Source organism: Streptacidiphilus sp. MAP12-20 (assembly GCF_041262525.1).
GTDB lineage: Bacteria > Actinomycetota > Actinomycetes > Streptomycetales > Streptomycetaceae > Streptacidiphilus.
Window position 1 is genome coordinate 285,254 of record NZ_JBGCCK010000001.1, and the last position, 57,671, is coordinate 342,924.

Here is a 57,671-nt window from a genome sequence, read left to right on the forward strand (position 1 = left end):
ACCTGCCACCCCAGCCCTGCCGGTGAGCTCTTCCCGAGGTTTGAGGTCTCGAGCCAGTAGGCAGGGTGTCCGTTCACGTCCGGAGCCTTGGGCGTATTCGTCCACTGCGAGAAACCGGAAGCGGCGGGTGGCCAGGGGGCGTTGCCCCTCGGGTGGACGATCAGTATGAGCTTGGGATGGATCGAGGCGGGGTTGCCGCCTTCGTCGGCTGAGGTGACTGGTCCGGTTGCCTGGCCCTTCGCCGAGGGGGGCAGCAGCGGCGTGTCGATGGTCTGCGACCACGTTCCGGGCGGCAGCCACCCGAACGTTGCCACGGTGGTGGCCGGATCGTGGGGGTCCACGACGTGGTGTGTCTCGCCGGTTGCCGGGCCCGGGCTAGGGCCGGGGCCGGGGTTCTTGGCCGGGAGGGCGAGTGCGCCGGCGGTTACGGCCGTCGCGAGGGCGAGGGCGACACCACCCGTTGCCGCGCGTCGACGACGGAGGCGGCGGCGGCCGACCCGGGCGGCCTCGGCGACGTCGACGCCGGAGGGCGGGGGCGGATCCTGGACGAGCACGCCCAGTTCGCGGGCGAGGAGCATTTCCCGTGCTCGGTCGTCGCTCATGAGCTGACCTCCACCATTGAATCGGCCTGCTGTCGGCGGGACTCCAGGCCTCGACGCAGCGCGTCGAGGCCGCGTGCGGTCTGGCTCTTCACGGTCCCGGTCGAGCAGTTCAGCGCATCCGCCGTCTGCTCCACGGTCAGATCGCAGTAGTAGCGCAGCACCACGGTCGCGCGTTGGCGTGCGGGCAGTCCCGTGAGCGCCTGCCGCAGGTCGAGGATGGCGTCCAGGTCCGGTTGGGCCTGCGGTTCCTCCTTGGCGGAGCGCAGCAACACCCGTCGCCACGGCGAACGCCGCTCGGCGAGAAAGGTGTTGACCAGGGTCTTACGGGCGTAGCCGTCGACGTTCTCCATGCCGCTCACCCGATGCCAGGCGGTGTAGAGCTTGATGAGCGTGGTCTGGGCAAGGTCGTCCGCCTCGTGCCAGTCGCCGCACAGCAGATAGGCAACCGTGCGCAGCCACGACAGCCGTGAGTTGGCGAACTCGGCGTACTCGGCCTCGCGATCACGTCTTCGCACGGAACCACCTCCTTTCTCGCCCCTCTAATGCGCCGCGGCCGTGATCGGTTGCACCCGAGTTCCCACAGACTTCACCCCACCCGAACGCCGAGGGCGGGCGCCCGGATCGGGAGCCCGCCCTCGGCGGCAGAAGCAGGAACAGCAGGTGGAGCGTCAGCCGTTGCGCAGCACGACGAGATCCTGCCATGCCGGCTGACCGTTGACGTCAGTGTCGAACATCTCGAGCGAGCCCCCGGCGAAGCGGGCCTTGGAGCTGTCGTGCGTCACCCGCACCCGCACCCGCAACTTGACGGTGTACGTCGCCCCGTTGGCTAGGCCGCGCGGGACGGTCACCGTGCGGACCTGCTGCCAGTGGCCGGTACGGCCCGAGCCGACCCACTCGTCGAGCGCCAGGCTGACGTTCCGGTCGTACGCATGAAGCATCGGCACGACAGTGAGCGGCTGGTCGACTCGTACGCCGCTGCGGTTGGTGACGGTGAAGGTCTCGAGCGCCGGGTGACGCGGCCCGAGCGTGGTGGCGCCCTTTAGCGACTCCACGATGTAGCCGGGCTTCGCGCGCGTGCCGACGTGGAACCAGGCGTCCTGCTTGATGATGGTGAACGGGTTGGTGTCGGGGGCCAGGATGCCCACCCGGAGGCCGAAGCCGACGTCGTTCGCCGGGAAGTCCTTGGTCGCCTGGACCGTCACCTTCCAGATGTACGTCGTGTGGCCGGGGATGGAGACGGGCGCGCCGCCCAGCCTGTTGAGGGACTTCGAGGTCGCGCCGAGCGGGGTCAGCCGGAGGTTGACCTCGTTCGAGCTCAGGTTCAGCGGACCGTTCGGCCGGACGTCGAGCCAGTCGGTGAACGTCTGCTTGCTGCCGGGATGGGTCCTGCCGGAACGGCAGGCAGACCGGAGCGGCGCCCGCGTCCGAGGCGACCTGCTCCGTAGCCGAACCCTAGCCACGGGTTGATCGGAACTGACACCCCATCCCGCGCATCTGTACGAGATTCATGGCGTCAAATCGGGACTGTCTCCGAGAGTTGTCGCATCCGGCCGCGCAGAGGGCGCCATTTGTCCACTTGGTATGAAAACAAGACCTTTCCGTTTCGGTGACAACCCCGGGATATGCCTGCAGTGCGCCCGTTCCACACCAAAGGGCGAAATGACCGGGCAAGTCTGGCTCTTTGTCGATTCATTGAGGAATTCTGACGGTGCGACGTCGCAGTCCGTAGTCCCGCAGTTGGTACTTCGCAATCCCAGGAGGACCGCATGTCCCGTATCCGTACCGCCCTTGTCGCCGTTCCGCTGGCCGCTGCCGCGCTGATGCTCGGAGCGGGGGCCGCTGCCGCTGACAACGGGGCGTTCGCGGGTGGGAACTCGAGCAGCACCACCGTCTCCGACACCGGCTCGGGCAACCTGTCCGGCTGGGTCGACGGCAACGCCAACTGGGCGCAGCAGACCGCCACCGGCTCGGGGGCCTCGAACCAGAACAACACCCTTGGGGTGAAGGGAAACAGCGGCACGCTCTACAGCTCCCAGTCCAACGTGCGGATCGTCTTCGGCGGGTAGGCCGCCGGTAGCAGGCGCACGCAGCAGGGCCCTGGACGTGTCCCCGTCCGGGGCTCTGTCGTGTCTTGACAGCGAGCCTTAATCTGACGCACTGTCAGATCCGTGAACTTCGAGGCTTACCAGGGGCTCCCTTCGGCCAGCGGCGGCGTCGCGCCGGATCTCGTCAACGCGCCGATGATCCGGCACTGGTGCGAGGCCATGGGCGACGCCAACCCCGCCTACACCGGCCCCGACGCCGTCGCGCCGCCGGCCATGCTGCAGGCGTGGACGATGGGCAACTCCGGCCGGAGTGAGCACTTCGACGCGCTGCTGCGCGAGTTGGAGGCTGCGGGCTACGTGTCCGTCGTCGCCACCGACTGCGAGCAGGAGTACCTGCGCCCGCTGCGGATCGGGGAGCGGGTGCTCTTCGACGCGGTCATCGAGAGCGTCTCCGGTGAGAAACGGACGGCCCTGGGTACCGGCCGCTTCGTCACCACCAGAATGGATCTCCGGGCCTACGACGAGGCGGCCGGTGAGAAGCCCGGCGAGGCGACGCCGCTCGGCTCGCACCGGTTCCGGATCCTGAAGTTCACTCCGGCGAACAGGTCGGATCGGTCTGCCCGTCCACAGGGTGTGGACAGGCAGGGTGCGGACGGACAGGGCGTGGACGGGCAGCCGCCGCTGCGCCCGCGTCCCGTCGTCAACCGGGACAACGCCGGTTTCTGGGACGGGGTCACCGCGGGCGAGCTGCGCTTCCAACGGTGCGACGACTGCGGCACAGCCCGCTTCCCCTGGCTGCCCGGCTGCAACGGCTGTGGCAGCGACCGGTGGCACGCCGAAGCCGCGGCCGGTGCGGGCACCGTCTACTCGAAGGTCACCGTCCACCACCCGGTGCCCGCCGCCTTCGGCAAGCCCTACGCCGTCGCGCTCGTCGAACTCGCCGAGGGCGTGAGGATCGTGGCCAACGTCGTGGGCGTCCCGCCGGAGCAGGTCGTCATCGGGATGCCGGTCGGGCTCGGCTTCCAGCGCTTCGACGAGGAGTTGGTGCTGCCGGTCTTCCATCCGGCAGGGTCGGACCGGCTGCCGCCGCTGCGGGTGCCCGTCACCCGGACGCTCATCGTCGCTGGCGCGATCGCCTCCCGCGACTACCAGGACGTCCACCACGACGCGGAGCTCGCGCGGGCCAAGGGCGCGCCGGACATCTTCATGAACATCCTCACCACCAACGGTCTCGTCGGCCGCTACGTCACCGACTGGACGGGTCCGCACGCGCGGATCGAGAGCATCGCGATCCGGCTCGGTGTCCCTGCCTATCCCGGGGACGAGCTGCAGTTCAGCGGCGAGGTGGCGCGGCGTGACGGCGAGCTGGTCGAGCTCGCGATACGCGGGACGAACCGGCTCGGAGTCCACGTCAGCGGGACCGTCAAGGTCCGCCTCCAGCACAGCGACGAGCAGAAGGGCGAGCACGCATGAGCCTGCACCGCGCTGACGCGCTCGGCTCCCGTGCCGCGGTCGTCGGCATCGGGGCGACCGAGTTCTCCAAGGACTCCGGCCGCAGCGAGCTCAAGCTCGCCGTCGAAGCCGTCCACGCCGCACTCGACGACGCCGGGCTGACGCCCGCCGACGTCGACGGGATGGTCAGCTTCACGATGGACACCAGCCCCGAGATCACCGTCGCCCAGGCGGCCGGGATCGGCGAGCTGTCCTTCTTCAGCCGGATCCACTACGGCGGCGGCGCGGCCTGCGCGACCGTGCAGCAGGCGGCGATGGCGGTGGCAACCGGCGTCGCGGAGGTGGTGGTCTGCTACCGGGCCTTCAACGAGCGTTCGGGGCACCGCTTCGGCTCCGGACTCCAGTCGCGGCAGCCCTCCGCCGAGGGCACGGCCATGGGCTGGACCATGCCGTACGGGCTGCTGACCCCCGCCTCCTGGGTCGCCCTGCACGCCGCGCGCTACCTGCACACCTACAACCTGACCCCGGACGTCTTCGGCCCGGTCGCGGTGGCCGACCGGCGGCACGCCGCGACCAACCCGGCGGCCTGGTTCTACCAGCGGCCGATCACACTGGAGGAGCACGCGGCGTCCCGTTGGATCGTCGAGCCGCTGCGCCTGCTCGACTGCTGTCAGGAGACCGATGGCGGCCAGGCGATCGTAGTCACCTCGGTCGAGCGCGCCCGCGACCTGCCGCACCCGCCCGCCGTGATCGCCGCCGCCGCACAGGGCGCGGGCCGTGCGCAGGAAGCGATGACCAGCTTCTACCGCGACGACCTCACCGGCCTGCCGGAGATGGGCGTGGTCGCCCGCCAGCTGTGGCGGAGCAGCGGCCTGCGCCCGGAGGAGATCGACACCGCCGTGCTCTACGACCACTTCACCCCGTTCGTGCTGATGCAGCTGGAGGAGTTCGGCTTCTGCGGCCGCGGCGAGGCGGCGGACTTCGCGGCCGGCGGCGGGCTGGAGCTGGGCGGTCGGTTGCCGGTCAACACCCACGGCGGGCAACTGGGGGAGGCGTACCTGCACGGCATGAACGGCATCGCGGAGGGGGTCAGGCAGGTGCGCGGCAGTTCCGTCAACCAGGTGGCCGGCGCCACGAGCGTGCTGGTCACGGCCGGGACCGGGGTGCCGACCTCAGGGCTGGTGCTGACCGCCGACAGTTAGTCCGAACATGGCATTGCCTGCGCTCGTCCCCGCCCGCAGAATCCGAACATGACTGCTGACGGAGCGACAGAGTTCGCCTGGCGTCCCATCGAGAACGGCGACGTCGTCGCCTGGCGGCGGCTGCTGGAGGCGATCGAGGCCGTCGAGCAGGAGGACGAGCACCCCTCCGAGGAGGATCTGCGGGAACGTTTCGCCGACCCCTACGTCGACATGGCCCGCGGCAGCATGTCCGTCTGGGACGGCGCGCGGATGGTCGGCTACCACTGGATGAAGGCCCGTACGGCGGCCGAGCCCTTCCACGACTTCTGGCAGGTCGGCGGCGTCGACCCTGAGTACCGGGGGCGCGGCATCGGCGCGCGGCTGCTCGGCTGGGCGGAGCAGGCGGCTCCCCCGCTGCACGATGAGCGTTTCCCCGGCGTTCCGCTGGCGCTGATGGACGGCTGCGCGGTCGGCTCGGAGGCATCGAAGACGCTCTTCCGACAGCTCGGTTACGAGCAGGTCCGCCGGTACCACACCATGGTCGTGGCCGATCTGGCGACGGCGGCGGCGGAACTGCCCGAATCGCCGGTGCCGAACGGCGTGGTGTTCCTGCCGTTCGCGCCGGAGCGCTCGGCGCACGCGTTGCGGGTGAACAACGACGCGTTCCGCGACCACTTCGGCAGTGCCCCGCAGACCACGGAGGGCTGGGCCCATTTCGTCGGCGGCGTCGCCTTCCGCGCAGACCACAGTTTCATCGCCTACGCGGACGGCGGGGACGGCGCGGTCGGGGAGCCGCTCGCGATCGTGCTCAGTGAGGAGTTCGACGGTCACCGGCAGGCGACCGGCAAGCGTGACCTCTACATCGCGCTCGTCGGCACCGCCCGCGCCGGCCGCAAGCGCGGCATCGCCTCCGCGCTGCTCGCCCACACGCTGCGCCGCGCCGCCGCCGAGGGCTTCGAAACCTCGACGCTGGGCGTCGACGCGGACTCGCCGACCGGTGCCGTCGGTCTGTACGAGCGGCTCGGCTACCGGCCCGCGCAGACCTACGTGGCGCAGCGGAAGATCATTGCCAGGTAAGGCCGGTCGCTGCACGAACAAGATCGCTGAATGTTTCACGTGAAGCATTCCGCGATCTTGAATTCGAAGGAGCGTCAGCCCCGCTCGGTCAGCGTCGCGCCCGCGCTCGCGGCGATGACGCAGGCGATTCCGGCCAGCTGCGGCAGCGTGAGCACCTGGCCCAGCACCGTCAGCCCGATCAGCGCGCTGACGGCGGGCTCCAGGCTGGCGATCACGCTGAAGACCCGCTGCGGCAGCCGCCGCAGCGCCGTCATCTCCAACAGGTAGGGCACCACGGGGAAGAGCAGCGCCACCCCCGCCACGCTGAGCAGCGGCAGCCACGGATGCGCGCTCGCGGCGAGCCCGTGCCAAGCCTCGCCGAAGCCGAAGGGCGCGAGGACGACTGCGGCCACGGTGAGCGAGAGGGCCAGACCCTCGAAGCCGCTGAACGCGTTTCCGACCCGGTGCGTCAGCAGGATGTAGAGGCCGAGGCAGACCGCCGCGCCGAAGGCGAAGGCGAGGCCGGTCGGCGTGACCCGACCGCCTCCGCCGCCCACCACCGTCAGCAGCACCACGCCGCCCGCAGCCAGCAGTGCCCAGAGCACATGTCCCAGCCGCCGCGAGAACGCGAGCGCCACCGCCAGGGGTCCGAGGAACTCGATGGTCGCGGCCGTTCCCATCGGCAGCCGGGCCACCGCACCGGCGAAGAGCAGGGTCATTCCGGCCGAGGCCAGTCCGAGCAGGGCCGCCGAGCCGAGGTCGTGCGCGCTGCGCCCGCGCAGCCGCGGCCGGGTCGCCACGAGCAGCACCGCCGAGGCCGTCACCAGCCGCAGCGAGGTGGTTCCCGCGATGCCCAGCACCGGGAAGAGCGGCGTGGAGAGCGCGATGCCGAGCTGCACGGTGAACATGGCCGCGAGACAGAAGAGCGGCGCCGGAATCCCGCTCCGGCGCCGCTCTCCGTCCGCTCCCGCTGCTCCCGCCGCCGCGGGTGGCGGGACTGCTGTGGACGGTGGCGCGCCGGTGGACGACCGGCCGACCGTGGCATCGCTCCAGCCCCCGTGCTCCTCGAAGGGCGCGGTGCGGGCGGAGGACTGCGGCGAGGTCATGCGGACGAGTATGGGGTAAGGAGCGTATAAACGGCAAGCAACTTACCTTGGCGTGGCATATCGTCAGATAACGGACAATCAGCTCACGATCGCTTGTGACCAAACCGCGAACCGCTCTGCGCTCCCTCCTCTGCACGATGCTTGCGCTCCTCTGTGTTCCGGCGCTGGCATCCCCCACCGAGGCAGCCGCCGCCACCCGTCGGCTGCCACAGGTCTTCACCGGTCAGGCCTTCGACACCTGCTCCGCCCCCGACCTCTCGCTGCTGAAGGCCTGGCGTCAGAAATCGCCCTACGGCGCGCTCGGCATCTACGTCGGCGGCAGCAATCGCGGCTGCGCCCAGCCGCGCCTGAATCGCGCGTACGTCCGCGCCGCGAGCGCCATGGGCTGGCGGCTGCTCCCGCTCTACGTCGGCGCGCAGGCCCCCTGTGTCACCGACGCACACGGACGCGGTCACCGGATCAGCTACTGGGCCGGCTTCGGCCAGGGCCAGGCCGAAGGTGCCGACGCGGTCCGGCAGGCGCGCGCGCTCGGCCTCGCCGACAACAGCCCGATCTACCTGGACATGGAGGCGTACGCCAGGGACCGGGGCAAGTGCAGTCTGGCCGTGCTCCGTTACACCACCGCCTGGTCGCGGGCGGTCCACGGCTCCGGCTACCTCTCCGGCTTCTACAGCTCCGCCGACTCCGGCGTCGCCGACCTCGCCTCGCTCACCGCGTACCGCGAGGTCCCGCTCACCCGCTCGGCGCAGCAGGTCGGCGGGCTGCCGGACGTGATCTGGTACGCCCGCTGGGACCACCGCTCCTCGACGGACGGCTACCGGGCGCTGGGCCAGAGCCAGTGGGCCGGACACCGCCGGGTGCACCAGTACGTGGGCAACACGACCGAGAGCCACGGCGGCGCCAGCGCCAACATCGACCGCAACGCTGTGGACGCGCCGGTTGCCCTCGTCGAGTAGCCGGGTGCGGGATCTGTGGCGGGCACCTCGTCCCCTGACGGGCGCGGACCATTGTCCTCCGGCCCAACGGGGACGAGAATCGCTGCACACACGCCCCCTACCCGTCAGTAGGACGCGGGGCGGGCAGCGCAGGTCAAGGAGGACCAGGTGCTCAGCACGATGCAGGACGTCCCGCTCACCGTCGGCCGGATCCTCGCCCACGGTGCGGGCTTCCACGGCTCCGCCACCGTGGCCACGTGGAACGGGGTGGCCGCCGAAAGCCGCACCTTCGCCGAGGTCGGCGCACGCGCGGCGCAGCTCGCCCACGCACTGCGCGACGAGCTCGGCGTCACCGGCGACCAGCGCGTCGCCACCCTGATGTGGAACAACACCGAGCACCAGGAGATCTACCTCGCGGTGCCGTCCATGGGCGCGGTCCTGCACACGCTGAACCTGCGACTGCCCGCCGCCCAGCTCGCCTACATCATCAACCACGCCGCCGACCACGCGATCTTCGTCAACGGCAGCGTGCTGCCGCTGCTCGTCCCGCTGCTGCCGCAGCTGGAGCCGACGCTGCGTCACGTCGTCCTGGTCGGTGCGGGCGACCGCGCCGCGCTGGACGCCTTCGCGGCACGCGGCATCGCGATCCACGAGTACGAGCAGCTGATCGCCGACCGGCCGACCGACTACCCGTTCCCGACCGACCTGGACGAGCGCAGCGCCGCCGCGATGTGCTACACCTCCGGCACGACGGGCGACCCGAAGGGCGTCGTCTACAGCCACCGTTCGATGTACCTGCACTGCCTGCAGGTCATCTCCGCCGAGGACTTCGCGCTCACCTCGGCGGACAAGGCGTTGCCGGTCGTGCCGATGTTCCACGTCAACGCCTGGGGTCTGCCGCACGCGGCGTTCATGGTCGGCACCTCGCTGCTGATGCCGGACCGCTTCCTGCAGCCGGCCCCGCTCGCCCAGATGATCCAGGCCGAGCGGCCGACCGTCAGCGGCGCCGTGCCCACGATCTGGAGCGGCCTCCTCGACGAGCTGGACCGCAACACCTACGACACCTCCTCGCTGCGCCGCGTCGTCATCGGCGGCTCCGCCTGCCCGCCGTCGCTGATGAAGGCGTTCGAGGAGCGGCACCAGATCACGCTCGTCCACGCCTGGGGCATGACCGAGACCTCGCCGCTCGGCTCCTTCGCCCTGCCGCCGGGCAACCTGACGCCGGAACAGGAGTGGCCCTACCGCCTCACCCAGGGCCGCTTCCCCGCCTCCGTCGAACCGCGCATCATCGGCCCGGACGGCACCCCCGCCCCGCACGACGGCGTCACCGCCGGCGAGCTGGAGGTGCGCGGCCCGTGGATCGCCGGCTCCTACTACGGCGACGAGCAGCAGTCCTCCGAGAAGTTCAGCGAGGACGGCTGGCTGCGCACCGGCGACGTCGGCACGATCACCGCCGACGGCTACCTGACCCTGACCGACCGGGCCAAGGACGTCATCAAGTCCGGCGGCGAGTGGATCTCCAGCGTCGAGCTGGAGAACCACCTGATGGCCCACCCGGACGTCCTTGAGGCGGCGGTCGTCGCGGTCCCCGACGACAAGTGGGGCGAGCGCCCGCTGGCCACGGTCGTCCTCCGCGAGGACTCGAAGGTCGGCTTCGCCGAACTCCGCGCCTTCCTCGCCGAGCGCGTCGCCTCCTGGCAGCTGCCGGAGCGCTGGTCGCTGATCGCCTCGGTGCCGAAGACGAGCGTGGGCAAGTTCGACAAGAAGGTGATTCGCGCCGAGTACGCGGCGGGAGAACTGGACGTCACGCTGCTCGGCAAGGGCGACCGGTTCTGAGACTTCGTCCACGGCCGAGGCCCCGGCTCCACGGCCGGGGCCTCAGCCGTTGGCCGACTGTCGAATGATCACGCCTCGGCGAGGGAGCCGATCTTGCCGAGCAGGTCGACTATGCGGGCTTGGACCTCGGGGGAGGTCGAGCGTTCGGCGAGGAAGAGGACCGTCTCGCCCGAGCGCAGGCCCGCGCGCTGCTCGGGGCCGTCCACCGAGGTGTAGACGACGAGCGGGGTGCGGAAGAGCCGGTTGTTGCTGCGCAGCCAGTCCACGATGCCCATCCGGCGGCGTCGGATCAGCATCAGGTCCATCACCACCAGGTTCGGCTGGACGCTGCTCGCGCGGGAGACCGCGTCGTTCTCCGACGAGGCGTGCTCGACGTGCATGCCGCGTCGTTCCAGCGATGCGGTGAACGCGGCGGCGATGTGCGGGTCCTGCTCGACCAGCAGGACGCGGGGCGCGTGCCGATCGCTGTCGCGCGGGGCGAGGGCGCGCAGCAGCACGGCCGGGTCGGCGCCGTAGGCGGCCTCCGGGGTGGCCTGGCCGAGGCCGGCCGTCACCAGGACCGGCACGTTGGCGTCGCCGGCGGCGGTGCGCAGCGACTGCAGCGCGGTGCGAGTGATCGGCCCGGTCAGCGGGTCGACGAAGAGCGCCGCCGGGTAGCCGGCGACCTGCGCGTCCACCTCCTCGCGGGAGCTGACGATGATGGGGCGGTAGCCGCGGTCCTTCAGTGCCTGACGGGTCGACGGATCGGGCTCCGGCCAGACCAGCAGGCGGCGTGGCCGCCCGTCGGAGGCGGGCGCGATCATCGTCGGGTAGTCGGCGCCCGCGATGAACTCCAGCCTGCTCTCGGTGCCGGGGCCGTCCTCCTCGGGGCCGACCGGGGAGCCGGGCCGGCCGGACTGCGCGGGCTGGCCGGGCTGGGGGGCCGGCTGGGACTGACGCGGCAGTTCGGTGCCTCTGGGCGGGGTCTGCACGGACTGGAGCGGCGACTGCGAGAGGCTCATCACGCCGCTGCGACCGCCGAACGTGCCTCCGGCGGACCCGGACCCGGACGCGGGCGTCGGCGCGGGAGGGAGCGGCAGCGCGGCGTGGCTGCCGCCGCGCGGACGTGCCTGTTGCGGGACGGGAACGGCGGGCGAGGCCGGGGCCGGGGTGGACGCGGGGCCGAGGGCGAAACGTCCGCCGAAGGGCGCGGGCGGCGCGGGCGGGCTGCTCGGCTCGCTGTCCGGGGACATCTCGGGCAGGCCCATGGGCTGGAGCGGCTCGGCCGGGTGCTGCGCCGGTGTCGCCATCGAGGGGGGCAGCGGGCTGGGCATCGGCATGGCCGGGGGGACCGGCTCGAGCGCGCCCGGGCCGGTGGCCCCGGCCTCCTGTTCGCCGTGGACCTGCCCGTTCAGGCTGAACTGACCGTTCGTCCCGTTCTGCCCGTACTGGGGGTGCTGAGGGTTCTGGGCGCTCTGCGGGGTCGGGTTCTCGTCGCCCGCCGCAGGGCCCAGCGCGAGGCGGCGACGACGGCCGTTGCCCGCGCTGGTCTGGCGGCGCGGCTCGGGCGCGATCACGCTGCCGGCCGGCGGCAGCGCGTGCTCCAGCCCCGGGTAGACCGGCGCGCCGATCAGGCCGGGGAACTCGTCCGACGCCCCGGGCTGCGGATGCTGTGCCTGCTGCGACATCTGAGCCTGCTGCGCCTGCTGTGCGGCGGCCTCCGCCTCCGCCTCGGCCTCCATCGCGCGCGGCGGACGGACCACCTCGGGCGCGGGCAGGCGGTTGCGGCGGCGGGAGCGATCGGTCCCCTGGGCGGGTGTTCCCGTCGCGGCGGGGGCGGCTTCGGCGGTGTCGGGCGCCGCGGCCGGGGCAGGCGCCGGTGCGGGCGCGGGCCTGGCGGGGAGCTCCAGCGGCAGGTCCGGCAGGATCGCCGTCGCGTTGTCCCCTGGCGCGGGCAGCGGACGCTGGACCGCCGCGTTCGCCGGGTCCAGCGGCAGCTCCACCACGTAGGTGCGGCCCTGACGCCCCGGCAGCTCGTGCGACTGCAGTACGCCGCCGTGCCGCTCGACGATGCCGCGCGCGATCGGCAGGTGGATCGGTCCGCTGCCCGCGCCCGGGCCCCGGACCTCGATCCGGGCGACCTCGCCCCGCTGCGCCGCGGCTATCACCACGCCGACGCCCGCGCCGCCCGCCGAGCGGGCGCCGTGCCGCCGTCCCGCCAGCCCGGACGCGACGCCGACCGCCATCCCGTACAGCTCGCCCTTCGCGGCGGGGTCCGCGTCGTCCGCGGTGTCCGCCACGTCGGCGATCAGATGCCCGAGCGCGACCGCGAGTCGTTCCGCGTCGACGGCGACCTCGACCGAGGCAGGGTGCACCGCGAACTCCACCCGGCCCTCGCCGAGCATCCCGGTCGCGGCCTCGACGGCCTTGGCGATCACCTTGTCGAGCGCGACCGGCTGCCGGTGCAACTGCTCCTTGCCGGCCTCGGCGGCCGCGTCGAAGCGCTGGTAGGCGAGCACGCCGTCGACCAGGTTCGACGTGCGGCGGCACTCGTCGGCCAGTCGCCGCAGCACCCAGTTCGCCTCCGGCCACAGCTGGCCGGCCGGGTCGCGGGCCAGCTGCTCCAGGGTGTCGTTGAGCCGGTCGAGCGGCTTGCGCAGCTCCTGCTCAAGGACGGCCGTCAGATGCTCGTGCCGCGAGTTCAGGGAGAGGTAGGCGCTGCGGTCGGTGAAGGTCATCACCGCGCCGACCAGCTGGTCCCCGTCCCGCACCGGGGCCGTGGACAGCTCGACCGAGACCGGCTGCCCGTCCTTGCGCCACAGCGTCGCCGAGTGGACCCGGTGGCGTCGGCCGGAGCGGAGGGTGTCGGCGAGCGGGGACTCCTCGGCGGGCAACGGCGAGCCGTCCGCGCGCGAGTGCATGACCAGCGGCAGCAGCTCCTGGCCGCCGAGCTCGCCGGCGCGGTGGCCGAGAATGTGCGCGGCGGCGGGGTTGACCAGCACCACCCGGCCGTCGGTGTCCACGCCGACGACGCCCTCGGCGGCTGCGCGCAGGATCATCTCGGTCTGCTTGTGCTGGCGGCGCAGCTCGGACTCGACCTCGAGCCGCGCGCTCAGGTCCCTGACCACGATGAGCAGCAGCTCGCGGTCGCTGGGGGAGGGGGTGCTGAGGGAGCTGGAGCCGTAGTAGGACCCGGTGGAGCCGTTGCCCTGGGTGCGTCCGTCGTCCTCGAACTCGCTTGCCTGCACCTCGACCGTGAAGGACGACCCGTCCGTCCGCCGCGCGGTCATCCGCACCGGGGCGTCGTCGTCCGCCTCCTCGCCGGCGGCGTTCTTCCCGCGCGGGCGCATCGAGCCGGGGATCCGGCTCGGATCGAACTCCGGGAGGAGGTCCAGCACGCCCCGGCCGACCAGCGACGTCCCGGGAGCCTGCAGACTCCGCACCGCCGCGTCGTTGGCGTCGACGACGGTGCCGTTGCTGTTCACCAGTAGCAACGCGTCAGGGAGGGCGTCGAGTATCGCTGCGAGGCGAGCAGTGCCTCGAGTCGGCCTGCTGCTCACGACGAGAGGTCCTCCTTCTCGCATCCGTGCGGTCGGTTCCGACGTCGGTGCCGACGCTGCTGAAGGTGCCGACGGCCTCGTCGGCCAACCAGCACTATCGCATTGTTTTTGCGATCCCGGCGACCCGCCTAGTAACGTGGTCGAGGGTTAGCCCCGACCCCCAGGGTTGTGGCATCATCCATGCAGACAGTCGTGATCGCCATCCGGCGAGCGCGAACGACTGAGGAGGCTTCGCCTAGTCCGGTCTATGGCGCCGCACTGCTAATGCGGTTTGGGTCTTAAAGCCCATCGAGGGTTCAAATCCCTCAGCCTCCGCTTCCTGACCGAGGGCCCGACCTGCATCGCAGGTCGGGCCCTCGGCGTTTGTGCCGGGATGCTGCGTGCTGGGATGAGGCGGTGACCCTGCTGCTCTCGCGAAGCGCGCTCCTCGCCGTCCTGGAGCCGGACGCCTGCCTGGACGCGTTGCGTTCCGCCTTCCTCGCCGCCGATCCGGAGGGTCCGGCGGGACAGCGGGTCTTCGGCGAGCTGCCGTTCGCGGGCGTCGCCACGGCGCTCATCCCCGGGCTGTTGCCCGGGATCGATGCCTACACGGTGAAGGTCAACGCGAAGTTCCCCGGCGCCCAGCCCGCGCAGCGCGGGGTGATCTGCCTCCACAGCGGTACGGACGGCTCGATGCTGGCCCTGCTCGACTCGGCGACGATCACCGCGTGGCGCACCGGCCTGGCGGCGGCACTGGCGATGGACGCGCTGGCTGCGCCGGGCGGTCGCCTCGGTGTGATCGGCGCGGGCGCGCAGGCGGAGCTCACCCTCCTCGGGCTCGGTCGCCTCCGCGACTGGCCCGCGCTGACGGTCCACGACACCGACCCGGCCCACGCCGCGTCCTTCGCCGCCCGCCACGGCGGCACGGTCGCCGCCTCTCCGTCGGCGGTCAGCGCGGTGTCCGACCTCGTTCTCTGCGCGACCTGGTCCCGCACTCCGCTCCTGTCCTTGGCGGACACCCACCCCGGCCAGCACGTCACCACCCTGGGCGCGGACGAACCGGGCAAGCTCGAACTCTCCCCGGACCTGCTCGCCGCGGCCGCCCTCACCGTCGACCACCTCCCCCTGGCCCGCAGCTCCGGCATCCTCACCGACCCCGCCCTCCACGCGACCCCGCTCGCCGTCCACCTCCGCGACGCGTCACCCGTCCGGCCGTCGCTGTCGGTCTATGCACCCGTCGGCCTCCCCTGGCAGGACCTCGCCCTCTCCTGGTTCGCGTACCGCCGCGCGACCTCGGCGGGGCTGGGCGCGGAGCTCGACTTCCTGGAGCGATCGCAGGTGGGGGGTGGTGTCGGGGGCATGAATACTCGATTTCGCCTCCGGCCGGGTGTCGTGTAATGTTCTTCTCGTGAGGCCGCGAGGGGCGGACGAGAGAAGCCCCGAGAGACCTCGCACCAACTGAACAAGCGCTCGTAGCTCAACGGATAGAGCATCTGACTACGGATCAGAAGGTTGCAGGTTCGAATCCTGCCGAGCGCACCAGATCTGAAGCCCCGACCGAAATAATCGGCCGGGGCTTTCGGCGTCCTTGATCCTTGGCGAGCGAAGAGCGCCCAACCATCGACCTCGTATCGGCCGGGCCCGTCCGGAAGCTCACCACGTGCGGCGAGCTCATCTATGGCGCGTCTCACAAGTGCCGGACGGAGCACCGCCAGCTGGTCTCATCCTCGCAGCGCCGAGATGCGCGCCGCGCGAGCTGATCACGGATGGGAGGCTTCCGACGTACGTCGTGCGAGGCAACCCGGATCTGACCTGGTATCAGGACGCCGACGGGTGACCGCCGAGGTCCGCGCGGATGTGCGAGCGCAGCTCGCTGAAGGTGTCGTCCCAGTGTTGGCGGGCCTCCCGGTACGACGCCTCGTCGTGCGCGGTGCCGGACTCGACGAGATCGCGAAGGTTCCGCAGCGCGCGGAAGGCGGCCACCGAGGACTGCTCGACCTCGTCCGGCGCACTGATCGAGACCTGGTACCGAAGTTCGTAGGCTCCCCCCGACTTGAACGCCTCCACCGCCATGCGCCCGCGCTCGGGCGCGGAGAGGGAGGAACTGCGGGCGGCCTCGCGGATCTCGTTGCCGGTACGCGACAGGGCGGTGAGGTAGTCCGCGTACAGCTGCCGCTGCCGGTCCTGACGCTTGTCCAGGTGGTCACGCCGCCATCTGACCCGGTCCGCGACGAGCGTCGAGGTGACGCCGATGACGGCGCCGAGAGCGGTGCTTGCGAAGGATGACCATTCCACCGGGCGAGGCTAGAGGACCGCCGCCGGCTCTGAGGCGCGTTCGGGGAAACCCGAGGGGAGGGAACTGTCCTGGTGGCAGCGGGGTCCTTGAGGTGGGAGAGGGTGACGGATCATCGTCCGGGCTCTCGGCGGGGCGGAGGTGTGCAGCCGAGGGGTCAGAGGGGGAGTCTGAGTCATGGGGTTCTGGGTGGGTCGCTCGAGGCGGGCGAAGGGGTGGATCGTCGCCGGGATGGTGGCGGTGGGCGTCGGGCCGTTCGGGGTGTGGGCGACGTCGGCCGTGTCGCAGGCCGTGCAGGACACCTTGTACGGGCCGGATGCGTCCGAGCCGTCGTGTTCGTGGGTGGCCGTCCGCTTCCAGGGGGTCGACGCGGACCAGGCCACGCTCATCCGCTGCTATCTACGGGCCGTCGCCGAGCGCAGCGCGGACGGGCTGCATGCGGTGGTGCGGTCGAGGGACAACGGCGGGCCGACCGGTTTCTCGGCCGCCGACTTCGCCCACGCCGCTACGGTCGCCGGTGGTACCACCACCGTCACCATCGACAATTCCGACAACGTGGTGGACAGCGCCGACGCCTCCGTGCAGGTCCGCTACGCGGACGGGACGCGGCAGGTGTTCGAGATTCACCTGGCCAACCCGATGTCGTTGCACTCCTGGAGGTTCTGGGACGTCGGAACCTATCCCTCGGACAGCGGCGGTCCTCCGCCGGCCCGGGCGCTGTCAGTGGTGGGTGACATGCTCGGGGACCATGGAGATCCAACGGTTCTGGCAGCTCATTGAGGACGCCCGCGGGCACCACCGTGGCGAGGGTGTCGACTGCGACGCCGTCGCCGTGACGGCCTCAGCGCTGCTGGCCGGGCGGCGGGACGCGGAGGAGATCGTCGCTGCGCAGCGCGCGCTGTGGGCGCTGATGGCGGAGTCGTACCGGAGTCCGCTGTGGGCGGCGGCGTATGTGATCAACGGTGGCTGTTCCGACGACGGGTTCGACTACTTCCGGGGCTGGCTGATCCTTCAGGGGCGGCAGACCTTCGAGCAGGTCCTTGCCGATCCCGACTCCCTCGCGGACCTGTCCGCCGTGCAGGCCGCCGCCGCGCGCGGGGAGGACATCGACGGCCAGGCGGCTCTCGCCATCGCCTGGGACGCGTACCGGGAGGCCACGGGTGAGGAGTTGCCCGCCGGGGCGTTCAGCGTGCGGTATCCGGAGCTCGACCAGGAGTGGAACTTCGACTTCGATGACATGACGGAGATGTGCCGACGGCTACCCCGACTCGCCTCTCTCTACGTGGGCCCGGTCGGTCAGTCCGCAGTCGGTCAGTCCGCCGTGCCGTAGAGGTCACCGCCGTAGCCCGGGCCGTAATAGGTCTCCAACGCGGCGAGGTCCTCGTCCTGGCGCTCCATGCTCTTGGCGATGCGGGCGCGGGAGGGGGCTGCGTCCGGGGCCCAGCCCTCCGGGTGCCAGAGGCCGGAGCGGAGGAAGGCCTTGGAGCAGTGGTAGAAGATCTCGTCGATCTCCACCAGCATGGCCAGACGCGGGCGGTGGCTCTTGACGACGAGCTGGTCGAAGAAAGGCGCGTCGCGCACGAGGCGGGCACGGCCGTTGATGCGCAGGGTGTCGCCCCGACCGGGGATCAGGTAGAGCAGCCCCACGTGGGGGTTGGTCAGCACGTTGCGGAAACCGTCCGCACGCCGGTTACCGCGCCGCTCGGGGACGACGATCGTCGTGTCGTCCAGGACGAGGGTGAAGCCGGCCGGGTCGCCCTTCGGGGAGGCGTCGCAGTTGCCGTCGGCGTCGGCGGTCGCGACGAGGCAGAACGGGGCGGCGGCGAGCCACGCGCGGTCGTTTTCGTGCAGGCGAGTGCGCACCTTGCCCGCGTCGCGGGCGGAGGGTTCGCCGAGGAGGGCGGCGAGTTCTGCCTCGGTGGTGATCTCGACGACGCCTGGTGGCAGGGGCAGCGGGGCGGAGTCCGTGGTCGTCATGCGATCAGATTAGTCAACGCCGGAGGCGGCCATGGGGCGCGCCCCCGGCCGGGAGGAACTCAGGCCGGGGGCGCGCTGATCAGAGGTGTGACGGAGCGTCAGTGCGACGCCGCCACGAGGTCGGGCAGCAGCAGCGCCGCGTTCGGCGTGCCGAGGCCGGTGACCGCGTCCCAGCCCGTCGTCGCCGAGTAGCCGGGGACGGTCGGGTTGGCGGTGTTGTTGCCGACGGTGATGTCGTTGAAGTCCGCCGCGTACTGCGTCGGGTTCGCCGCCACCTTGTAGAGCGCCGGGTTGATGAGGCCCAGCCCGCCGCCGTTGATCTGGTCCGCGATCGCCACCAGGCCGGCCCACTGCGGGCAGGAGAGCGAGGTGCCGCCGATGTCGTACCAGCCGGTGCTGCACGGGGTGCCCGCGCAGTTGAGCCCGCCGTTGCCGTCCGGCGGCAGGGAGGTGTAGACGAGCATGCCGGTACCGGAGCTGGCCTGCAGGCTGATGTCGGGCACACCGCGCATCGCGCCGACGGACGTGCTGCCGGCCGGCAGCGTGTCCTGGTAGGACGGGCGGCTGAAGATCGAGCTGAAGCCGCCGCCGCCGTTGGTCCAGCCGATCTCCGCCTGGCCCGGGTTGGCCTTGCACTTGGCCGGGTTGCTGGAGCTGTCGGTGGTCCGGCCGGAGGTGGCGTTGGCGTCCGTGCACAGGTACGTGCCGCCGACGCCGGTCACCAGCGGGTCCGAGGCCGGCCACTCCACGCCCGGGTCGGGCAGCACCGTGCCGCCGCTCTTGACCGGCGTCTTGGTCGATACCGCCGAGCCGCTGTCGCCGGAGGAGCCGAGCACGGTCACGCCGCTGGCCGCCGCGTCCTGGTACGCGTAGCGCAATCTCTGCAGGGCCTGCGGGCTGGCGAACGCGCCCTCGCCGGAGGCGAAGGACTGCGAGATCACGTTGGCCAGGTGGTGCTGGACCACGTAGTCCTCGGCGGCCATCATCTGCGGGAAGCCCTGGACGCCCAGGGTCTCCGCGGTCGGCGTCGTGACCAGGATGATGTTCGCGCCCGGGGCCATCGCGTGCGCGGTCTCGACGTCGAGCGAAACCTCCAGCGCCCAGGCGGACTTGTTCTCCTGGCCGGTGCCCTTGCTGGTGGGCGGCGGGGCCTTGGTGGCCGGCGCGCCCTGCAGCTGCAGCTCGCTGAAGCTCGGCATGCCGGGGGCGCAGGTGACCCCCTCCTCGCCGCACATCGCGGCCACGCCGAAGGCCTGATCGTAGACGTGGAGGTCGTGAGCCATGGTGTCGCTGCCGTAGGAGTCCACGATCGCGATCGTCATGCCCTTGCCGTTGTAGCCGGCGGCGTAGAGCGGGCCGACGTTGTAGGCGGCCTGCACCGAGAGCGGGTTGAAGCAGCGGCGGCCGGCCGAGCTGCACTGGGCCTGGGTCGGCGGTGTGGTGCCGGTGCTCAGCTGGGTGTACTCCGCGACGGTCGGCTTGAGCGACGGGTACGCGGCGGCGGCGGTGGTCGAGGCCGCGCTGAAGGCTGCGGTCGCGCTGATCGCGGCGCTCGGGACGGCCAGGGTGAGGCCGCCCACGACTGCAGCGAGCAGTCGACGTCGCATGGGTGGAACCATGGAGCCCTCCAGAGGGTGTGAGGGAATCAGGTTCGTGCGGGGCCACGCTAGAGCGGGTCGGCGCCCTTCCGACTGCAGATGGCAGGGCTGAAACAGGGCTGCCATATATGTCAGAGACGCTGACCCCCCGCTGCGGGGTGATTTCCTGACCAGCGCCCCCGTCTGTCCCGCCGGATCCGGATGGTTTCCGAACGGACTGATGTGGAGTACATTTACTTGCTAGGAACAAGCAACTATGTGAAGAGTGAGAAGGAGAGGGGGCGATCGGTATGGGTACAGCCGCACCGCACAGCGCGGAGAGCGCCACCGCCGACGAGGCCGCCGCGCTCATGGGTGAGCAACTCGGCCGGTTCTTCCGGCTGATCCAGGCGTGGAAGCACCGCTCCCGCGACGAGCAGGGCGGCGACCGCCTACTGCTCGCCACGTTGGTCCGGTGCGGGCCGAAGCGTGCGACCGACCTCGCCGCGGAGACCTACCTCGACCTTTCCACGGTGAGCCGACAGATCCGCTCCCTGGTCGATCGCGGCCTGGTCGAGCGGACTCCCGACCCGGACGACCGCCGTGGTGCACTGCTGACGGTCTCCCCCTCCGGGCTCGCCGCGTACGAGGCTTTCCGCGCCCAGCGCAACGACGAGCTGGCCGACATCCTGCGGGACTGGCCAGGGGAGGACCGGCACGACCTGGTCCGCCTCTTCACCCTCCTGAACGACGGCTTCGCCGAGCACTACACCCAGCAGCACCACGCCGGGCACACAGCCCAGGGCGCACACGCAGCACACGCAGCACACGCAGCACACGCAACGCAAGCAACGAACACCGCACACGCAGTTCAGCAGGGAGCGGCCCAATGAGCCACGGCAGCAGCACCGCAGCGTCGGACGCCGCCGCGCCGTCCATATCCGACGCGGCCAAGAACGGTCTGAGCCACCGCCAGATCCTCACCATCCTCTCCGGCCTGATGATGGGGATGTTCCTGGCCTCGCTGGACCAGACGATCGTCAGCACCGCCATCCGCACCATCGCCGACGACCTGCACGGCTTGAGCGAGCAGGCGTGGACCACGACCGCGTACCTGATCACCTCGACGATCGCCACGCCGCTCTACGGCAAGCTCTCCGACATCTACGGGCGCAAGCCCTTCTTCCTCGCGGCGATCAGCATCTTCGTCGTCGGCTCGGTCGCCTGCACCTTCTCGACCTCGATGATCGAACTGGCCGCGTTCCGCGCGTTCCAGGGCATCGGCGCCGGCGGTCTGATGTCGCTCGCGCTGGCGATCATCGGCGACATCGTGCCGCCGCGCGAACGGGCCCGCTACCAGGGCTACATCCTCTCCGTCTTCGCCACCTCCAGCGTGCTGGGCCCGCTGGTCGGCGGCTTCCTGGCAGGCCAGGGCACCATCCTCGGCATCTCCGGCTGGCGCTGGGTCTTCCTGGTCAACGTGCCGATCGGGCTGGTCGCACTCTTCGTCGTGGCCAAGGTGCTCAACGTTCCGCACGTGCGCCGCGCGCAGCGGATCGACTGGTGGGGCGCGGTGACCATCGCTGTCGGTGTCGTCCCGCTGCTGCTCGTCGCCGAGCAGGGCCAGAGCTGGGGCTGGACCTCGCCGCGCGCGCTGACCTGCTACCTGGTCGGCGTCTTCGGTGTCGTCGCCTGGATCCTCGTCGAACGCCGGATGGGCGACGCGGCCCTGATCCCGATGCGGCTCTTCTCCAACAAGGTGTTCAGCCAGACCAGCGTGCTCTCCGTGCTGATCGGCATGGCAATGTTCGGCGCGATGATGATGATCCCGCAGTACCTGCAGATCGTGAAGGGCGCGAGCCCGACCAAGTCCGGTCTGATGATGCTGCCGCTGATGCTCGGCATGATGATCACCTCGATCGTGGTGGGCCGGTTGATCGGGCGCACCGGGCGCTACAAGATCTTCCCGGTGGTCGGCACCGCCGTCATGATCACGGCGATGCTCCTCTTCCACTTCGAGGTGCAGTGGAACACTCCGCTCGCCGAGACCATGCTCTTCATGGCGCTCTTCGGCATCGGGCTCGGCTGCACGATGCAGACCTTGACGCTCGCGGTGCAGAACGCGGTCCCGCCGCAGGACATGGGTGTCGCCACCGCGTCGGCCACCTTCTTCCGGCAGCTCGGTGCGACGGCCGGCACGGCGATCTTCCTGTCGGTGCTCTTCAGCACGGTCAAGGGCAACATCGTCTCCGCCACCTACGCAGCCGCCGCGACGCCTGCCTACCAGCAGGCCTACGCCGCGCACCCGCACGCACTCGACGGCGCGAGCGGCTCCTCCGTGCTCAGCGACTCCTCCTTCATCCAGCGGCTGCCGGAGGTGCTGGCCGCCCCGTTCAAGATGGGATTCGCGGACTCGATGCACCTGGTCTTCCTGCTCGCGGCATGCGTCGCGACGGCGGCGTTCGTGCTCTCGCTGGTGATCAAGGAGGTGCCGCTGCGAAAGGTCTCCGGGATTCAGGCGCAGGCGGCGGCCGAGCGAGCGGAAGCGGACAAGTCGGCGTAACTCGGACCACTCGTACGAGTGATACGGTGACCCGCCATGAAGGGATTCCGGAAGTTTCTGCTCCGCGGCAATGTCGTTGAACTCGCCGTCGGTATCGTCATCGGCGCGGCGTTCACGGCGCTGGTCACCGGGTTCGTCGGGGCATTCCTCTCGCCGGTCATCGGTCTGATCAGCAAGCAGTCCGGTGACTTCAGCAAGGCCAGCTTCACGGTCGACAAGGTCACGTTCCCGTATGGGCAGTTCGTTGCCGCGGCGATCAGCTTCGTCCTGGTTGCTGCCGTCGTCTACTTCTGTGTCGTGCTGCCCGTCAACAGGTTGACGGCCAAGTTCTCCACGAAGACGGACGTCGAGGCGCCGAAGAAGGACTGCCCCGAGTGCCTCAGCTCCATCCCGGAGGCCGCCACCCGCTGCTCCTTCTGCACGGTGCAGCTCCCGGCGCACGCGGTGAGCTTCCCCAAGCAGTAATCACGTACCGCTGACCACCAGTGCGGGCCGACGAGGATCGTCGGCCCGCACTGTCATGTCCGCCGAGTCCTGCGGGCGCCTCTCCGCCTCGTAGCGGGCCAGGGCCGGCAGGGTCCAGCGCTGGTCGGGCGGGGTGCGACGTTCCAGCGCGGCGGGGGTGAGGTGCAGATGGACCGTCAGGTCCAGCGGGAACCAGCGGCCCAGCAGCAGTGGGCCGTCGAGGAGCAGCACGCCGCCCGGCGGCAGTGGGACGCGTTCGGCGCGCGTCGCGCGGTCCGTCGCCGGGTCCCAGAGCGTCGGCAGGACCAGGCCGGACGCTCCCGCTTCGAGCGGGTCGAAGACCTCGCGGAACAGCGCGCCCGCGTCCAGCCAGCGGTCCAGGTAGGCGTCAGCGTCCTCGCGGCCGAACTCGAAGCGCAGCGAGGCCGGACGCAGGAAGTCCCGCGCGTGCACCCGCTGCACCGGCCGCCCGCGCAGCCGCAGCGGTGCGACCAGCGCGTCCGCCAGCTCGCCGGGACGCGCGGCGTCCGCGCCGTCGACGGCGACCCGGACCCAGGGGCCGTCCATGGCCGCGATCCGCTCCGCGAGCTCCTCGGCGAGCAGCTCCGGAGCCAGCGGGCGGATCTGCATCAGCTGTCCTGCCTCTCTCAGACCGAGGCCGAGGCCGCGGTCAGGGCGTCCAGCTCGGCCGCGGCCAGTGTCAGTCCGGGGAAGGCGACCAGGTCGGGCAGCTGCTCGACGGTGCGCGCGGAGGCGATCGGCGCGGCGACCGTCGGCTGCGCGGCCAGCCAGGCCAGCGCGACCGTGGCGTGCGCGACGCCGCGCTCGGCCGCGACCGTGTCCAGCGCGGCCAGTACCCGCTGCCCGCGCTCGCTCGCCAGCAGCTTCTCCGCGCCCCCGGCGCGGGGGCTGTCCACGGCCGGGCCGCCCGCGCGGTACTTGCCGGTGAGGAAGCCGGCAGCGAGCGCGTAGTAGGGAACGGCGGAGAGCCCGAACTCCGTCGCGATCGCTGCGAGCTCGCCCTCGTAGGTCTCCCGCGAGACCAGGTTGTAGTGGGGCTGGAGCGCGACGTAGCGGGCCAGGCCCTCGGCCTCGGCGAATTCCAGCGAGGCCCGCAGCCGCGCCGGGGAGATGTTGGACGCGGCGATCTGTCGGACCTTGCCCGCGCGGACCAGGGCGTCCAGCGCGGTCATGATCTCCTCGACGGGCGTGCTCTCGTCGTCGAAGTGGGTGTAGAGCAGGTCGATCCTGTCGGTGCCGAGGCGCAGCAGGGACTCCTCGGCGGCGGCGGTGAGGGTCTCGGCCTTGAGGCCCTTGAACTTCGGATGCGCGCCGACCTTGGTCGCCACCACGATGTCGTCACGGTTGCCGCGGGCGGCGAGCCAGCTGCCGATGATCCTCTCGGACTCGCCGCCCTCGTTGCCGGGCGCCCAGGCCGAGTAGACGTCGGCGGTGTCGAGGAAGTTGCCGCCCGCCGCGGCGTAGGCGTCCAGGACGGCGAAGGACGCGTCTTGGTCGGCGGTCCAGCCGAAGACGTTGCCGCCCAGGGCGAGCGGGAAGACGGCGAGGTCGGAGGCGCCGAGAAGAGTGCGAGGAGAGTCGGTCATGACTGGGGCAACGGCGTGGGAGGCGGCCCGTGTTCCCGTCCGTCGCTCCCGTTCTTCACAGAAAGGTCGGGTTTCTAGTACAGAGCTGCGACATTGTGGGGGTCCAGGTTCCGCTCCGGATTGACTAGAGTCAGGGCACATGTCGAACTACCAGAACTTCCCGCCCGCGAACGAGGACACCTCCGCGAGCACGCAGATGTTCCGCGCCTTCGTCGACGAGCCCGTCGCGCAGCCGGCCACCGCGCCGAGCGAGACCCGTCGCACCGGCCTGCTCGCCCTCGTGGGGATCATCACGCTGGTCGTGGTCGTGGGCGTCGTTTACCTCGCGATGAAGTAAGACCGACCGGTCTGCAGCTCACTCCTCCGGACCCGGACCCTGTGACGGCGTTCCTCAGCTGAGGGACGCCGTGCGCGTCTCCATGTGCATGCCGATCGGCACGCGCCAGGAGTCGAGGCAGACCGTCCAGCTCTCGTCGACGCTGCGGTGCCCGGCGACGGGTGCGGCCAAGGCCTGGCTGGTCTGATACGTCCACCAGTCGATGCCGAGCGCGCCGATCACGTGGGTGGCGAAGGTGACCGTGCCGCTGGTCGCGGTGCGATCGCCGCTGTTGGCGAGCCCGAGGGTGACCCGCTGGCACCAGCGCTGGCCGGTGTCGGCGGTGTTCAGTGCGGTGACGGCGAGGCTGGCCGGGGACTGCGGCGCGCTGGTGGTCGGGCCGCCCCCGCCAGGGCTCGGCGTGCCAGTGCCGCTGCCGGTGCCGCCCGTCGATCGTCCGCCGGAGGGGGTCGAGCGGGAGCCCCCGGTGACCCCGGTGCCGCCGCTGCCGCTGCCGCCGGTCGAGGAGGCGGGCGGGCCCGGCGTCGAGCCGGTGCCTGAGTTCGGCGTGGAGCCAGGTGTTCTGGCGTTCGTGGAGCCGGGAGTCGGCGAGTCCAGCGGGACGAAGACCACTCCGCTGTTGGAGGGCGTCGTCGCGATCGGGGCGGGCGGCCCGCCGCCGATGGCGACCGAGCCGCCCCGATCCGGCCCGCAGGCCGCCAGCGTGACCAGCGTCACGCCCAGCAGGCCGCCCAAGAGCGGACGTATCGCGGAACGCGCCATCGCCGGTCACCCTCCCCAGGAGTCTCCTTCGGTGGCGCCAGTTTACTGATGGGTCATCAGATGAAAAGGGCACTCTTCGGTTGCACTCCGCACCCGCCTAGACTGGCGAACGTCCGCCCGAAACGCCCGGCCACCGGCCGGGGGTGTCCCCCGAGGAGCCCACGTGACCGACCAGGACCGCGCCGCCGACCTCGCCCCCGGCCGCAGCCTTGGGCTGCAGGGTGCGGTGAACGCCCGTGACCTGGGCGGATACCGAACCGTCGAGGGCCGCACCGTCCGCTTCGGCGTCGCTCTGCGCGGTGACGCCCTGCACCGGGCGACGGACGAGGACATAGCCGCGCTGGAGGCGCTTGGTGTCCGCTGGGTGATCGATCTGCGCGGCCTGAACGAGGTCACCGAGAACGGCGCGGACCGCGTGCCCGCAGGCGCGGCGCTGGAGGCCCAGCCCGTCTACGCCACCGACCACGACATCTATGTGGCCCTCCGGGACACCCTGGCCGCCCAGGACGCGGACGCGCAGCGGGCCCTGCTCGGGGACGGCGGCGCGGAGCGGCTGATGACCGAGATGTACGGGTGGTTCGTGACGGACGCCGAGATCCGCGGGCGCTTCGCGGAGACGGTCCGGGCGCTGTGCCGGCCGGAGCGGGTGCCGCTCTTCTTCCACTGCACCGCGGGCAAGGACCGCACGGGCTGGACGGCGGCGATCGTGCTGACGGCGCTGGGCGTGGACCGCGAGACGGTTTACGAGGACTACCTGCTCACCAACGACCGCACGGGCGAGCTGATCGAGCGGATCATGGAGTCGATGGGCACGCGGGGCATCATGCGCGAGCCCGAACTGATGCGCCCGATCATGCACGCGGACCGCGCGTACCTCGACGCGGCGTTCGACGCGGTCGCGGCGGGCTGGCCGAGCTTCGACGCGTTCCTCTCCGAGGGCTTGGGTCTTACCGACGAAGACCTCGAGGGCCTCCGCAAGAACCTGCTGGCCTAAAGGGGCGCGAGGAACTGCGCGAGAAACCACCGTGTGCGGATGGCCCTGCGCGTCGAGGACCATCCGCACACGGGTGGCTTGTCGCGCAGTTCCTCGCGCCCCTGAGGTGTTGCAACTATCCCTCGGAGATCAGGCCCTCCCTCAACGTGGCCAGCGTTCGGGTGAGCAGGCGCGAGACGTGCATCTGCGAGATGCCGATCTCGTCCCCGATCTGCGACTGCGTCATGTTCCCGAAGAACCGCAGCATGATGATCCGTCGCTCCCGCGCGGGAAGCCGCGCCAGCAGGGGCTTCAGCGACTCGCGGTACTCGACGCCCTCCATCGCCGCGTCCTCGTAGCCCAGGCGCTCCGCCAGGGGGCCGTCGCCGTCCTCCTCCGTCGGCGTGCTGTCCAGCGAGGACGCCGTGTAGGCGTTGCCGACGGCCAGGCCCTCGACGACCTCCTCCTCGGTCACGCCGAGGCAGTGGGCCAGCTCCGCCACCGTCGGTGAACGGTCCAGCCGCTGGCTCAGCTCGTCGCCGGCCTTGGTCAGGGCCAGCCGCAGCTCCTGCAGACGCCGCGGCACCCGGACCGACCAGCTCGTGTCACGGAAGAAGCGCTTGATCTCGCCGATGATCGTCGGCATCGCGAAGGTCGGGAACTCGACGCCGCGGTCGTTGTCGAACCGGTCGATGGCCTTGATCAGCCCGATCGTGCCGACCTGGACGATGTCCTCCATCGGCTCGTTGCGGCTGCGGAAGCGCGCAGCCGCGTAGCGGACCAGTGGCAGGTTCAGCTCGATCAACGTGTTCCGCACGTAGGCGTAGTCGGGATGCCCCGAAGAGAGCTCCGCGAAGCGGAGGAAGAGTGCGCGGGAGAGGGTGCGGGTGTCGAGCCCGTCCTCCCCAGCCGCGGCCGCCCGTGGGGCGGGGAGGACCCGCTGCGCGGCGCCGGTGAACAGAGCGTCGGACACGCTACTACCCCCTTCAAGCTCAGCCATCGATGAGTCGACATGGCGACGACTCCGTACCTCCACTGGGATACCGGCACAGCATCCTCTGCAAACCCCGACACGGCCAGATGTCACGCGGTGGCAACACGGCGGCACGAGCAAAGCTCGAGTTCAATTAATAAGACAATTAGGGCATTTGACGGATAGCCGACTACGCACCGCGACCACGCGCGGGGCGTCAGCTCTCCCAGTTGTTGCCGCTGCGCAGGCGCGCGAAGATCCGTGCGAGCAGCCGCGAGACATGCATCTGGGACATGCCGAGCTCGGTCGAGATCTGCGACTGCGTCAGGTTGCCGAAGAAGCGCAACATCACGATCTGTCGCTCCCGGTCGGGGAGCTGCACCAGCAGATGGCGCACCATGTCGCGATGCTCCACATGGGTGAGGGCGGAGTCCTCGTAGCCGAGGCGGTCGAGCAGGGCGAGGCCGCCGTCGTGCTCCTGCTGGGCCTCCAGCGAGGTCGCGTTGTAGGCGCGGCCGGCGTCCAGGCAGGCGCGGACGTCCTCCTCGGGGATCCGCAGCGAGGCCGCGATCTCGGGGACCTTGGGCTGGCGGCCGTGAGTGACCGTCAACTCCTCCATCGCGCCGCTGACCTGCACCCACAGCTCCTGGAGCCGACGCGGTACGTGCATGGTGCGGACGTTGTCGCGGAAGTAGCGCTTGATCTCGCCGAGGATGGTCGGCAGCGCGTAGGTGGGGAACTGGACGCCACGGGTCAGATCGAAGCGGTCGATCGCGTTGATCAGCCCGATGGTGCCGACCTGGACCACGTCCTCCATCGGCTCGCTGCGGCCACGGAAGCGGGCGGCCGCGTAGCGGACCAGCGGCAGGTTGACCTCGATCAGCGCGGCCCGGACCCGCTCGTGCTCGGGTGAACCGGCCGGTAGTTCGGCCAGTCGCTCGAAGAGCACCCTGGTGAGCGCACGGACGTCCACCCGCGACTGCTCGATCGCCTCGGGCAGCGGCGTCGGATACGACGCGGCTTGTGCCGTGACCGGCGCGGGCTGCGGCGCGGGCTGCGGTGCGGCCGACGGCGTGGACTGCGGCGGGGGCGCCGGTGTGGGCAGGGTCGCGGGCTCCCCTGGCGTTCCGGGCGTATCGCCCTGTGCCTGCATCGCCACGCCGCCCCTCGTGCTCCTGGGAGCCCGATCGTCGCCAGTCCCATATCTGGCAAAACTGGTCATAGCATCACAAGCCGGTCATAGGGCGAGCAAGCACCAGGGTTACGCGTGTTGGTGGAATCCGAGATTCCGCTAGTGAAACTGGAGGGGGCGGAGAGTGGCCCGCTTGGGCCACTCGGCTCTGTCGGCAGGCAAGCCTGTTGCTCAGACCTCGAAATCGGCGATGACCCAGGTCGCGAACTCGCGCCAGAGCGCGGCGGCGGCCTGGTGGTCGGGGTGGGTCAGGTAGGCCTGGAGGGCGTCGCGGTCCTCGACGAGGCTGTTGATGCCGAAGTCGTAGGCGATGTCGCGGTCGGTGAAGTTCCAGCCGATCTGCCATTCGCGCAGCTCAGACACGGTCTGGCCGACCTTCTCGAAGGCGGCCACCGCGGCGGGCACGCGCGGGTCGTCCTGGCTGACACCGGCGTTGAGCTTGAAGAGGACGAGATGGCGGATCATCGGGGCACTCCTTGAGGGATTGAGTGCCCCGAGGGTACTTCACCTGCGGATTACTTGATCAGGTTGCTCATGAACGTGCCGAAGGCCTTGGCAGCGTGCGAGATCCCGGTGAATCCGACCTGGACGAGGTCCGCCGCGCGCACGGGCGAGGTGATGATCGTGTAGAGCACGAAGATCACGACAGCCCAGGTGGCGATCTTCCTTGCCTGCCCCATCTCGCCGTGCCTCCCCGTGCCTGGTCCACACCTGATGGTCATTCACTCCTACGGGCGAAGCCTAGCGCTGCCCACCCGCTGCTCCCGCCCTGCTGACCTAATCAATCCGTCAACCCGAAAGGACCAAGGTCCTGACACAAGGGGTCCAACGCTGCATGCGCGGGGCCGCGCGGCAAGGGAGAGTGGAACTTGTACCGAGCAGGTCTGGCAGGAACCGCCCGGTGCTTGGATCCGGAGCCCCCGCTGTGGGATCGACCGACACGTCCTCCCCCGACGTGTCGCCGATTGTGGGGCTCCGCCGGGGGAGCGGCGTCATCCCCCCGTCGCCGCTCCCCCCTCCTCGCGAGGTCCTGCTCCCGGACATGGGTGGTCTGAGCCCGGGAGCAGGACTCTTCGCGGCACTCCTCGCGTTCTGGTGTAGGCAACCGATCGGGGAGAATGGCCGCATGCCGGAACCACTGCCCTCCCCCGCCGACCTGTCGCTCGTCTCCGACTGCGACAACTGCTTCGGGCTGTGCTGCGTCGCGCTCCCCTTCGCCGCCTCCGCCGACTTCGCCGTGGACAAGCGCGCCGGGACGCCCTGCGTCAACCTCGACGCGGACTTCCGCTGCGGCATCCACGCGCGACTGCGCGACTCCGGCTACCAGGGCTGCACGGTCTTCGACTGCTTCGGGGCCGGGCAGAAGATCTCCCAGGTCACCTTCGGCGGTGTGGACTGGCGGCGCGAGCCCGGCTCGGCGCCGGCGATGTTCGAGGCCTTCCCGGTGATGCGGCAGCTGCACGAGCTGCTCTGGTACATCCGCGAGGCGATGGCCCTGTCGGCCGCGGCGCCGCTCCACGACCGGCTGCGGCGCGCGCTCGGCGACATCGACGCGATGACCTCCGGCGACGCCGCCGCGCTTGCCGCGCTCGATGTGGCGGCTGTCAGGGCGGGCGTGAACGAGCTGCTGCTGGAGGCGAGCGAGCTGGCCCGCGCCGACGCGCCCGGCCGTCGCCACAACTACCGCGGCGCGGACCTGATCGGCGCCAAGCTCCGCAACGCGCAGCTGCGCGGGGCCAACCTGCGCGGCGCCTACCTCATCGCCGCGGACCTGCACGGCGCGGACCTGCGTGGTGCTGACGTGATCGGCGCCGACATGCGCAACGCCGACCTGCGCGGCGCGGACCTCACCGGCGCGCTCTTCCTCACCCAGGCCCAGCTCAACGCGGCCCGGGGCGACGCCGCCACCCGCATCCCTGCCGCGCTCGCACGGCCGGGACACTGGGCCGCAGGCGCCGCGCGCTGAGAATCGGCTCTCCCGACTCCCGCTGTCGAAATCCGCTCGGCCCGTTCGTGTAGAAGGCGAGACCGTCCGGCCACGGGGCCGACGGCGCGAGCCGAGGAGAGCGGACATGGCTGCAATCGTCGTCACCGAGAGCGTGACCCTGGACGGAGTGATGCAGGGGTTGGGCCGCCCCGACGAGGACACCCGGGGCGGGTTCCGGCACGGTGGCTGGGGACCGGCCTATCTGGACCAGGTGACCATGGAGGTCATGGGCCGGGGGATGGCCGGGACGGGCGCCATGCTGTTCGGCCGACGCACCTACCTGGACTTCCACGCGGCCTGGGCGGACCGTACCGACGGTAACCCCTTCACCGCGAAGCTGAACGACACCCCCAAGTACGTCGCGTCCCGCACCCTCGCGGACCCGCTGCCCTGGCAGAATTCGACTCTGCTGAGCGGAGACGTCACGCAGGCGGTCGCGCTGCTGAAGAAGGAGCTGGACCAGGACGTCGTCGTGCTCGGCAGCGGCGAGCTGGTCAGGTCGCTGGCCGCGGCCGGGCTGGTCGACCGGTACGTGCTGTCGATCCACCCGCTGGTGCTGGGCTCGGGGCAGCGTCTCTTCCCGGACGCCGGTCCGCTCGCGCGGCTGCGGCTGGTCGAGAGCGTACCGACGACCACCGGCGTGATCATCGCTACCTACGTGGCAGAGGCGGTGTGAGGCGAATGAAGCACTACCTGCTGAGCATGTACCAGCCGCAGGGCGGCGTCCCTGCGCCCGAGTTCCTGGAGCGGGTGATGGCCGATCTCGGCGTCCTACGCCAGGAGCTGGAGTCGACCGGCTCCTGGGTCTTCGGCCAGGGCCTGCACGATCCCGACACCGCGACCGTGCTGCGGCCACGCGAGCGCGAGGTGCTGGTCACTGACGGGCCGTTCACCGAGGGCAAGGAGTTCCTCGGCGGCTTCACCATCATCAAGGCGCCGGACCTGGACGCCGCGCTGGCCTGGGGGCGGCGTTACGCGTTGGCGACCGGGCTGCCCATCGAGGTCCGGCCGTTCCGGGGCGAGGCGGAGGACTGACCGTGGCCGACGCGTCCGACGGGCCCGACGTGGCTCCGGTGACGGAAGCGGACATCGAACGGGTCTTCCGCGCGGAGTACGGACGGGCCGTGGCCGTCCTGGTTCGCCTCGTCGGCGACATCGACCTCGCCGAGGAGGCGGTCCAGGAGGCTTTCGCGACGGCGGTCGAGCGGTGGCCGACCGCCGGTCTCCCGCCCAGCCCGGCGGGATGGATCATCACCGCCGCCCGCCGCAAGGCGATCGACCGGCAGCGCCGAGAGGCTTCGCGTGACGGTCGGCAGGCCGAGGCGCTGCTGCTGTACGCCACTGGCGACAGGCCGGGCGACGAACCGGTCGAGGAGGGACCCGTGCACGACGACCGGCTGCGCCTGATCTTCACCTGCTGCCACCCCGCCCTCGCCGAGTCCGCGCAGGTCGCGCTGACGCTGCGGCTGCTCGGCGGGCTGACCTCCGCCGAGATCGCCCGCGCCTTCCTGGTGGGCGAGCCGACGATGGCGCAGCGCATCGTCCGGGCCAAGGGCAAGATCCGCGACGCCCGCATCCCTTACCGCGTACCCGCCGACGCGGACCTGCCGGATCGGCTGCGACCGGTGCTGGCGGTGGTCTACCTGATCTTCAACGAGGGCTACCTGTCCGCCGGACCGGACGAAGGACCCCAGCGCGAGGAGCTCTGCGCCGAGGCGATCCGGCTGGGACGCCTGCTCGCCGAGCTGATGCCGGACGAGCCCGAGGTCCTCGGCCTGCTCGCGCTGATGCTGCTGATCCAGGCCCGCCGCCCGGCCCGCTTCACCCCGGACGGCGCCCTGATCCTCCTCGCCGACCAGGACCGCACCCGCTGGGACCGCGACCTCGTCGCCGAGGGTCGGGCCCTCGTCCGCCGCTGCCTCCGACGCGGCGCCCCGGGTCCGTACCAGATCCAGGCGGCGATCAACGCCGTGCACAGCGACGCCGCGACCGCGTCCGCGACCGACTGGCGGCAGATCGTCCAGCTCTACGACCAGCAGTTGGAGTTGGCCCCGAGCCCGGTCGTCGCCCTGCACCGCGCGGTCGCCCTGGCCGAAGTCGAAGGCCCTGCCGAGGCCCTGGCCCAGATCGAACACCTCGACCTCGACGGCTACTACCTCTGGCACGCCCTGCGCGCCGACCTCCTCCGCCGCCTCGACCGCCGCGCCGAAGCGGCCCTCGCCTACCGCGCGGCCCTTACCCGCACCCAGAACCCCGCCGAACGCGCACAGTTGGAGCGCGGTCTGCGGTCGGTGACGACGCGGCCGGACTGACGTCGCACGCCGGGCGCGCTGCCGAGCAGCGCCGTCGGACCGCGTGACGGTCAGCCGAAACGCCGAAAGGGCCGCCCCCGCCGGAGCGGGAACGGCCCTTCTGCTGCCGGTTCTGCAGCCGGTGACGACCGGCGCGGCTCAGCCGGCTGCGAAGAAGCCGGTCAGGTCCGCGACCAGGTTCACGCTGCCGGCCGCGTTGAAGAAGTCGACCCGGCCGTTGACGACGGGTACCACCACCAGGTTCGGCAGTGTCTGCCCGGTGGCGAAGTTGATGTTCGAGACACCCGGCATCGCCGTGCCGTTCGGAAAGACCGTCACGAAGCCGCTCGTCGTCGGCGCCACCGCCGTCACGTTCAGCACCACGGCCTTGGCGTTGAGCGGGATGCCGTTGGCCGCGCCGACCTGCAGGGTGACCTTGGCCCCCGCGCCGACCGCGCCGCTGCGCACGCCGATGCCGGAGCGGGTGTCCATCACTCGTACCGGCGAGACCGTGTGGAACACGGAACCACCGCTGGTGGTGAAGTACCCGGCCAGGTCGGCGATGATCTGCACCGTCCCGGCTTGGTTGTAGAGGCGGACCTTCCCGTCCGAGCCCACCGGGACGACCACCAGGTTGGAGATGGTCTGCGCAGGGCTGAAGTTGAGGTTGGAGACCCCCGGCATGGTGGTCTGTCCCGGGTAGACGGTCAGATTGCTCGAGGCGCTCGGGGACGTCGCCGTCACGTTGAGGACGACCGCGGTGACGCCGGAGTCGGTGAGCACTCCGCCGCCGCCGGTGACCTGCAGCGCGACCTCACCGCCCGGCCCGACCGCCGCCTTCGGCGCGCCGATGCCGTAGCGGGTGTCCAGCACCCGGGACGGTCCGTAGCCCACGAAGCGCGCACCGCCGGAACCACTGACGTAGTAGCCGGCGATGTCAGCGATCAGGTCCACCGTGCCGCCGGCGTTGCGGAGCCGGACCGACCCGTTCGACCCCAGGCGCACCGTGACCAGGTTCGGGACCGTCTGGCCCTTGCTGAAGTTGAGGTTCGACACCGTCGGCAGCGCGCTGCCGTCCGGGTAGACCGTGACCACGCTGCTGCTGGTGGCATCGGTCGCGGTGACGTTGAGGACCACAGCGGTGATGCTGGACGTCGGCAGGGTGCTCGTGCCGGCGGTCGCGCCTGCGATCTTCAGGGCCACCTCACCGCCCGGTCCGATCGGCGTCTTGGGCGCACCGATTCCGTAGCGGGTGTCCAGCAGACGCGTCGGCGTCACCGGGACGTAGGTGCTGGTGGCGGGAGCCGCAGGGGAGATGAGCCGGACGTCGCTCGCCTTGACGAAGGCCAGCCGGTGGTTGAACGAGATCGGGTAGTACTGCAGGGAGCTGGTGTAGTACTTGCAGCCACCGGCGGTGCTGCAGGTGGTGAAGTCCTTGTAGTAGTTGTACGAGTCGTAGTAGTCACCGGTCGTCAGCGTGCCGGCCAGATAGGCCTGGCCGGGCTGGATCGAGTAGCTGAGCGGCTCCAACTGCATGTGATTCGTGGGGTCCGCGGCCATCTTGGCAAGCGTCGGGTTGCTCGCGTAGGCCGTCGTCGGGTCCGGGTACGCACGGCCGAAGACCTGGATGGCACTGCTGCCCGCCGGGACCGCCAACTGCGCCCCAGGCTTGTTGTTCGCGAACGCGTAGGCGCCGCCAGGGTTGTAGAACCAGGCCTGCTTGCCGCCGTACCAGATGGCGGTCCAGTCGCCGGAGACCCCGGCCACCACGAAGGTCTCGCCGTAGGTGGCCCGGTCGGTCCAGTCCCAGCCCACCTGCGTGCCGGTGCTGCTGCTCCGGCCGTTGGCCACGTAGTCGGCATCCTGGAAGAGACCGGAGCCGGTGCTCGGGCCCTTGTAGAGGTAGACGAAGTTCGCTGGGCGGCTCTGACAGACGGTGGTCGAACTGCCGCAACCGAGCAGGGTGGGTTCGTAGGAGGTCGAGGACGGCGGCGCGATGGTCACCGTGCCGCCGACGACCGCCTGGTCGTTGCCGCTGAGCGGAGCGCCGACGAGGGTGAGGTAGTAGCTCCAGTCCCAGTACGGTCCCGGATCCCAGTGCTGCCCGAAGAGGTAGGTGTCGTCGATGCCCGGCACCTCGTCGTGCCCGATGATGTGCTGCCGGTCCACCGGGACGCCGAACTTGGCGGCCAGGTAGGACACCAGCTTCGCCGAGGACTGGTACTCGGACGGGGTGTACCAGCTGCCGTTCTGGAGGGCGTAGCCCTCGTGTTCGATGCCGATCGAGTGCGTGTTGATCGTCTTGTTGTTCGCGTGCCAGGCCATGTCGGCGGTCGGCACCATCTGCGTCACCGAGCCGTCCTGGCCCACGACGTAGTGGGCGCTGGCGTTCGTCGTCCCGCTCTGGAACGAGTTGATCGCGCTCGACGCGGTCGACTCGGTGTCGTGGATGACGATGTAGCTGACCGTCCCGTCACCAGGGGCCCGGTTCGACAGCGCGTAGTTGCCGTAGTTCGAGATGTCCGTCGGCGAGTTCTGCACATACGCCGCGGGGCTGACTTTGCAGCTCAGACCGGTCGGGCACTCCACCGGGAAGCTCGGGCCCGCGGCGGACGGGGTGACCGTCGCTGCCAGCGGCGCCACGCCGCTGCGGGCCAGCGTGGTCGAGGAGGCCGCGCCGCTCACCGCCAGCGACGGTTCTGCGGCCAGGCTGACGACCTGGTTCTCCGCCGTGGTCCGCGTGACACCCTTGCGCATCACCTGGTAGACCCGGTCCGCGTACTCCTTCGCCGTGGCGGCGTCTCCCGCGTGGGCGAAGGCCGCCACAGCCTGGTACCACTGACCCGGGTCGGCCGGCAGCGAGCCGTGCTGCTTCCGCTCGTACGACGCGAGCAGTGCGGCTCCGCCGCGGATGCTCTGCCGGGTGTCGGACTTCAGCGCGGCGGCGGGCCGACCGATCAGCCGGGCGGCGCTGTCCAGCGTGTGCAGTGCGGCTGACGAGGTGTCGACGGCGACCGCGGCGGGCTGCGCCTTGAGGGTGGCGTGCGTGTGGACCCGCGGGTCGCCCTGGCCGTCCGCCTCCGGCGCGCTGTTACCGGTGGGGGTGGTCAGGTCGGCCTTGGTGACCTGGGTGAGACCCATGACGTTGTAGTTGCCCGTGGTGCTGGGCTGGCCCTGGTGACTGTCCCACAGCGACTGCTGGTAAGAGAGCGCCAGCAGCAGTGCTTGTGGGACGTGGAACTCCTTGGCGGCAGAGGCGAATTCACTCTGCAACGAGCTGCTGAGCCGGATCGGCGCGGCGGTCGTGACCGCCGCGGCATTCGACCCGGGGCCTGTGCTCGACGACGCCTCCGCCACGGCACCCGCGACAAGCGCGGAGGTGGCGAGCGCGGCCGTCGCGCCTATCCAGAACTTCGAACGCTTACGACTGTGTTGTGCCTTCACTACCCCACCCGCATCGTGGCCTTGGCAACGGTCGGAACCCGTGGCGCGGCTCCGGAGTCAAATGTGGGCGAACGGTATCAGGCGTTCCTGTGGTGAGCCGGGACTGAATGCGGTTGTGGAGAATCCTTCACGACACCCTCGCGGCCCAGGCTTGGCGGGGTGTCTGAATGCGTCCGCGATGTCACGCGCGGCGACGTGGCAGTGGTCATGACGCAGCGTGGGACTGGTCCCACTGCCCCATTCCTTCAGGATTTCCCGATCTGTGGGTAGTGCCGGGTTTGCAATGGAATGTCTGATCGTGTGTCATCAAATGAATTCGACCCGGGCGCATGAGCGCTCTTGGCACGCAGCACTTCCGCGACCGTCGGGGCCCACGCCTCCGGCCCGATCGCCTTCCATCTGGCCAATGAGGGCACAGACCCTGCGCAGGTCCCGCGAGCGTCGGGACCACCTGATCTACGTGTCCTTCTGGTAACTCCGACGCGGGCAGCGCGCGGCGACGACCCTAGCTCCGCCCGCGCTCGTATGGCCGTCTCGCGTCCTATGGTCCTTAGCGCCCCCCGGGTGATCACCCGGTTGATCAGGACGCCCGACGCCGGCTCCCTCCTCAGGGTGCTGCTCGCCTGCGGGACCGGGGATCAACTTGATGCGCCCGGCCCGGCCTCGTCTTGAGAGCGGGCAGGCGGCCCAGGTCTGGTTGCAGTCGGCGGAGCGCTTCGCGGCCCAGGTGGCCGGTCCGCACTTCGAGGCGCCCTGCCGCGAATATCTGCTCGGCTCCCCGGACGTGCTGCCGGGCGGCGTGTGGGGCCACGTCGGCGGCGGTGTTGTCACCGACCCGGCGGCTCGACAGTAGATCGAGATCGACTGCCGACCGGGGCGAGGTGCTCCTCCTCGGCCTCGCGGAACTGTACGGCTGAGGGCCCGGCGGCCAGAGACCACCCGGGACCAAAACGCCGAGGGCCCGTCAGATCACTGACGGGCCCTCGGCGTTTGTCCTGCTCAGAGCGGTAGCGGTGGGATTCGAACCCACGGTGAAGTTGCCCCCACACACGCTTTCGAGGTTTGCACGTCGGTTCCATGGGTGGTTCACCATGATCCACATCTGTTCGCGTTAGTTCATTACCGCAGGTCAGGGGCGCTCAGGTCGGCGTCGAGGCCGTAGGTGGACCGACCTGAACCACGGCGGATGAGACTACAGATGAGACTAGGATCCCGACTTGTTCTGTCCCTCGAAGCCGTCGACGAGATCCAGGACGGCTGCCAGTGCCAGCGTCTCCCGGATCACTGGCTCTTGAAAGGCCAAGGGTAGTCGTAGGTACCCTGCGTGCCGATGTATGGCTCAAGATTTTGACGACTGGGTCGCGGATCCGGCGGCAGTGCCACTCCGTTGCGGATCGGATCAATGGAGTCAGCGTGTGCAGCCGCCCAGCGAAGCCACTCGGCGGTCGCGTCGCTGATTGCTCCGTCCGACCGTTCACGCACCGCTTCGCTGAGAGTGCGGATCTCGGACGCCGTACGCCAATCATCCAGCTGCTGCTCCAACGCCTTCAGCCTGTGGTCGTGGATCAGCTTCTGGTGAGCCTGGTCGATGACCTCATACCAGCGCTGCTTGCGGTCCTCCTCCGCCCGTGCGGCCTTGATGCGCTGCTCTTCGGCCAGGTCGGCACGCGCCTCGATCGCCGCCAGGAGGTGGCCCAGGCGCGATTCCAGGGTCCAACGCGCCCCGTCCGAGCAATCATATTGGCGGTACCCGTGGGAGCCGTTATGGCCTGGCGCATCGATCATGAGCCGTCCATCGAGCACGTTGTCGTACTTTGGGATGCGGTGGCGCATCCAAGTGGGCTGTCGTTCCGCGTCGCGCAGCTCGCGGGGTGTCGGCTCGTGCGGTTGCTTGGAGGTGCGCTCGCAGATCTCCAAGGGGAAGGAGTGGCCCTTGATGGTGATCACGAGTTCGGCCATAGGCTCGTCTCGTGCCCGGAGAGCTGGCCTCATGCGGGCGTCCACGTCATAGCCCCGCTGTTCGGCCGCAGTGAGCAGGCCCTGCATGATCCGCAGCGCCCGGTCGACGAGCGGGCGGGAGACGTAGATCGGGACCACGCCTTGATGCCCCCGAGTGTCGGCTACCCCGGTCCGCGAACGTCCCAGCGCCTTCCGGGTGGCCGAGATCAGCGGATGCGGTCGGGTGAGCTCGGTGGGCACGTCGACGGCGGGAGGAGGCGGTGGTGGCGCTTCCTGTTCCAGATCGACCAGCCTCAGCTTGAGGTCCCCTCGCTCCCGACCGGCCAGGCGCAGTTTGTGCCCCGTCGGCACGTCATTGCGGTTAACCGCCTCGTAGAACGCCTTTGTCCACCTACCTCGCGTCACGACCCCCGGGTCGTGGACGGTCAGTGTTCCGCCGGCGGCAGTGAGCCGACGAATCAGATCGGCTCCATCGGTGGGAGCGGTCTTGGCCGTCTCAGGGTCACGGGCGGCACGTTGGGCCTCTTGCTCGACCTCTTCGGGGTGCCGCCCGTGCTTGAGGTAGTACTTGCCCTGGTCAGTGAGGACGGCTGTCTGAGCTTGGGTGCCGTTCTCCAGGATTGGCATCGAGCGTTTGACCAGCCTGCGCTGCTCCAGCGCCCACAGCGTGTTGGACTTCTGGGATTCGATCTGGGCGCCGGGGTTGGCGGCGATCCACTGAAGTAGGTCGGCCTGGATCGGGGTGGGGGCCAGGGAGAACTTCACATGCCGCACCGTACGAGGCGCGTGACGGCAATGGACGACGTCGGCAAAGGTGACCGAGTGGAGCTGAACTACGTGATACGGGCCGGACTATCCCTCATATGCCTCGGCATCCGTTTGAACTCCCGACGTCGAGCACCTTCGGGCAGCGGGTGTAACGGTCAGGGCCCGCCCGAGAGTTGCCGCCGGAGCTCGTCGATGCGGCTCTGAGCCGCGCCAGCCGACTTCTGTTGGCGAGTCAGCTTGGCCTCGGCGAGTGCCAGCTCACTTTTGAGGCGCTCATGCTCGGCTGCAGCACGTTCGCGCTCGAGCCCGTCCTCGTTGTACGCGGGTCCAATGCGCTCCGAACTCAGGACCCCACGGCGTTCCCCGCACTCCGGGCAGTCGAGGACCCTTGTGGAGACGTAGGTGTGCTCGCGGTGCTGAATGAAGGGGACTACGTGGTTACACCGCAGAGTCATATCCCACGTGTCGAGGTCCTTCTTACGCTCCTCGGCTGACGGCCAGGAGGCGGCCAGGGCAGAAAGCCGTTCGAGCTGCCGAGGGCCTATCGGCGGCGGTGGACAGCAGAAGCAGCAATGGGCCACGCGAGACCCGTCGATACCCCACTGGGCGGAATTGCACTCCGAGTGTCTTTCCCGGAATGCTCGTTGGGCTTCTTCGTACTCCAGCCGCTCGGGCTCGGACAGTTTTAGGGTCGGCCACCAGTTGCCCAGCCCGTCCGATACCGGCTCCCCACATCCGCGGCAGGGCTCGCCCGCCACGTACTCCTCCCAGCTGAGGCACATGCCCTCACGCTGCCAAAGGTCCCTCCGCTCTCGCTTCCGCTGATCTTCCGCCTCAGCGTCAAGCGCTGCTCGCAAGGCGCGCTTCGCAGCGCGCTGTAGACGTTGTTCCTCCGTGAGCTTGGCCATCGCGTCACCGTCCCGATATTCCGCACCATCGCACGATCCTCAGGGGGATGGTGACATGGCTGCCGTAGGCATGGCCTGCTTGAGCGCTTGAAGACTCGGGCAGAGAGCGTTTGGGGCGGATGTGATTGCTGCGGACGCTGATAAGGCTCGATGTTGAGTGGATTCTGACACGATGCATCAGCAAGACGCTGGTAATCCGTGGGCTGGTACCTCGCGCAACGGGACTCCGTAACTCACCAGCGTCTGGGCATCTACCGAATATTTCCTCGTGCGGCAGTTGCTACTCGCCGCGGAGCGGAGCGGGGTCGTAGAGCAGTTGATAGGTGTCGACGCCGCCGGCGGGGCGTGTGCGGTAGATCGTGATCTCGGGGAGGAACTGCTGCTTGACGCGTAGTGTGCGTTGCCGCTCGTCGTCCTCGATGTCGCTGATCCAGTCCTCGACATGACGAGGGAGCTTGAACGTCAACTCGTAGGCCTCTGCCTCGTCGGCGTCCCAAGGGGAGGCGGACCATTCCGCGGTCCGGTGGTGGCCGGTGCGGCGTAGACGGATCCGGTGGGTCGGCTCGGTGGTGGCGAAGGCCAGGAACCTGTCAGCGTCGCTCGTGGCCAAGGGGAGGATGAAGGGCGCGGCGGGGAAGCCGAGGAGCAGTTCGGCCCGGCTGTTCGTCGTCAGGGACTGAGCGAACTGGGTCACCATGGCCCGGACGTCGGGAGAAAGCGTGAGGTCGTCGTCCGGGGCGTCCGCAGTGCCCAGCAGGACTCGCAGTAGGGCGCGGATGCCGGCGGTGTGCACCGGTTCGGTGGACTGGGTCTTCGCGATCTCGGCTGCTGCCTCACGAACGGTCTTGCGCAGCCAGAGGAAGGAGGGGCCGGAGAGGTCGACGAGGGAGATCTGGTGCGCCAAGGCGTAGCGCTGCGCGTCGGACGTGAATCCATTGGCGGAGAAGAGCGCGTAGACGTACTGGAATCGTCGCCGTGGACGTCCGCGGTGGATGGGGGCGTCAGCGGATCGACGTCGACTGGGCGTGGTCAGGGTGAAGTTCTGGTTCACATCGTGGATGACGCCGTGGGCGTTGCGGACTGTCATCAGCCCGACCTTGCCAGTGGTGAACTTGGACTCCAGGAACATCCGCACCGGTAGCGAGAAGGCTGGGGTGAAGGTGAACTCGCCCAGGACGTCGACTTGGTGGCGGGCACCGCGTCCGCGCACGCACAGGGACCCGTCGCGTCCGGTGGTCAGTTCGTCGGGATCCTCCGCCGGGCTGCTGAAGATGCGGTAGCCGCTGTTGCGCAGCAGCCACGCCAGGGCTTCTTCGAGCAGGTAGCCCTGCAGTACTGCCGGCCGAATCAAGGTTCCCCCGGGTGGTCGATTTGGACGGATGACGATCGGGATGGGCCCCGCGGAAGGCACCGCGGCCATGCCGGTGGTATCAGCGCGGGAGGAAGGGGCTGGGCTTGCCGTGCCAGGAGATGGCCAGGGCGTCGCGGGCGCGGGTGGTGGCGACGAAGAGCAGGGCGCGGGATTTGCGCAGTTCGCGCTGATAGCGGGCGGGGTCGTCGTTGCGGTAGCGGTCGATCACGGCGGTGCGGGGCAGGATGCCGTCGCTGGCGGCAACGATGGCCAGCTTCTGGTACTCAAGACCCTTGAAGCGGTGCATGGTGCCGACATGGATGTCGCCGTCGCCGCGGGGGCCGTCCTTCGTCAGTTCGGCGTAGCTGAGTCCGGCCTTGGTGGCGAGGTAGTACATGACCTCGCTGACCTTGTCGCGGTCTGGTACGGCGACGGCGATGAGCCCGCGCGGATCGCGAGGGTTGCCCTTGTCGTCGGTGGACAGCTCTTGGTGCCAGGCGAGCAGGGTGCCGGCCAGACCCGCGAGCTCCTCGGCCCAGGTGACGTGAGGCAGGAGGTCCGGGGCAGGCCCGTGCAGCACGGAGCGGTACCCGGCGAGGGTGTCGGTGCCGTCGTCTAGGTCGTCGAAGGTCTCGCCCGACATGACGGTCAGGGCCTTGGCGAGGATCTCCTTGGTGGTGCGGTAGCTGAGGGTCAGCCGGGAGGCGCGTCCGCGGATGTTGATGCCGACTGCGCCGAGGGAGACCTGGTTGTCGTAGATGCGCTGGTGGGTGTCACCGGCGATGAACAGGTCATTGGGGCCCGGTGGCACCATGGCGCGCAGCATTTTCCAGTGGGCGGGCCGTAGGTCCTGTGCTTCGTCGACGACGATGTGCTGGTACCGGTGTGCCAGGTAGCGCATGCCGGAGTCCGCGTCCCGGTGGATCAGCTCGCGTCCGCCGACCTCTTCCTTGTACTCCTTGCGGGCCTGGATGCGGGCGGCGCGGTCGATCTCGTAGCGGGCGGCGCGTTCGGCGGCCTGTCCCCAGGTCTCGATGCCGAGTTTGTCCAGGCGGGCGGTGAACTGGTCCAGGAGTTTCCAGACTTGGTTGCGCTCGGGTCGGGTCAGCGGGCGCCCGCGTCCGGCCCGTCGGGCCTGGAAGTAGGCGGCCCGGGTGGGGATGGACTGGCCGAGGATGACCTGCTCCCACTCCTCTTTGAGGAATTCGGGTTCCCAGCTCTGCTCCTCACCCAGTTCGAGCAGCTGTGTGCGCAGTTCGGCCACGGCGACGCGGTCGTCCACGCGGTTCTTGCCACGTCCCGGTGCGGAGTTCTCGCCCAGTACACGGGCAGCGAGCTGGTCAATGTGGACAATCTCGACGCGGGCCAGCAACTCGGGTTCGACCAGTGAGGCGAGGCGGGCGCGCAGGTCGGTGGTGAGGTTCTTGGTGAAGGTGGTCAGCAGGATCGGCTTGTTCTGCCCCGGCGGGAGCCTCTCGGCGAGGTAGCGGACTCGGTGCAGGGCGACGATGGTCTTGCCGGTGCCCGGACCGCCGGAGACACGGGCGGGACCGCTGTAGTCGTGGTCGACCAGGCGTGCCTGGGTCGGGTGCAGGAACACCTTCCAGGCGCGGAAGTCGCCCTCCTCCAGGACCTTCTGCAGGGCGTCGTCGACGGTGGTGACGGTGGTGCGGGCCAGGGCTGCGGTGAAGTCCTCGGTGTCGACCGGGGTCGGGGCAGCGACCTTGTCAGTGATCTCGGCACGGACTTCGTGGAGCGGCATCCCGGCCGCGAGTCCGTACAGCACGTCCTTTGACAGCAGGGGTGCGCCGACGACGAGCTGATCGAGTTCGACGCTGTCCGTCAAGGTGAGGGCGACGTCGATCAGCGGCTCTGCGACGCCGAGGTCCCGCAGTTGGGTAGCGTCATAGGCTGCCAGCAGTGGCACCGAGACGGATTCGGGCTCTGGGGCGAGGGCGGGCTCTGGTTCCGGTACGACGGAGGCCGGAGCAGCGGGCGGTAGAGGCTCGGCATCGGCCGCAGGCTCGGTCTCGGGCTCAGCTGGGGTAAGGCTGATGCCGGCGCGGCGCAAGGTGCTCTCGCCGACGACGGACAGGTCGACGAACTCGATCTCACCGGTGACCCGGTTGATCGCCACCGACTGCTGCTCGTAGACGTCGCGGCGGTGACGGACTGCGATGACCAGCCAGCTCTCCTCGCCGTTGGCATCGGTGCCGGTGCGGGTGAGCAGGGCGCGGTAGGACAGGTCGATGCGTGCTGAGAAGACCTGGGCGTTGCCCTTGAGCGCCTGGAGTTTCAGGCCGTTTTGCCAGGGGTTCTCGCGGAAGCGGTGACTGAAGTCGTAGAACTTCGCCTTGACTGAGCGGTCGAGCTTGTAGAGCTCCTGTTCGGCCTTTTGGTAGAGGCTCAGCCGGGCGGTCATCGCGTGGAACCTTTCACTTCGTCAGGTGATGCTGCAGCGCTTCCAGGGACATCAGGCAGCAGGGCGAGGAGGCTGTCGAGATGGTCCAGCCAGCCGGTAGCGGTGCGCACCGTCCAGCCCTGGTCTTCGTAGGCGGCGTCGCGACGGGCGGCCTCCTGGTCGCCTTCGTCGTCCTCGACATGCGCCGCGGGCACGACTGCGACCAGCACGTTCGGATCCTCCCAGGCGAAGTCGGCCTGCCAGCCGCTGCTGCCTAGTTCGTAGCCGAAGACCGGTGCGGTCTTGCCGTGCTTCGCACAGGCAGCAGCCAGGGCGGCGAGATCAGCCTCGTCCTCCTCGTCGAGCAACGGCAGGATCTCGGTGTCCCAGACGGGGTCGCGGAGCAGTGCGACCAGAGCCTTCTCGATCGAGGACGCGTCCACTGTGACGGGCTCTGCCGTAGGAGTGGCCACGGGAGTGACCTGGGCCGGGGCGGAGACGCCGCGGAGGGATCCGAGTTCGCCGACCCCGCCGCATACCGCCAGGACCTCGACCGGGTAGTCGGGGACTTGACTGGCGGCGAGTTGCACGCCGTCCCCGCCGTCGTGGGAGAGGAACTGCAGCAGGTTCGACCAGTACAGCCAGGACCGCCAGCGCAGCTTGCCCTCCTCGCTGTCCAGCGGAGCGCTCGTACCGTCGTCCACAACTGCCAGCGCAGTCCACAGCAGTTGCTCGGGGTTGCCCGCGTCCAAGGCGAGCAGGAGCGGCAGAGCGCGCAGGTCGGTAGCACGGAAGAGATGCACCTCACCGAGCCTCGCACCGGTGTCCACTGCAAGTTCCGCCGCGACTGCGGCCTTGGAGCGGGCCTGCCCCGCACATTCCGCCAGCCCCTCGCCGAGGGCGTGCAGCAGCTCGGAGCGTCGACTGGTCCTGGCCAGCGCCACCGTTCCCGGGTCGGCCATCAGGCCGCTGACCAGTGCGCGGGCGCGGCGGCCCCAGCTCTGTGCGTCGGGGTCGCGCAGAAAGGCCAGCAGTGTGTCGACGGGGTTGGCGAACACTGCCTCGCTGAACAGGGCGCGATTGCCGCCGTACTGCTCGTACGCCTGCTTGGCCTGCTCCTGGGCGCTGGGCGGGTACGGTGGCCAGACCGGTTCGGCGCGACGGCCGCGGTCCTCGAACAGGTCCAGGTCCTGCCAGGTGAGCTGGAACACGGTCTGGCCCTCAGCGCGCAGCCGGGTGCGCTTGGCGGCATCAGCGGCCAGGTTGTTGTGGGCGGTGCTGGCGTGCCAGCGGTGCCCGTCCAGGTAGACCTTGACGCTCTGGCGCGGGCCGTCGGTACGGGTGAAGGTGAAGTCGGTGCGGGTGCCCTGCAACTGCTGCTGCGCTGTCAGCCGCCAGTCCACCGGCGAGCCCCCGGCCGCAATGCGAAGGTGCCCGCTCGCCCGGCCGTCCTCTTCCAGCGAGGCGTCGGTGCTTGCGCCGGCCCACTGTCGCAGCGCCGCCAGGAAGCGGGCCTCCAGGTCGGACTCGACCTGCTTGTCCAGCCCGATGGCGCCGGTCGTGGCCACAGGGACGGTCTGCCACCGGTCCTCCTGCTCGGCTCCGGTCTCATCGACCGGCCCGAGCAGCGAACCGATCAGTTCCAGAGCCTCGGACCGTGAGACGTCGTCCTGGTGCCGTTCGGGGGTGTAGCGGTACAGGCAGCGGTGGCAGGCGCTGCGGCCCTCGCCGACACAGGTGCAGGTCAGCAGGGCGGTGCGGGCTGCTGCCAGGGTTGCCCGGAACGCGGCCGGGTCGGTGAGCCGGTGCAGATATCCGGTGCCGCCGGGCAGTGCGTCGAAGAGCACCAGGAACCAGCGCCGCTCCCCGGTCGTGCCGTCGGGCATTGAGGCGAGGGTGGTGTCCAGGTGCTGGGGGTCGCCGCCGAAGTGCCGGTCCACGCCCAGCCGCAACGCGGCCCGGAACGAGTGCACCTTCTCCTCCACCAGCACGGTCGCGGCCGGCAGCAGGACCCGAAGTGCCTCGGTGTGCAGCTCGTGCGCGAGCAGCACCGCGACGTGGTCCACTCCCTCGCGTTGCCCGCGCCGCAGCGGGCACCAGGGACGGTGGTGCTTCAGTCGGGGGTCGCGTGCGGCCGAGGCGCTGAGCTGGTCGGTGTCGTGGTCGAAGACCGGCCTGCCGTCCGCGGTCGCCGCGCCGCAGCCGGTGCACACATGGAACGGGTTGAGCCGCACGATGTGACCGGCGAAGTCGTCGGTGGCCGGGATGTCGAAGCGGGCCGGACCCAGGTTCACCGTCCGGATCCGGGCGTGGCGGGTGAAGTCGATGCCGAAGGTCTGAGTGGCGTGCCGCCACGAGCCTGGCACGATGTCCTCGGCGGGGATGTCCACCGCGTGGACGACTTCGTAGAACCGCGGGTCGCGCTCGTCGCGGTCGTCGCGGATCTTCGCGTCTTCGCGCTTGTCGCGCGCCGTCACCAGTGACGGCTGGATGACCCGGTGCAGGCACGAGCCGTCGTCCGCGATCGCCTGGCTGGAGCAGCGCGGGCACGGTGAGCGGTTGTCCGTGGCGTCCTCGGTGCGCACGTACCCGCAGCCCGGACAGACCCGCCACAGCTGCCAGGAGCGGCGTGCGGTGGTGCCGATGTCCATGCCGGTGATCTCGTGCCGATAGCCGTTGACGTAGAAGGTGTTGCCCGGCGCCAGCTCGGAGATCGCATAGCGGCGCGGGCGCTCGTAGCTGCGAAGCCGCGCTTTGTACACAGCCTTGCCCGCGGCGGCTTCCTCCTCCCGCTCTTGCCAGTAGATGGTGGCGTCGAGCTGGGTGCGGGTGTCCACCAGTGCGTAGTTGGGCAGCAGGCCCAGGTCGCAGAGGGCCTGCTGGGCGGTGGTCTCACCCAGCCGCATGATCGTGTAGCTGGTGCCGCGCCGTTCTGCCTCCAGTTCGGCCTTCTGCCGTGCCTCCTCCGGGTCGGCGTCCAGCAGCACGCTCGTGGCTGCGTCGATCGCCGCGAGCCGCTCGCGCAGTACCTCCAGCCGCTGCTGCCAGTCGCGCTCGGCTTCCTCCACCGCGCTGCGCAGCCCGCGCGACGCGTAGAGGGCCAGCTCAGCGGCCGCCTGCTCGCTGACATCGGTCGGGAACAGTCCGAGGAACCCGCCGACCAGGGCATCGGCCTGTTCGATCACCAGCTCCAGCAGGTCGCCCAGGTACCCGGACGGACCGAACAGCCCGGCCACCTTCGCCGGGAGCGCCGACAGGGCTGTGCCGTCTGCGCGCAGCAGCCGACCGGCCGCCGCCAGGTCGAGGAGGTGCGCCAGGTACTGGCGGCGCAGGATCTCCACCGCTGACAGATGGCACCCCGGCGGCACGATCCTCCCGGCGATCATCTCCTTGGGCTGCTCCAGGAAGTACTGGTCCCTGCGCCGCCGCTCGGGGATCGTCAGCAGGAACGCATTCCCGGTACGACGACCGGCCCGGCCCACCCGCTGCGCATAGTTCGCCGGGGTGCGCGGCAGCGAGGCCAGGACCACGGCGGACAGGTCGCCGATGTCGATGCCCAGCTCCAGCGTTGGCGTGCAGGCCAGGACATTCGGGTCATTGAAGCCGTGCCCGTCGCGGAACGCCGTCTCGACCTTCTCCCGCTCCGGGCGGGTCAGCATCCCGGTGTGCTCTGCTGTCACCACCTGGTACGTGCCCGACTCCTGGTACAGGCGCCGGTAGTAGTCCTGCCGGTAGTCACGGTCGCGCCGGTGCACCCCCAGCTCCTCGGGATGATCCCCAGCGACCAGTCGGCCCTTGGTGCAGCGGTAGGACGGGCACGGCTGGCCGTGCCACTGGTCGAGCAGCGAGGGATGCACCGTCTGCTCCCAGAAGCACACCGGGCAGCGCACGAACGCGGCATTCACCTGCTCGTCGTCCAGCAGCCACGCCTCGATGCCCCCGGGCTGCAAGCCGTAGATCCGGGACGAGCCGTCCTTCGCGACCCGCATCGACAGCAGGCCGGCCGCGTGCAGCTGCGGCAGCAGCCGCGACCAGAACTCCGGCACCAGCTCCCGGGGCAGGCCCAGGCAGCGCTGCGCCCAGCGCTCGTACCAGGACAGCCGACCGGTGGCGGCGTCGAACTCGCTGCCGTTCTTCGGCGCGGACAGCAGGAACACCGGGGCGGCCAGGCCCTTGGGGAACGCGGGCATCCCGACCGGGCGCTTCCCCCAGATGTAGTACCGGCTGGTGCCCGCCTCGTCGAGGTAGTTCTCCAGCCAGCGGTGCTTGATCGCACCGCGCGACCGCAGCCGTTCCAGGAACACCCGCAGGAAGCCCAGGTACCGCTCGTCGTCCTGCGGCACCGGCTCCGGACCGTGGCCCGGCTCAAGGTGCGCAGTTCGCACCAGCGCGACCGCCCCGGCCACGTCCGGGATCCGCACCTGCGCCGCGGCGGTTCGGGTCAGCTCCAGGGTGCGGCCCTGGCGGGCGCGGAATCCGAACTCCATCAGGGTCTGGAACGCCAGTCGCTCCCCGATCAGCCGCCAGGTCCGCTGGTCCCCGCCACGCCCGGTGCCCGACAGCAGCCGTTCCACTCCGCGCAGGTCGTGCAGATCCGGTGGGACGACGGCCGACAGGACCTCTGCGTCGGGCTTGCCCGTGGTCTGGTCGGTGGTGGCGGCCACCAGGTCGGCGATCAGATCGTTGAGTGCGGTCGGTGCCTCGACCTGGAGCCGGTCACCGAGCAGTGCGCGCAGCGAGAAGGTGTAGGAACGGCTGGCGACGAATCCGGCCCGGTGCGCGGCGTCCTGTACCGAGTCGCTGAACATCAGGGTCTTGCGCTCGTTCGCCTTCTTGTCCAGCTCGCCGCCAGTGAAGAGCTGGGTGATCGAGGCAGCCGCGAGTGCGGCCGGTCCGGTGCCCAGGTAGCGGATGGAGTTGTGCTCCCCGCACGCCGGGCACCAGTCGTCCTTGGCCGCGGTGTTCGCGGTGTCGCCCAGATTGACCAGCACGAAGGCGGAGTCGCGGGCCAGCAGATTCGGCTCACCGGACTGTGCGTCGAAGTCGCCAGCCGGGTTCGGTGGCCGCAGCCGCCCGCGCATGCCGTCCAGCACCATCAGCACCCCACCGGGGCCGCTGCTCGTCCGGTCCACGCGAGCCGACGCGGGCGCGTCGTGTCGGACCTGCTTGGCCTGCTCGTCGGTGGCCGCGATCAGGTTCCGTACCCGGATCTTGTCCTGGCTGGTCGAGGCCCGACGGATCTTGGTCGCGTTGAACTCCACATCCAGATCGTCGCTCTCGGGTGAGAACACCGCCCACCCCGAACGCCCGCAGTCACGGCAGTACACCGCCGGCAGGAAGAGGTTCGCCGAGGCCCCGGCCGTCGCCGTGGTGACCGGTGCGGCCCGGTGGGCGTCGACGCCGGTGGCATCCGAGGCGTCGGCCGCATCCCAGCGGAACTCCGCCTTGGGCCACGGCAGCACCCCGCGCAGCAGCCGGGACACTGCCCGCGCCCACTGGTGCACCTCCACCTGCACCAGGGGCCTCGGCCTCTCCGGCGAGGAGTCGGGGTCGCGGGCAATCGACAGCAGGGCGACGAAGCGCGCCAGTGCGTTCGCCGCCTGCTCCGGGCGCGTCGCTACCGCCTGCCCCCAGGAGTACGCACCCGCTCGCCACATCACGTCCAGCACCTCGGCCGAGGACTTCACCCCGTCCGCCAGCGCCTGCATCACCGCCTGGGTGAGAATGTGCTGCTTGAGCCTGGCCCCCAGCTCGTGCGGGTCGATGATGTCCTCACCACAGACAGCCTGCACCAGCTGCGCGAACTCGGCCGGACCACGTGCGGGGTCCGGCAGCGCAGCCAACTCCTCAGGGGAGGGGAGCGGCAATCTGCCGTCCAGCTCGGTGGGGCGGATGAACTCGGCGACCTCCTGCCGCCGCTCTCCGATCACCGCATCGGCGGTGAACGGCGTCCCGAAGACCTGGGTGGCGACCTCCAGGAGGTCCCGGGTGCCGTCGCCGTCTGTTCCGGAGGCCAGGGTCGCCGAGGTCGCAACCGGGCAGATCGAGCCCAATGGACGCCCTGGCTGCGAGGCTCCGACGACGGACGCTAGCCGGCGCAGCAGCATCGCCACGTCCGTGCCCTGCGCGCCGTCGTAGGTGTGGAACTCGTCCACCACGATGTAGCGGAGCGACTCGCCGCGCCAGAGCTCCGCGTCCGCGGGGCGCTGTAGTAGGAGGTCGAGCATCTTGTAGTTGGTGATCAGAATGTCGGGCGGCGCGGCCTGCATCTCCGAACGACTGGTCGCCACCCGCTCATAGCGGGTCGCTGCCACATCGCCGATGTAGAGGCCGGCCGACACCCGAGCAAGTGCCTGATTTTGTGTCAGGTAGTCATTAATCCGGATCGCCTGGTCGGTCGCCAGCGCATTCATCGGATACAGCAGCACTGCCTTGACCCCGGACAGCCCGGCAGTCCGTTCGCGGCGGCAGTGGTCCAGGATCGGCAGCAGGAACGACTCCGTCTTGCCGGAGCCGGTGCCGGTGGTGACCATCGTCGGCTGCGGTTCATGACGGTAGGAGGACAGCCGGGCGAAGGCGGCAGCCTGGTGCGCGTACGGGGCGAAGCCCTCCGGAGCCCAGTCCAGGGATGCCCGCCAGGACGGGTCCGCACGGGTGAACGGCGTCCTTATCCGCAGGAACGGCCCCCGGAACATCCCCGAGATCTCGTCCCCCAGGAACCGGTGCAGCTCCTCACGCGCGCCCTCGTCGGTCAGCGCATAGGTCGTGGACAGGTACTGCAGCAGGCTCTCCTTGAGCCCCCGCGCCTCCAACGTCGGCCTCACCGGACGGAACCCTCCTGCTTGACGACGGTCGGACTCATCAGTGAAGCGGCCCGGGAGGCCTTCCCTGGGCCCCAGACCACCCTACTGAGCCTTCGCATGAGGTGGAGGTGAAGACATCGAGGCCAGATGATCTGTGCCGTTCCACGGCAGATCCCTGACTGCCGTGACCGTGAGATGCCGGCAGCGAATGCGCTCGTCCAGCCATAGCGCGATCTCGGGCTGCTCCAGCACCTTGAGCAGCGCGCGGCAGCGATCGACACCCGCCGCCCGCGGGCTTGCCACGATCAGGTGATTGTCCACAGCGACAGGCCTGTCACCCACGACGAGGACGCCGGCGCCCCGGCTCGCGCCCTTGCTCCCCTGGCCGGGACGTGAGGTCCGGCGCAGCACCACGAAGGGCGGGGCGATCAGCCGCTTAGGGTAGTTGCGGGTGCGCTGCGGCAGACCCATCTCGCCGCCCGCCGGGAGGTCACGAGCAGTCAGGTACGGTGCCTCGGGGCCTGTCCTGGGATCGCGATTGTCCACGACCGGCCCGACCCGGACCTCGAAGAGGTCATTCAATGTCTGTCCCTCGGCGGCCTCCGGTTCAGGCCACCAGGAGAACGACCGCACAGGCCCTCCCCTGCGGCGCACTGCGGAGAGCAGGAAGACGTCGACGTCGGTGTGAATGTCGAACATCCCGTGCGGCTTGACCTCATGCACGTCCAGGAGCCCGGTCAGCTGTTCACGCCAGGCGCGGTACCTGCTGCCGCTGCGCAGGACGTCGGGCAGGACGGCGGTGAGCCTGCTGCCGTCGCGCAGGGCTGCTGCCGCCGCCGCCGTGAAGGTCGCCGCCAGAGAGGTGCTGCCGGACGACCAGGTGCAGGCGGGTCCGGCCTCCGCCATGCCGTAGGGCGGGTTCAGCAGGAGGCTCCCGCCGAATCTGGCGGGCCTTCCGAGGGAGTGCAGCTGCTGCAGCCCGTCCCCGACCTGGAGCAGCGGAAGAGCGCCGGCCACCCGGTCCGCCGCCAGGGGTTCGTCGCTGCCGGCCAGCCGGTGGCGTTCCAACAGGGCCAGAACCAGCCGCATCCGGGCTGCCGTGACATAGGACTCCTGCAGATCGTGGCCGCGCAGCCGACGGTTCCAGAGGGCCAGGGACCTGGCGGGGGTCGCCGCCAGCGGCAGTTTGGCCGTGGCGGCCAGGAGCAAGTCGCCCGCCCCGCAGGTCGGGTCCCAGTAGGTCGGCGCGTCTGCCTGGGCCGGCACCGGCGGAAGCAGGTGCTCGAAGGAGTTCCGGACCGGCCCGGTGGTGAAGAAGGAACCGGTCTCCCGGCGGACCTGCCGGGGCACCAGCGACCGCAGTTGTGACGCGGCCTGTCCGTTGAGCGCGGCATGGACGTCGTCGGCGAGCCGCTCCCAGCGGCCGCTCGAGGCCTCGGTGACCAACTGTCCCAGCTGACGGGCGTAGGTGTCGTACGGCACAGCTCCCACAGCGCTCCCCCTCTTGTGATCCGGGAGGCGAAGGTCCGGGGATCAGTGTGCTTCAACGCTCCAAGGTCAACAGCATTCTGCAGCAGGACGACGGCTGGTGACAGCCGATCCGCCATCCCGCCCGAATCAGCCCGGAGCCGACGCCACTGCGGTGCTGGACCGCTGGCGTGGCAGCGGCAGGACGGCACGGCACAGCGGACTGCCCACCGGGACCAGGGAAAGGACGAAGTCGCGATGGTTCTCGAGCGGTGGGTCGAAGTGCAGGACGCCGTTGACAGCCGTGACGGCGATCGTTCCAGCGCAGCAGCGGCCGCGTGCGCGACCGTAGGCGGGCCGATCGGCGAGGTGGTGGTCAGAGACCTGGAGATCCCTGTCGTGGCAGTGCACAGACAGCTGAGTGCAGGCGATGTGCGCCGTCGGCGCTGCCGACCGGACGCCGGCCATGATCTCGCTGTTCGGATTGCGGGGACGCAGCCTGCTCCCGCTGGAGAACACCACGAGCGACGGTGCGACAAGCTCCGTCAGGGATCGGGCGAACTCCCGTGGCGCATGCGAGTTCCCGGGCAGCCCACCGTGGTGCGGGAACACCAGGACCGGCGCGGTCAGATCCTGCTTCGAGTCGATGATGTGGCCGAGTCCGGCCGCATCGACGTCGGCCGCGAGCAGGGCGACCGGCTGACCGTCCAGGTGGACGCGGATCACCACGGACATGGAGTTGCTGTCCAGCGGGCCGTGCTCGTCGGGGCGGACGGCATCGCCGCCTCCTACCATCGTCACATCGGGGTGAACCACCTCAAGGTGTGCCCGGCCGCAGCGCAGTTCCGCGCCGGATTCCGTGGTGATCATCTGCTGGCGGTCCAGTCCACCGTGCCGCTTCCGGGTCTTGACAGCGGCGAGCACGCGCCGCCAGATTACGGTGTCCTTGCCCCAGTCCGGATTGAGCCAGACGGTGCCGACGGTGTGGGCGTCGTCGAGAAGCAGAGTAGGCGACCCGCCCACATGGTCCTCGTCCGAGTGGGAGAGGACAAGATGCTCGATCCTCGTGATGCCACGCCGTTCGAGCTCCTCCTTGAGCGTGACCGGCGGCGCGGCGTCGACCACTGCGCACAGAGGCCCGTCATGGATCAGGGCGGAGTTGCCGTGGCCGACGTCGAGGATGGTGATGCCGAGTTCATCGTCGCTCACGCCGGCATCCCCGTCTGCGGAAAGTCGGGTGAGAGGATGATGTTGCCGTAGTAGAGATCCTCGGCCTTGCTTGCATAGCAGTTGACGTCGGCCTCCAGCCACTGACCCACCAGACTCTCGGGGCGCAGTCCGGTCTCCTCAAGGATCGGGTCGAGCGGCATCCAGACGGGGGCGTGGATGTTCCAGCCGACCACGACCACGCGCGCCCGGCGCGCTTCCCCCTTGGCTACTACCTCGAGCACCTCGATGGGTGTGGGGAAGGCCCTGCGTTCACGGGTATAGCTGCCCTTCAGTTCGGCCAGTGTGTAGCCGATGGCGGGCAGGATCTCCTCGTCGAGATCGGCCTTGGCGACCACCTGCGGGATGCCCTTGCGCCAGCGGCTGATCGCCCCCTGCTGGCCAGGCTTGATGTGGCTGCTGATCAGTACTGACGGCAGCGGCGCACCACTGCGCAGGTTGGCCTTGCTGACCACCTCGGCGCCCGTGAACCCGACGCGCCCGTGGCTGCTCAGCAGATAGTCGCAGATCAGGGCGTCATACTTCCCTGCGAGTGACGCCAAGAAGGCATCCGCATCCATCAACGGGTCGAACTCAGTGATGAGAGTGGTGTCGTAGCCAGCGTCCTGCAGCCGGTGCCCCGCAGTCATGGCATCCCGTCGATCATCATCGGCGATGACGATCGACGCCCCCCTGGGCAGTGTCAGCACTTCCTACCAGTCCCCTTCGCCCGGACCGCCCGAACCGTCGCCGCCCAAGGTGCGGGCCGGTAGTTGGACCAGCATACGCGCCCCACCCAACTCGCCCTGTGCACGGGCTTCCTGTGTACCCCTCAGGTCACCGACGATATCGCGGACAATTGTCAGCCCGAGACCGGTCCCGTTGTCGAAGGTCGTCTTGCCGGGAAGCCAGATCGATTTGAGCGAGATGCCCACGATGCCGGGCCCCGAGTCGTCGACCACCAGCGCAATGTCCTGGCCCAGCGCATCGTCCCGCTCCACCAGGCGGGTTCTGATGCGGATGGTTCGCTCGGACCCCATCGGCACATCCGTGCGCGTGAACGCATGAGCCGCATTGGCCAGCAGATTGGACAGGATGGACTCGATGTCGGCGATGGTGGTGTGCACAGTCGCGCCCTCAGCGTCCAGGTCGAAGTCCACCTGGATGCTTCGCTCGTCGAGATACCGCTTGAAGAGTCGTACGACGGATCGGCAGGTGGCATCGAAGTCGATGTCACCCACCTCGCGCTTGTTCTTCTCAAGCAGGCTGAGCGGGAGTTGGGAGAACGTCTCCAGTGTCACCGCACTGTCGATAGAGGTCTCAATCGCATCCTCGAAGTCCCTTTTGTAGCCTTCTGGGCTCACCAAGGACTTGATCCTGCGCCGGAGGGTCTTCACGCTGTTCGCGATCCTCGCCGCAGGACGGAGAGCTTCGTGGGCGAAGACCGCCGTGCTGGTTCCCACCGTGGCCAGGGAACGGTAGAGCAACAGGTCGTCCCGGAGGGCTTCGATCTCCTGCTTCTGAATGCTGACCACTTTGGTCGCACTGTCGGCCAGCGACTGCAGAGTGGCCGGGTCGCTGGGGGCGTCGAAGGGGAGCATTCCGGCGTCGGGCGGCGCGATGGCAGCCAGGATTCGCCGGAACTGGATATCGGCTTCCTCAGCCTGGTCATGGGCCTTGACCGAAGCACCGACGCGGCCCTGTTCGCGCTGCTCAAGCCGCTGATCCGCGGCCCAGTCCATGGCGCTCTTGGCGAACTCCTGCAGCTGGCTGAACTCGAAGGTCTCGACGAAGCCGCTGCGGTCGGTCTTCGGGCGGAGCACATCCTCGGGATCCTCCACCAGGAGCCGTCCCAGGGAAGTAGCTGTCGAGGGTCGCTTCTCGGGACTTCCGGTCCGGCGGAGGTTGATGTCCAGCCAGTCGTTCCCCTGGTCACCGTACGGCTGCACCCGCAGCTCCCGGTGATACAGGTGAATCCCGCCGACGTGGCGCAGCCACTTACGAATGGCCTGTGTCGGCTGCTCAGCCAACCGCAGCTCCTTCTTGGCTGCTGAGGGGTTGAGGTTGAACATCCAGAGTTCGAATGTCGCCTCAGGTGCCACAAAGGCCAGCGGTGGATCTCCATCCTTCTTGCGCCGTGTCCCCCGACGATGGCCTACCTCCACGTGGCCGCCCGTGAACTCCGCCTCGCCACGCCAGTTGTAGAGCGTGGCGGAGGCCTGTCCTTCACCGTCCAGCACTGCTACGAGCCGGTATTCGTGGTGCCGGAGCAGCTTGGAGTTCACCAACTTCGAGAGCCCGGTGTACTCAGGGGTGTCACATTCCACGGTGAAGGCGGTGCTGTCGGCAAAGGGGCCGCTCAGCAGGAGCAGTGATCTGGCCAGCCGTTCCCCCGCCTCTGCGGAGATGCTCTGTCGCAGCCCTGTGACGGTAACAGTGGTGCCCTGCTCCCACTCGGCCGGTCCGTCAGAGGTCGTTGCGTCGAACGCTCGCGTCACTATCCTCAATGGGACGTCGTCGACAGCCTGCGAGGCGTCTATCCGATTCCAGTCGATGCTGAGGACATGCTCGATCCCAGGCTCTTCACGCGACCGCGTAGTCACCGTCACCTTGGTGCCGAGCCGAAGGGCGGCCAGCCGGCCCAGGCCCTTCTCGCCGACCTTGCGCCGCTTCAGGCGCGAGTGGGTAGCTGACGACTTACCGGATCTGCCGATCAGAAGGAACCCCGATGCGAGCTCGGCCTCCGTCATTCCGTCGCCGTCGTCCGACACTGTCAACGTGCCGCCGACCTTCCTCGCGCCGCTGAGCTTGATGCGGCAGAGCGTCGCGTCCGCGTCATAAGCATTGCGGACCAGCTCCATGATCCCCAGATCTGGGTGCGGGACCAGCTCCTCGCCCAGCCGGGCCAGGATCTCAGGCGCGAAGCGGAGTCGATGGTCCATCAAACGAGCCCCCGGTGCGAAGAACGGCGGGGCGGTGAGCACTCCCCCTTGGAGAAATGGTAGCCGGGGAGTTCCGGGTAGCAGCAGCCTTGACTCCATACACGACTGATCCGGCGTCAGGACCAGGCAGTCACGTCGTCGAGGAAGTCGCTGTAGGAGCGGTTCGTGCCGGTGGGGTTGTGCGGAGCGGCGGCGAGGTCCAGGGCGGCCCGCATGACGGCGGGGCTGTCGTCCTCGCGGTAGACGGGCTTGCCGAGGCCGCGCTGCAGGACCTCCTTCGGGTCCCTGGTCCGGCCGTGGTCGCGGGACACGAGCTGTTTGGGGATGCTCCAGGAGGAGTGCACCCGGGGGAAGGCTGAAGGGAAGAGCAACAGCCAGGCCTCGGTCTCCTCGGCGGCGAGCGCGAGTGCGGTATGCGGTGGGCCCTGCTTACGGAGTTCATCGCTCACGCGGGTCCGGACGACGGTGTAGCGGCTGTCGGTCGGGGCATCCATGTCGAAGTGGACGACCAGGCCGCCGAGGGGGCGGTCCTCCTTCGCCGCGATCGCCTTGGCGAACTGCATGAGCTTGCGGACCCGCAGAATCAGGTTGTCGGCGGTCGCGTCGCGGAGACTGACGTCGCCGTTGATGGGGGCGATCTTCGGCTGGCCGGGGAGCAGCGCGGTGAGCAGCGTAGCGACGACAGCCCGATCGTTTTTGCTCTCGCCGGCCACGGCGACAATTGGCGATCGGACGGCCTTGGCGGACCTGGGCCGTGCCGGGCTCACAGGCTGCCGCCCAGCGCACCGGCGAACCACAGCTCGCCCAGCGGCAGGCCCTCGCTGGCGGCGACGATGCGGCGGACCCGCTCTGTGTCGATGGCCGGGATGAGGGAGGCACCGCGCTCGTCGCGCTCGCAGACGACGAACTCCTCCGGGCGAAGCCGGTCGACCAGGGCCGGGGAGTGCGTGGCCACGATGTACTGACTGCGGCTCGTGGCCTCACGCAGGCGCTCGACCAGGAGCTCCAAGGCCTGCGGGTGCAGGCCGTGGTCGATCTCCTCGATGCAGGTGAGAGCGGGTGGGTCGGGGTCGTGAAAGAGCGCGAGCAGGCCGAGGAGGCGCACAGTGCCGAAGGAGGCGTCAGCAAGCGGGGTCAGTCGCCGCAGGCCCGTCTCCTGCAGCTCGATGGTGACATCGCGGGATGCCCCGCCCTGGCTGGCGAACACGATGTCCTGAAGGCCGGGGAGAACCGCCTTGGCGTCCTCGACCAGTTGCGCCCACGAGTCCGGGTGGTACTGCTGGAGCATCATCATGAAGTCCGCGAGATTGCCCGCGTCCTGGCTGAGCTGCGCAAAGCCGTGCCCTGATTCACGGACCGGGAGCCTGGCGGCGACGACGTCCACGTCGAAGACGCGGAAGGAGGAGAGGTGGTCGGCGACCGTGCCCAGCTCGGCCCCGCCCTCGGACCGGGCCAGCCGGGGCAGAGTCGACAGGCCGCTGCTCAGCTTGCGGATGCCGATGCTGCGGCGCTCACCGGAGTCCTCGATGCTCTGGGTGGTGGAGTTGAGCTCGGTGTCGGTGACCATGGCGTTTTCGCCGCTGATCCTGATACGACGGCCCCGGCCCTTGGTCCGTTTGAAGGTGAAGGACTCCTGGCGGGAGAGCCGGTAGCCGCTGGGCTCGCGCTGGTCGGCGGTGCGCTTGATGCTGAGC

General features: G+C 69.8%; 45 protein-coding genes and 2 tRNA genes (2 of these 47 running past the window's edge). 21 read left to right on the forward strand and 26 right to left on the reverse strand.

The window, feature by feature from the left end:
• The 3 genes from ABIA32_RS01280 to ABIA32_RS01290 form a co-directional block, all read right to left on the reverse strand.
• On the reverse strand, positions 1-602 hold the 5' portion of the coding sequence (locus ABIA32_RS01280; protein WP_370091772.1) for a hypothetical protein. 508 nt of this gene lie to the left of the window's left edge; 602 of the gene's 1,110 nt are visible here — the first part of the coding sequence; the start codon lies at positions 600-602; its stop codon lies beyond the left edge, outside the window.
• A complete protein-coding gene (locus ABIA32_RS01285) occupies positions 599-1,117 on the reverse strand; it encodes a SigE family RNA polymerase sigma factor (protein WP_370091773.1) in 519 nt (172 codons plus the stop codon). The genes ABIA32_RS01280 and ABIA32_RS01285 overlap by 4 nt, the downstream gene beginning before the upstream one ends.
• 153 nt (positions 1,118-1,270) lie before the next feature.
• Positions 1,271-2,062, reverse strand: a complete 792-nt coding sequence (locus tag ABIA32_RS01290; protein ID WP_370091774.1) for a hypothetical protein — start codon at positions 2,060-2,062, stop codon at positions 1,271-1,273.
• Between the two features lie 306 nt (positions 2,063-2,368).
• On the opposite strand from ABIA32_RS01290, the gene ABIA32_RS01295 reads away from it, so the two are divergent.
• The 4 genes from ABIA32_RS01295 to ABIA32_RS01310 all read left to right on the forward strand — a co-directional run bounded on the left by ABIA32_RS01295 (position 2,369) and on the right by ABIA32_RS01310 (position 6,357).
• Entirely contained in the window at positions 2,369-2,668 is a 300-nt protein-coding gene (locus tag ABIA32_RS01295) for a hypothetical protein (RefSeq protein WP_370091775.1), read from the forward strand.
• A 102-nt stretch (positions 2,669-2,770) separates the two neighbouring features.
• Positions 2,771-4,120 (forward strand): OB-fold domain-containing protein, encoded by a 1,350-nt coding sequence (locus ABIA32_RS01300; protein WP_370091776.1) that lies wholly within the window; start codon positions 2,771-2,773, stop codon positions 4,118-4,120.
• Positions 4,117-5,301, forward strand: a complete 1,185-nt coding sequence (locus ABIA32_RS01305; RefSeq protein WP_370091777.1) for a lipid-transfer protein — start codon at positions 4,117-4,119, stop codon at positions 5,299-5,301. Before ABIA32_RS01300 ends, ABIA32_RS01305 begins: the two co-directional genes overlap by 4 nt.
• Before the next feature lie 48 nt (positions 5,302-5,349).
• The gene (locus ABIA32_RS01310) at positions 5,350-6,357 is read left to right on the forward strand and encodes a GNAT family N-acetyltransferase (RefSeq protein ID WP_370091778.1); all 1,008 of its coding nucleotides are present in this window, start codon (positions 5,350-5,352) and stop codon (positions 6,355-6,357) included.
• A gap of 74 nt (positions 6,358-6,431) precedes the next feature.
• Here the strand turns inward: ABIA32_RS01310 and ABIA32_RS01315 are convergent, their stop codons facing one another.
• On the reverse strand, positions 6,432-7,442 hold the full coding sequence (locus ABIA32_RS01315) for a DMT family transporter (protein WP_370091779.1): 1,011 nt from the start codon (positions 7,440-7,442) through the stop codon (positions 6,432-6,434).
• A 137-nt stretch (positions 7,443-7,579) separates the two neighbouring features.
• Between ABIA32_RS01315 and ABIA32_RS01320 the strand changes: the two genes are divergently transcribed.
• Positions 7,580-8,398: a glycoside hydrolase domain-containing protein gene (locus ABIA32_RS01320; RefSeq protein ID WP_370091780.1), complete on the forward strand. Its 819-nt coding sequence runs from the start codon at positions 7,580-7,582 to the stop codon at positions 8,396-8,398.
• Positions 8,399-8,545: 147 nt separating this feature from the next.
• Positions 8,546-10,213: a long-chain fatty acid--CoA ligase gene (locus ABIA32_RS01325; protein WP_370091782.1), complete on the forward strand. Its 1,668-nt coding sequence runs from the start codon at positions 8,546-8,548 to the stop codon at positions 10,211-10,213.
• Positions 10,214-10,281: 68 nt separating this feature from the next.
• On the opposite strand, the gene ABIA32_RS01330 is transcribed toward ABIA32_RS01325, so the two are convergent.
• Complete coding sequence (locus ABIA32_RS01330) at positions 10,282-13,752, reverse strand: PAS domain-containing protein (RefSeq protein ID WP_370091783.1); 3,471 nt, start codon at positions 13,750-13,752, stop codon at positions 10,282-10,284.
• A gap of 224 nt (positions 13,753-13,976) precedes the next feature.
• Here ABIA32_RS01330 and ABIA32_RS01335 point away from each other — a divergent pair.
• From ABIA32_RS01335 to ABIA32_RS01345, 3 genes are all read left to right on the forward strand, one after another.
• Positions 13,977-14,067 (forward strand) — tRNA-Ser (locus ABIA32_RS01335).
• Positions 14,068-14,148: 81 nt separating this feature from the next.
• Positions 14,149-15,129 (forward strand): ornithine cyclodeaminase family protein, encoded by a 981-nt coding sequence (locus ABIA32_RS01340; protein ID WP_370091784.1) that lies wholly within the window; start codon positions 14,149-14,151, stop codon positions 15,127-15,129.
• Positions 15,130-15,197: 68 nt separating this feature from the next.
• Positions 15,198-15,273 (forward strand) — tRNA-Arg (locus ABIA32_RS01345).
• Positions 15,274-15,549: 276 nt separating this feature from the next.
• Here ABIA32_RS01345 and ABIA32_RS01350 read toward each other — a convergent pair.
• Entirely contained in the window at positions 15,550-16,026 is a 477-nt protein-coding gene (locus tag ABIA32_RS01350; protein ID WP_370091785.1) for a hypothetical protein, read from the reverse strand.
• A gap of 229 nt (positions 16,027-16,255) precedes the next feature.
• Here ABIA32_RS01350 and ABIA32_RS01355 point away from each other — a divergent pair, with 229 nt between their 5' ends.
• Together ABIA32_RS01355 and ABIA32_RS01360 are read left to right on the forward strand one after the other, a co-directional pair.
• Positions 16,256-16,804 (forward strand): hypothetical protein, encoded by a 549-nt coding sequence (locus tag ABIA32_RS01355; protein ID WP_370091786.1) that lies wholly within the window; start codon positions 16,256-16,258, stop codon positions 16,802-16,804.
• Positions 16,773-17,354 carry a DUF4240 domain-containing protein gene (locus ABIA32_RS01360; RefSeq protein WP_370091787.1) on the forward strand — a complete coding sequence of 194 codons (582 nt, stop codon included), beginning with the start codon at positions 16,773-16,775 and terminating at the stop codon, positions 17,352-17,354. Before ABIA32_RS01355 ends, ABIA32_RS01360 begins: the two co-directional genes overlap by 32 nt.
• Here the strand turns inward: ABIA32_RS01360 and ABIA32_RS01365 are convergent.
• Complete coding sequence (locus tag ABIA32_RS01365; protein WP_370091788.1) at positions 17,336-18,001, reverse strand: pyridoxamine 5'-phosphate oxidase family protein; 666 nt, start codon at positions 17,999-18,001, stop codon at positions 17,336-17,338. The two genes, ABIA32_RS01360 and ABIA32_RS01365, sit on opposite strands and share 19 nt — an antisense overlap.
• A 98-nt stretch (positions 18,002-18,099) precedes the next feature.
• Positions 18,100-19,608: a hypothetical protein gene (locus ABIA32_RS01370; protein ID WP_370091789.1), complete on the reverse strand. Its 1,509-nt coding sequence runs from the start codon at positions 19,606-19,608 to the stop codon at positions 18,100-18,102.
• A gap of 281 nt (positions 19,609-19,889) precedes the next feature.
• Between ABIA32_RS01370 and ABIA32_RS01375 the strand changes: the two genes are divergently transcribed.
• Genes ABIA32_RS01375 through mscL form a run of 3 tightly spaced genes read left to right on the forward strand, consistent with a single transcriptional unit; the run spans position 19,890 to position 22,606 of the window.
• Entirely contained in the window at positions 19,890-20,471 is a 582-nt protein-coding gene (locus ABIA32_RS01375) for a MarR family winged helix-turn-helix transcriptional regulator (RefSeq protein WP_370091791.1), read from the forward strand.
• The gene (locus tag ABIA32_RS01380; RefSeq protein ID WP_370091792.1) at positions 20,468-22,141 is read left to right on the forward strand and encodes an MDR family MFS transporter; all 1,674 of its coding nucleotides are present in this window, start codon (positions 20,468-20,470) and stop codon (positions 22,139-22,141) included. The genes ABIA32_RS01375 and ABIA32_RS01380 overlap by 4 nt, the downstream gene beginning before the upstream one ends.
• Positions 22,142-22,177: 36 nt before the next feature.
• On the forward strand, positions 22,178-22,606 hold the full coding sequence (mscL, locus tag ABIA32_RS01385) for a large conductance mechanosensitive channel protein MscL (RefSeq protein ID WP_370091793.1): 429 nt from the start codon (positions 22,178-22,180) through the stop codon (positions 22,604-22,606).
• Here the strand turns inward: mscL and ABIA32_RS01390 are convergent, their stop codons facing one another.
• Together ABIA32_RS01390 and ABIA32_RS01395 are read right to left on the reverse strand one after the other, a co-directional pair.
• On the reverse strand, positions 22,607-23,236 hold the full coding sequence (locus tag ABIA32_RS01390) for a uridine kinase (protein WP_370091794.1): 630 nt from the start codon (positions 23,234-23,236) through the stop codon (positions 22,607-22,609).
• Between the two features lie 17 nt (positions 23,237-23,253).
• Entirely contained in the window at positions 23,254-24,213 is a 960-nt protein-coding gene (locus tag ABIA32_RS01395) for an aldo/keto reductase (protein ID WP_370091796.1), read from the reverse strand.
• A 139-nt stretch (positions 24,214-24,352) separates the two neighbouring features.
• Here ABIA32_RS01395 and ABIA32_RS01400 point away from each other — a divergent pair, with 139 nt between their 5' ends.
• Positions 24,353-24,550: a hypothetical protein gene (locus ABIA32_RS01400; RefSeq protein ID WP_370091797.1), complete on the forward strand. Its 198-nt coding sequence runs from the start codon at positions 24,353-24,355 to the stop codon at positions 24,548-24,550.
• Positions 24,551-24,604: 54 nt separating this feature from the next.
• On the opposite strand, the gene ABIA32_RS01405 is transcribed toward ABIA32_RS01400, so the two are convergent.
• Complete coding sequence (locus ABIA32_RS01405) at positions 24,605-25,312, reverse strand: hypothetical protein (RefSeq protein WP_370091798.1); 708 nt, start codon at positions 25,310-25,312, stop codon at positions 24,605-24,607.
• 163 nt (positions 25,313-25,475) lie between these two features.
• Between ABIA32_RS01405 and ABIA32_RS01410 the strand changes: the two genes are divergently transcribed.
• Entirely contained in the window at positions 25,476-26,306 is an 831-nt protein-coding gene (locus tag ABIA32_RS01410; RefSeq protein WP_370091799.1) for a tyrosine-protein phosphatase, read from the forward strand.
• Between the two features lie 115 nt (positions 26,307-26,421).
• Here ABIA32_RS01410 and ABIA32_RS01415 read toward each other — a convergent pair whose 3' ends face one another.
• The 4 genes from ABIA32_RS01415 to ABIA32_RS01430 all read right to left on the reverse strand — a co-directional run bounded on the left by ABIA32_RS01415 (position 26,422) and on the right by ABIA32_RS01430 (position 29,130).
• Positions 26,422-27,285 carry an RNA polymerase sigma factor SigF gene (locus ABIA32_RS01415; RefSeq protein ID WP_370091800.1) on the reverse strand — a complete coding sequence of 288 codons (864 nt, stop codon included), beginning with the start codon at positions 27,283-27,285 and terminating at the stop codon, positions 26,422-26,424.
• 190 nt (positions 27,286-27,475) lie between these two features.
• The gene (locus tag ABIA32_RS01420) at positions 27,476-28,411 is read right to left on the reverse strand and encodes an RNA polymerase sigma factor SigF (RefSeq protein WP_370091979.1); all 936 of its coding nucleotides are present in this window, start codon (positions 28,409-28,411) and stop codon (positions 27,476-27,478) included.
• Positions 28,412-28,621: 210 nt separating this feature from the next.
• On the reverse strand, positions 28,622-28,915 hold the full coding sequence (locus ABIA32_RS01425; RefSeq protein ID WP_370091801.1) for a Dabb family protein: 294 nt from the start codon (positions 28,913-28,915) through the stop codon (positions 28,622-28,624).
• Between the two features lie 50 nt (positions 28,916-28,965).
• Complete coding sequence (locus ABIA32_RS01430; protein WP_169791884.1) at positions 28,966-29,130, reverse strand: hypothetical protein; 165 nt, start codon at positions 29,128-29,130, stop codon at positions 28,966-28,968.
• A gap of 446 nt (positions 29,131-29,576) precedes the next feature.
• On the opposite strand from ABIA32_RS01430, the gene ABIA32_RS01435 reads away from it, so the two are divergent.
• The 4 genes from ABIA32_RS01435 to ABIA32_RS01450 all read left to right on the forward strand — a co-directional run bounded on the left by ABIA32_RS01435 (position 29,577) and on the right by ABIA32_RS01450 (position 32,749).
• Positions 29,577-30,416 carry a pentapeptide repeat-containing protein gene (locus ABIA32_RS01435; RefSeq protein ID WP_370091802.1) on the forward strand — a complete coding sequence of 280 codons (840 nt, stop codon included), beginning with the start codon at positions 29,577-29,579 and terminating at the stop codon, positions 30,414-30,416.
• A gap of 106 nt (positions 30,417-30,522) precedes the next feature.
• Positions 30,523-31,113 (forward strand): dihydrofolate reductase family protein, encoded by a 591-nt coding sequence (locus ABIA32_RS01440; RefSeq protein ID WP_370091803.1) that lies wholly within the window; start codon positions 30,523-30,525, stop codon positions 31,111-31,113.
• Between the two features lie 5 nt (positions 31,114-31,118).
• A complete protein-coding gene (locus tag ABIA32_RS01445) occupies positions 31,119-31,472 on the forward strand; it encodes a YciI family protein (protein WP_370091804.1) in 354 nt (117 codons plus the stop codon).
• A gap of 2 nt (positions 31,473-31,474) precedes the next feature.
• On the forward strand, positions 31,475-32,749 hold the full coding sequence (locus ABIA32_RS01450) for an RNA polymerase sigma factor (protein WP_370091805.1): 1,275 nt from the start codon (positions 31,475-31,477) through the stop codon (positions 32,747-32,749).
• 138 nt (positions 32,750-32,887) lie between these two features.
• On the opposite strand, the gene ABIA32_RS01455 is transcribed toward ABIA32_RS01450, so the two are convergent.
• Positions 32,888-36,172, reverse strand: a complete 3,285-nt coding sequence (locus ABIA32_RS01455; RefSeq protein WP_370091806.1) for an N-acetylmuramoyl-L-alanine amidase — start codon at positions 36,170-36,172, stop codon at positions 32,888-32,890.
• 646 nt (positions 36,173-36,818) lie between these two features.
• Here ABIA32_RS01455 and ABIA32_RS01460 point away from each other — a divergent pair.
• Entirely contained in the window at positions 36,819-37,025 is a 207-nt protein-coding gene (locus ABIA32_RS01460; RefSeq protein WP_370091807.1) for a hypothetical protein, read from the forward strand.
• A 428-nt stretch (positions 37,026-37,453) separates the two neighbouring features.
• Here ABIA32_RS01460 and ABIA32_RS01465 read toward each other — a convergent pair whose 3' ends face one another.
• The 10 genes from ABIA32_RS01465 to ABIA32_RS01510 all read right to left on the reverse strand — a co-directional run.
• Entirely contained in the window at positions 37,454-38,896 is a 1,443-nt protein-coding gene (locus ABIA32_RS01465; RefSeq protein WP_370091808.1) for a hypothetical protein, read from the reverse strand.
• Between the two features lie 1,191 nt (positions 38,897-40,087).
• Complete coding sequence (locus ABIA32_RS01470; RefSeq protein WP_370091809.1) at positions 40,088-41,158, reverse strand: hypothetical protein; 1,071 nt, start codon at positions 41,156-41,158, stop codon at positions 40,088-40,090.
• A gap of 79 nt (positions 41,159-41,237) precedes the next feature.
• Positions 41,238-43,580, reverse strand: a complete 2,343-nt coding sequence (locus tag ABIA32_RS01475) for a UvrD-helicase domain-containing protein (protein WP_370091810.1) — start codon at positions 43,578-43,580, stop codon at positions 41,238-41,240.
• Positions 43,577-50,383: a DEAD/DEAH box helicase gene (locus ABIA32_RS01480; protein WP_370091812.1), complete on the reverse strand. Its 6,807-nt coding sequence runs from the start codon at positions 50,381-50,383 to the stop codon at positions 43,577-43,579. The genes ABIA32_RS01475 and ABIA32_RS01480 overlap by 4 nt, the downstream gene beginning before the upstream one ends.
• An 81-nt stretch (positions 50,384-50,464) precedes the next feature.
• On the reverse strand, positions 50,465-51,853 hold the full coding sequence (locus ABIA32_RS01485) for a hypothetical protein (RefSeq protein ID WP_370091814.1): 1,389 nt from the start codon (positions 51,851-51,853) through the stop codon (positions 50,465-50,467).
• Between the two features lie 126 nt (positions 51,854-51,979).
• Positions 51,980-53,038 (reverse strand): ComEC/Rec2 family competence protein, encoded by a 1,059-nt coding sequence (locus ABIA32_RS01490; RefSeq protein WP_370091815.1) that lies wholly within the window; start codon positions 53,036-53,038, stop codon positions 51,980-51,982.
• Positions 53,035-53,745: a response regulator gene (locus tag ABIA32_RS01495; protein ID WP_370091816.1), complete on the reverse strand. Its 711-nt coding sequence runs from the start codon at positions 53,743-53,745 to the stop codon at positions 53,035-53,037. The genes ABIA32_RS01490 and ABIA32_RS01495 overlap by 4 nt, the downstream gene beginning before the upstream one ends.
• A gap of 3 nt (positions 53,746-53,748) precedes the next feature.
• A complete protein-coding gene (locus ABIA32_RS01500) occupies positions 53,749-56,019 on the reverse strand; it encodes an ATP-binding protein (RefSeq protein WP_370091817.1) in 2,271 nt (756 codons plus the stop codon).
• 74 nt (positions 56,020-56,093) lie between these two features.
• Complete coding sequence (locus ABIA32_RS01505; RefSeq protein WP_370091818.1) at positions 56,094-56,690, reverse strand: hypothetical protein; 597 nt, start codon at positions 56,688-56,690, stop codon at positions 56,094-56,096.
• Between the two features lie 50 nt (positions 56,691-56,740).
• Positions 56,741-57,671: the 3' portion of an AAA family ATPase gene (locus ABIA32_RS01510; RefSeq protein ID WP_370091819.1), read on the reverse strand. The gene runs 305 nt beyond the window's last position; only the last 931 of its 1,236 coding nucleotides appear in the window; its start codon lies off the right edge, out of view — the gene reads right to left on this strand; its stop codon occupies positions 56,741-56,743.

Coding starts and splice junctions, on each gene's coding strand:
- ABIA32_RS01460 (WP_370091807.1), top strand. CDS start 36,819: ATGCGCCCGGCCCGGCCTCGTCTTGAGAGCGGGCAGGCGGCCCAGGTC.
- ABIA32_RS01425 (WP_370091801.1), bottom strand. CDS start 28,915: ATGATCCGCCATCTCGTCCTCTTCAAGCTCAACGCCGGTGTCAGCCAG.
- ABIA32_RS01295 (WP_370091775.1), top strand. CDS start 2,369: ATGTCCCGTATCCGTACCGCCCTTGTCGCCGTTCCGCTGGCCGCTGCC.
- mscL (WP_370091793.1), top strand. CDS start 22,178: ATGAAGGGATTCCGGAAGTTTCTGCTCCGCGGCAATGTCGTTGAACTC.
- ABIA32_RS01415 (WP_370091800.1), bottom strand. CDS start 27,285: ATGGCTGAGCTTGAAGGGGGTAGTAGCGTGTCCGACGCTCTGTTCACC.
- ABIA32_RS01375 (WP_370091791.1), top strand. CDS start 19,890: ATGGGTACAGCCGCACCGCACAGCGCGGAGAGCGCCACCGCCGACGAG.
- ABIA32_RS01395 (WP_370091796.1), bottom strand. CDS start 24,213: ATGACCGACTCTCCTCGCACTCTTCTCGGCGCCTCCGACCTCGCCGTC.
- ABIA32_RS01435 (WP_370091802.1), top strand. CDS start 29,577: ATGCCGGAACCACTGCCCTCCCCCGCCGACCTGTCGCTCGTCTCCGAC.
- ABIA32_RS01420 (WP_370091979.1), bottom strand. CDS start 28,411: ATGCAGGCACAGGGCGATACGCCCGGAACGCCAGGGGAGCCCGCGACC.
- ABIA32_RS01405 (WP_370091798.1), bottom strand. CDS start 25,312: ATGGCGCGTTCCGCGATACGTCCGCTCTTGGGCGGCCTGCTGGGCGTG.
- ABIA32_RS01320 (WP_370091780.1), top strand. CDS start 7,580: ATGCTTGCGCTCCTCTGTGTTCCGGCGCTGGCATCCCCCACCGAGGCA.
- ABIA32_RS01315 (WP_370091779.1), bottom strand. CDS start 7,442: ATGACCTCGCCGCAGTCCTCCGCCCGCACCGCGCCCTTCGAGGAGCAC.
- ABIA32_RS01380 (WP_370091792.1), top strand. CDS start 20,468: ATGAGCCACGGCAGCAGCACCGCAGCGTCGGACGCCGCCGCGCCGTCC.
- ABIA32_RS01430 (WP_169791884.1), bottom strand. CDS start 29,130: ATGGGGCAGGCAAGGAAGATCGCCACCTGGGCTGTCGTGATCTTCGTG.
- ABIA32_RS01355 (WP_370091786.1), top strand. CDS start 16,256: ATGGTGGCGGTGGGCGTCGGGCCGTTCGGGGTGTGGGCGACGTCGGCC.
- ABIA32_RS01400 (WP_370091797.1), top strand. CDS start 24,353: ATGTCGAACTACCAGAACTTCCCGCCCGCGAACGAGGACACCTCCGCG.
- ABIA32_RS01440 (WP_370091803.1), top strand. CDS start 30,523: ATGGCTGCAATCGTCGTCACCGAGAGCGTGACCCTGGACGGAGTGATG.
- ABIA32_RS01475 (WP_370091810.1), bottom strand. CDS start 43,580: ATGACCGCCCGGCTGAGCCTCTACCAAAAGGCCGAACAGGAGCTCTAC.
- ABIA32_RS01360 (WP_370091787.1), top strand. CDS start 16,773: ATGGAGATCCAACGGTTCTGGCAGCTCATTGAGGACGCCCGCGGGCAC.
- ABIA32_RS01305 (WP_370091777.1), top strand. CDS start 4,117: ATGAGCCTGCACCGCGCTGACGCGCTCGGCTCCCGTGCCGCGGTCGTC.
- ABIA32_RS01370 (WP_370091789.1), bottom strand. CDS start 19,608: ATGCGACGTCGACTGCTCGCTGCAGTCGTGGGCGGCCTCACCCTGGCC.
- ABIA32_RS01390 (WP_370091794.1), bottom strand. CDS start 23,236: ATGCAGATCCGCCCGCTGGCTCCGGAGCTGCTCGCCGAGGAGCTCGCG.
- ABIA32_RS01445 (WP_370091804.1), top strand. CDS start 31,119: ATGAAGCACTACCTGCTGAGCATGTACCAGCCGCAGGGCGGCGTCCCT.
- ABIA32_RS01365 (WP_370091788.1), bottom strand. CDS start 18,001: ATGACGACCACGGACTCCGCCCCGCTGCCCCTGCCACCAGGCGTCGTC.
- ABIA32_RS01310 (WP_370091778.1), top strand. CDS start 5,350: ATGACTGCTGACGGAGCGACAGAGTTCGCCTGGCGTCCCATCGAGAAC.